General features: G+C 72.0%; 54 protein-coding genes and 1 riboswitch (2 of these 55 only partly in view). Of the genes, 34 read left to right on the top strand and 20 right to left on the bottom strand.

Translation table 11 applies throughout. The features are described from left to right. The 3 genes from JUB13_RS05875 to JUB13_RS05865 form a co-directional block, all read right to left on the bottom strand. Nucleotides 1–56 carry the 5' end (the start) of a DUF2000 domain-containing protein gene (locus JUB13_RS05875; RefSeq protein ID WP_207477855.1) on the bottom strand. The gene continues 355 nt to the left of window position 1, outside the view, so only the first 56 of its 411 coding nucleotides appear in the window; its start codon is at nt 54–56; its stop codon lies off the left edge, out of view. A 98-nt stretch (nt 57–154) separates the two neighbouring features. Continuing rightward, a complete protein-coding gene (locus JUB13_RS05870; protein ID WP_207477854.1) occupies nt 155–463 on the bottom strand; it encodes an AzlD domain-containing protein in 309 nt (102 codons plus the stop codon). Then, nucleotides 453–1,145: an AzlC family ABC transporter permease gene (locus tag JUB13_RS05865; protein WP_207477853.1), complete on the bottom strand. Its 693-nt coding sequence runs from the start codon at nt 1,143–1,145 to the stop codon at nt 453–455. The genes JUB13_RS05870 and JUB13_RS05865 overlap by 11 nt, the downstream gene beginning before the upstream one ends. Before the next feature lie 168 nt (nt 1,146–1,313). On the opposite strand from JUB13_RS05865, the gene JUB13_RS05860 reads away from it, so the two are divergent. From JUB13_RS05860 to JUB13_RS05840, 5 genes are all read left to right on the top strand, one after another. Next, entirely contained in the window at nt 1,314–2,081 is a 768-nt protein-coding gene (locus JUB13_RS05860) for a YkgJ family cysteine cluster protein (protein WP_207477852.1), read from the top strand. Between the two features lie 83 nt (nt 2,082–2,164). Continuing rightward, on the top strand, nt 2,165–2,311 hold the full coding sequence (locus JUB13_RS05855) for a hypothetical protein (RefSeq protein WP_207477851.1): 147 nt from the start codon (nt 2,165–2,167) through the stop codon (nt 2,309–2,311). A 145-nt stretch (nt 2,312–2,456) separates the two neighbouring features. Continuing rightward, complete coding sequence (locus JUB13_RS05850) at nt 2,457–3,074, top strand: pyridoxamine 5'-phosphate oxidase family protein (protein ID WP_207477850.1); 618 nt, start codon at nt 2,457–2,459, stop codon at nt 3,072–3,074. A 41-nt stretch (nt 3,075–3,115) separates the two neighbouring features. Then, a complete protein-coding gene (locus tag JUB13_RS05845) occupies nt 3,116–3,982 on the top strand; it encodes an MOSC domain-containing protein (protein ID WP_207477849.1) in 867 nt (288 codons plus the stop codon). 26 nt (nt 3,983–4,008) lie between these two features. Next, nucleotides 4,009–4,494 carry an AAA family ATPase gene (locus tag JUB13_RS05840; protein WP_207477848.1) on the top strand — a complete coding sequence of 162 codons (486 nt, stop codon included), beginning with the start codon at nt 4,009–4,011 and terminating at the stop codon, nt 4,492–4,494. A gap of 17 nt (nt 4,495–4,511) precedes the next feature. Here the strand turns inward: JUB13_RS05840 and JUB13_RS05835 are convergent, their stop codons facing one another. Genes JUB13_RS05835 through JUB13_RS05825 form a run of 3 tightly spaced genes read right to left on the bottom strand, consistent with a single transcriptional unit; the run spans nt 4,512 to nt 7,335 of the window. Continuing rightward, nucleotides 4,512–5,357 (bottom strand): EamA family transporter, encoded by an 846-nt coding sequence (locus JUB13_RS05835; RefSeq protein WP_207477847.1) that lies wholly within the window; start codon nt 5,355–5,357, stop codon nt 4,512–4,514. 8 nt (nt 5,358–5,365) lie between these two features. Next, entirely contained in the window at nt 5,366–6,196 is an 831-nt protein-coding gene (gene phnX, locus JUB13_RS05830) for a phosphonoacetaldehyde hydrolase (RefSeq protein ID WP_207477846.1), read from the bottom strand. 29 nt (nt 6,197–6,225) lie between these two features. Next, nucleotides 6,226–7,335: a 2-aminoethylphosphonate--pyruvate transaminase gene (locus tag JUB13_RS05825; RefSeq protein ID WP_207477845.1), complete on the bottom strand. Its 1,110-nt coding sequence runs from the start codon at nt 7,333–7,335 to the stop codon at nt 6,226–6,228. Nucleotides 7,336–7,424: 89 nt separating this feature from the next. On the opposite strand from JUB13_RS05825, the gene JUB13_RS05820 reads away from it, so the two are divergent. Then, nucleotides 7,425–8,300, top strand: coding sequence for a LysR substrate-binding domain-containing protein (locus tag JUB13_RS05820; protein ID WP_207477844.1), 876 nt, complete (start codon nt 7,425–7,427; stop codon nt 8,298–8,300). A gap of 25 nt (nt 8,301–8,325) precedes the next feature. Here JUB13_RS05820 and JUB13_RS05815 read toward each other — a convergent pair whose 3' ends face one another. From JUB13_RS05815 to JUB13_RS05800, 4 genes are read right to left on the bottom strand one after another with little or no spacing between them, the layout of a single operon-like run. Then, nucleotides 8,326–9,081: an ABC transporter ATP-binding protein gene (locus JUB13_RS05815; protein WP_456237108.1), complete on the bottom strand. Its 756-nt coding sequence runs from the start codon at nt 9,079–9,081 to the stop codon at nt 8,326–8,328. A gap of 23 nt (nt 9,082–9,104) precedes the next feature. Next, entirely contained in the window at nt 9,105–10,106 is a 1,002-nt protein-coding gene (locus JUB13_RS05810; protein WP_207477842.1) for a FecCD family ABC transporter permease, read from the bottom strand. Further along, nucleotides 10,103–10,987, bottom strand: a complete 885-nt coding sequence (locus tag JUB13_RS05805) for an ABC transporter substrate-binding protein (RefSeq protein ID WP_207477841.1) — start codon at nt 10,985–10,987, stop codon at nt 10,103–10,105. The genes JUB13_RS05810 and JUB13_RS05805 overlap by 4 nt, the downstream gene beginning before the upstream one ends. Then, on the bottom strand, nt 10,987–12,951 hold the full coding sequence (locus tag JUB13_RS05800; RefSeq protein ID WP_207477840.1) for a TonB-dependent receptor plug domain-containing protein: 1,965 nt from the start codon (nt 12,949–12,951) through the stop codon (nt 10,987–10,989). Before JUB13_RS05800 ends, JUB13_RS05805 begins: the two co-directional genes overlap by 1 nt. 107 nt (nt 12,952–13,058) lie before the next feature. Continuing rightward, nucleotides 13,059–13,258: riboswitch (cobalamin riboswitch) on the bottom strand. A gap of 97 nt (nt 13,259–13,355) precedes the next feature. Between JUB13_RS05800 and JUB13_RS05795 the strand changes: the two genes are divergently transcribed. Continuing rightward, nucleotides 13,356–14,165: a cytochrome c oxidase assembly protein gene (locus JUB13_RS05795; RefSeq protein WP_207477839.1), complete on the top strand. Its 810-nt coding sequence runs from the start codon at nt 13,356–13,358 to the stop codon at nt 14,163–14,165. 64 nt (nt 14,166–14,229) lie between these two features. Here the strand turns inward: JUB13_RS05795 and JUB13_RS05790 are convergent, their stop codons facing one another. Further along, a complete protein-coding gene (locus JUB13_RS05790) occupies nt 14,230–15,648 on the bottom strand; it encodes a M20 family metallopeptidase (RefSeq protein ID WP_207477838.1) in 1,419 nt (472 codons plus the stop codon). A gap of 205 nt (nt 15,649–15,853) precedes the next feature. On the opposite strand from JUB13_RS05790, the gene rbsK reads away from it, so the two are divergent. Then, entirely contained in the window at nt 15,854–16,786 is a 933-nt protein-coding gene (gene rbsK, locus JUB13_RS05785; protein ID WP_207477837.1) for a ribokinase, read from the top strand. 18 nt (nt 16,787–16,804) lie between these two features. On the opposite strand, the gene hisN is transcribed toward rbsK, so the two are convergent. Further along, complete coding sequence (gene hisN / locus JUB13_RS05780) at nt 16,805–17,572, bottom strand: histidinol-phosphatase (RefSeq protein WP_207477836.1); 768 nt, start codon at nt 17,570–17,572, stop codon at nt 16,805–16,807. A 102-nt stretch (nt 17,573–17,674) separates the two neighbouring features. On the opposite strand from hisN, the gene JUB13_RS05775 reads away from it, so the two are divergent. Beyond that, complete coding sequence (locus tag JUB13_RS05775) at nt 17,675–19,069, top strand: ethanolamine ammonia-lyase subunit EutB (RefSeq protein WP_207477835.1); 1,395 nt, start codon at nt 17,675–17,677, stop codon at nt 19,067–19,069. Then, a complete protein-coding gene (gene eutC, locus JUB13_RS05770; protein ID WP_207477834.1) occupies nt 19,066–19,887 on the top strand; it encodes an ethanolamine ammonia-lyase subunit EutC in 822 nt (273 codons plus the stop codon). Before JUB13_RS05775 ends, eutC begins: the two co-directional genes overlap by 4 nt. Nucleotides 19,888–19,903: 16 nt before the next feature. Here eutC and JUB13_RS05765 read toward each other — a convergent pair whose 3' ends face one another. From JUB13_RS05765 to cdd, 6 genes are all read right to left on the bottom strand, one after another. After that, nucleotides 19,904–20,290 carry a peptidoglycan-binding domain-containing protein gene (locus tag JUB13_RS05765; RefSeq protein ID WP_207477833.1) on the bottom strand — a complete coding sequence of 129 codons (387 nt, stop codon included), beginning with the start codon at nt 20,288–20,290 and terminating at the stop codon, nt 19,904–19,906. A gap of 169 nt (nt 20,291–20,459) precedes the next feature. Further along, the gene (locus tag JUB13_RS05760; protein WP_207477832.1) at nt 20,460–21,893 is read right to left on the bottom strand and encodes a hypothetical protein; all 1,434 of its coding nucleotides are present in this window, start codon (nt 21,891–21,893) and stop codon (nt 20,460–20,462) included. 188 nt (nt 21,894–22,081) lie between these two features. Further along, the gene (locus JUB13_RS05755; RefSeq protein ID WP_207477831.1) at nt 22,082–22,708 is read right to left on the bottom strand and encodes a LysE family translocator; all 627 of its coding nucleotides are present in this window, start codon (nt 22,706–22,708) and stop codon (nt 22,082–22,084) included. Nucleotides 22,709–22,753: 45 nt separating this feature from the next. Next, a complete protein-coding gene (gene deoA / locus JUB13_RS05750; RefSeq protein WP_207477830.1) occupies nt 22,754–24,079 on the bottom strand; it encodes a thymidine phosphorylase in 1,326 nt (441 codons plus the stop codon). A gap of 66 nt (nt 24,080–24,145) precedes the next feature. After that, nucleotides 24,146–24,967 (bottom strand): purine-nucleoside phosphorylase, encoded by an 822-nt coding sequence (locus tag JUB13_RS05745; protein WP_207477829.1) that lies wholly within the window; start codon nt 24,965–24,967, stop codon nt 24,146–24,148. A gap of 23 nt (nt 24,968–24,990) precedes the next feature. Then, a complete protein-coding gene (gene cdd, locus JUB13_RS05740; protein WP_207477828.1) occupies nt 24,991–25,401 on the bottom strand; it encodes a cytidine deaminase in 411 nt (136 codons plus the stop codon). 169 nt (nt 25,402–25,570) lie between these two features. Between cdd and JUB13_RS05735 the strand changes: the two genes are divergently transcribed. Together JUB13_RS05735 and JUB13_RS05730 are read left to right on the top strand one after the other, a co-directional pair. Next, nucleotides 25,571–26,419: an AraC family transcriptional regulator gene (locus JUB13_RS05735; protein ID WP_236024749.1), complete on the top strand. Its 849-nt coding sequence runs from the start codon at nt 25,571–25,573 to the stop codon at nt 26,417–26,419. A 41-nt stretch (nt 26,420–26,460) separates the two neighbouring features. Further along, the gene (locus JUB13_RS05730) at nt 26,461–26,868 is read left to right on the top strand and encodes a DUF2000 family protein (RefSeq protein ID WP_207477827.1); all 408 of its coding nucleotides are present in this window, start codon (nt 26,461–26,463) and stop codon (nt 26,866–26,868) included. Nucleotides 26,869–26,938: 70 nt separating this feature from the next. Here JUB13_RS05730 and JUB13_RS05725 read toward each other — a convergent pair whose 3' ends face one another. Beyond that, entirely contained in the window at nt 26,939–27,274 is a 336-nt protein-coding gene (locus tag JUB13_RS05725) for a hypothetical protein (protein ID WP_207477826.1), read from the bottom strand. Nucleotides 27,275–27,389: 115 nt separating this feature from the next. On the opposite strand from JUB13_RS05725, the gene JUB13_RS05720 reads away from it, so the two are divergent. The 18 genes from JUB13_RS05720 to JUB13_RS05635 all read left to right on the top strand — a co-directional run bounded on the left by JUB13_RS05720 (nt 27,390) and on the right by JUB13_RS05635 (nt 47,441). Further along, nucleotides 27,390–28,271: a LysR family transcriptional regulator gene (locus JUB13_RS05720; protein ID WP_207477825.1), complete on the top strand. Its 882-nt coding sequence runs from the start codon at nt 27,390–27,392 to the stop codon at nt 28,269–28,271. Between the two features lie 181 nt (nt 28,272–28,452). Then, a complete protein-coding gene (locus tag JUB13_RS05715) occupies nt 28,453–29,190 on the top strand; it encodes a hypothetical protein (RefSeq protein WP_207477824.1) in 738 nt (245 codons plus the stop codon). 193 nt (nt 29,191–29,383) lie between these two features. Further along, on the top strand, nt 29,384–31,951 hold the full coding sequence (locus JUB13_RS05710; RefSeq protein WP_236024748.1) for a mechanosensitive ion channel domain-containing protein: 2,568 nt from the start codon (nt 29,384–29,386) through the stop codon (nt 31,949–31,951). An 87-nt stretch (nt 31,952–32,038) separates the two neighbouring features. Then, nucleotides 32,039–32,725, top strand: coding sequence for a winged helix-turn-helix transcriptional regulator (locus JUB13_RS05705; RefSeq protein ID WP_207477823.1), 687 nt, complete (start codon nt 32,039–32,041; stop codon nt 32,723–32,725). Beyond that, on the top strand, nt 32,722–33,108 hold the full coding sequence (locus JUB13_RS05700; RefSeq protein WP_207477822.1) for a DUF488 domain-containing protein: 387 nt from the start codon (nt 32,722–32,724) through the stop codon (nt 33,106–33,108). The genes JUB13_RS05705 and JUB13_RS05700 overlap by 4 nt, the downstream gene beginning before the upstream one ends. Nucleotides 33,109–33,211: 103 nt before the next feature. Beyond that, entirely contained in the window at nt 33,212–33,826 is a 615-nt protein-coding gene (locus JUB13_RS05695; RefSeq protein ID WP_207477821.1) for a LysE family translocator, read from the top strand. A gap of 99 nt (nt 33,827–33,925) precedes the next feature. Then, nucleotides 33,926–34,501 carry an ANTAR domain-containing response regulator gene (locus JUB13_RS05690; RefSeq protein ID WP_207477820.1) on the top strand — a complete coding sequence of 192 codons (576 nt, stop codon included), beginning with the start codon at nt 33,926–33,928 and terminating at the stop codon, nt 34,499–34,501. A 363-nt stretch (nt 34,502–34,864) separates the two neighbouring features. After that, the gene (locus JUB13_RS05685; RefSeq protein ID WP_207477819.1) at nt 34,865–36,178 is read left to right on the top strand and encodes a CmpA/NrtA family ABC transporter substrate-binding protein; all 1,314 of its coding nucleotides are present in this window, start codon (nt 34,865–34,867) and stop codon (nt 36,176–36,178) included. Between the two features lie 82 nt (nt 36,179–36,260). Then, nucleotides 36,261–37,580: a CmpA/NrtA family ABC transporter substrate-binding protein gene (locus JUB13_RS05680; protein WP_207477818.1), complete on the top strand. Its 1,320-nt coding sequence runs from the start codon at nt 36,261–36,263 to the stop codon at nt 37,578–37,580. A gap of 25 nt (nt 37,581–37,605) precedes the next feature. Continuing rightward, entirely contained in the window at nt 37,606–38,466 is an 861-nt protein-coding gene (gene ntrB / locus JUB13_RS05675; RefSeq protein ID WP_207477817.1) for a nitrate ABC transporter permease, read from the top strand. Nucleotides 38,467–38,477: 11 nt separating this feature from the next. Then, nucleotides 38,478–39,272 carry an ABC transporter ATP-binding protein gene (locus JUB13_RS05670; RefSeq protein ID WP_207477816.1) on the top strand — a complete coding sequence of 265 codons (795 nt, stop codon included), beginning with the start codon at nt 38,478–38,480 and terminating at the stop codon, nt 39,270–39,272. Between the two features lie 18 nt (nt 39,273–39,290). After that, the gene (gene nirB / locus JUB13_RS05665; protein WP_207477815.1) at nt 39,291–41,726 is read left to right on the top strand and encodes a nitrite reductase large subunit NirB; all 2,436 of its coding nucleotides are present in this window, start codon (nt 39,291–39,293) and stop codon (nt 41,724–41,726) included. Nucleotides 41,727–41,729: 3 nt separating this feature from the next. Further along, the gene (gene nirD, locus JUB13_RS05660; protein WP_207477814.1) at nt 41,730–42,071 is read left to right on the top strand and encodes a nitrite reductase small subunit NirD; all 342 of its coding nucleotides are present in this window, start codon (nt 41,730–41,732) and stop codon (nt 42,069–42,071) included. Continuing rightward, the gene (locus JUB13_RS05655; protein WP_207477813.1) at nt 42,064–44,766 is read left to right on the top strand and encodes a nitrate reductase; all 2,703 of its coding nucleotides are present in this window, start codon (nt 42,064–42,066) and stop codon (nt 44,764–44,766) included. Before nirD ends, JUB13_RS05655 begins: the two co-directional genes overlap by 8 nt. After that, nucleotides 44,741–46,207, top strand: a complete 1,467-nt coding sequence (gene cysG / locus JUB13_RS05650) for a siroheme synthase CysG (protein WP_236024747.1) — start codon at nt 44,741–44,743, stop codon at nt 46,205–46,207. The genes JUB13_RS05655 and cysG overlap by 26 nt, the downstream gene beginning before the upstream one ends. Nucleotides 46,208–46,391: 184 nt before the next feature. After that, entirely contained in the window at nt 46,392–46,808 is a 417-nt protein-coding gene (locus tag JUB13_RS05645) for a group III truncated hemoglobin (RefSeq protein ID WP_207477812.1), read from the top strand. Between the two features lie 98 nt (nt 46,809–46,906). Then, nucleotides 46,907–47,083, top strand: coding sequence for a hypothetical protein (locus JUB13_RS05640; RefSeq protein WP_207477811.1), 177 nt, complete (start codon nt 46,907–46,909; stop codon nt 47,081–47,083). A 73-nt stretch (nt 47,084–47,156) separates the two neighbouring features. Further along, nucleotides 47,157–47,441, top strand: coding sequence for a hypothetical protein (locus JUB13_RS05635; protein WP_207477810.1), 285 nt, complete (start codon nt 47,157–47,159; stop codon nt 47,439–47,441). Nucleotides 47,442–47,475: 34 nt separating this feature from the next. Here the strand turns inward: JUB13_RS05635 and JUB13_RS05630 are convergent, their stop codons facing one another. Next, nucleotides 47,476–48,228, bottom strand: coding sequence for a hypothetical protein (locus JUB13_RS05630; protein WP_207477809.1), 753 nt, complete (start codon nt 48,226–48,228; stop codon nt 47,476–47,478). A gap of 268 nt (nt 48,229–48,496) precedes the next feature. On the opposite strand from JUB13_RS05630, the gene glgX reads away from it, so the two are divergent. The 4 genes from glgX to malQ all read left to right on the top strand — a co-directional run. Further along, nucleotides 48,497–50,677 (top strand): glycogen debranching protein GlgX, encoded by a 2,181-nt coding sequence (glgX, locus tag JUB13_RS05625; RefSeq protein WP_207477808.1) that lies wholly within the window; start codon nt 48,497–48,499, stop codon nt 50,675–50,677. Nucleotides 50,678–50,723: 46 nt separating this feature from the next. Further along, nucleotides 50,724–51,776: a response regulator transcription factor gene (locus tag JUB13_RS05620; protein WP_207477807.1), complete on the top strand. Its 1,053-nt coding sequence runs from the start codon at nt 50,724–50,726 to the stop codon at nt 51,774–51,776. Nucleotides 51,777–51,945: 169 nt separating this feature from the next. Then, nucleotides 51,946–53,757 carry a malto-oligosyltrehalose trehalohydrolase gene (gene treZ / locus JUB13_RS05615; protein WP_207477806.1) on the top strand — a complete coding sequence of 604 codons (1,812 nt, stop codon included), beginning with the start codon at nt 51,946–51,948 and terminating at the stop codon, nt 53,755–53,757. A gap of 11 nt (nt 53,758–53,768) precedes the next feature. Next, nucleotides 53,769–54,354 carry the start of a 4-alpha-glucanotransferase gene (malQ, locus tag JUB13_RS05610; protein WP_207477805.1) on the top strand. 1,562 nt of this gene lie beyond the right edge of the window, so 586 of the gene's 2,148 nt are visible here — the first part of the coding sequence; the start codon lies at nt 53,769–53,771; its stop codon lies off the right edge, out of view.

The raw sequence follows: 54,354 nt of genomic DNA, 5'->3' as shown, positions 1-54,354 counted from the left end.
TTGGCGATCAGTCCCGGGGGCAGGGACCGGTCGATCACGAAGGCGGTGCGCGTCACGTCGTCCTCTGGAAGGCGGGGTTACAGCCGCTTTCTTGAAGGAGGACCGGCGCCGCGTATTGAAGGAAATTGCCCTGCCCGGGCCGAGCAGGCGGCTCCTAGGCGCCGGCCGCGACCACCAGCGCCGCGGCCCCCGCGCCCGCGAAGGCGGAGAGCAGCGCGTTGCGCGTTGCCGTCATGGCGAGCGCGCCGACCACGGCGCCGCAGGGACCCGCGAGCCCGCCCGAGGCGAGCGCGCTGGCCGCCACCATGGCGGCCAGCAGCGTTCCCGGCAGGTGCTTCAGCAGGCGCAGGAGCCAGCCCGGCAGGGGCATGATGCCCGCGGCCCAGAACCCCGCCGCGCGGGCGAGGAAGCAGACGAGCCCGAGCGCCAGGATGGTCCCGACGGCCATGGCGTCACCGCTCATCGCCGGCCATCCTGACCAGGGCTCCCGTGAAGCCGCCCGCCAGCACGGCCCAGCTCGTTCCGATCCAGGGCAGGGCCAGCGCCGCGACGAGCACCGCCACGACCCAGCCCGGAAGGTCGCGCCGGCCCTTCCAGAGATCCGGCAGCATCACCGCGAACATGGTCAGGGTCAGGAAGCCCGCGGCCGTGGCGAGATAGCCTTCGGGCGGCTTCGGCAGGACGTGGCCGATGGTGGTCCCGGCGATCCAGGCCACGTACATCCCCAGGCTGCTGCCGAGCAGCACGCCCCAGGTGTCGCGGCCGGTCTGCGAAGCCTTGAGCGCGAGCACCCAGCCCGGATCCGTCAGCAGCGCCATCAGCCCGTAATGGCGCGGGCCGGGCCGGTGGCCCCCGCCTGGGGCCAGCAGCGGCCGCAGCACGGCGCCCATCGCGAGATAGCGCGCGTTCACCGAAGCCGCGGCCAGCAGGATCGCGGCCAACGGCAGCGCGTCGCCCCAGAACTGGATGGTGGTCAGCTGCGCCGTTCCGGAGAAGGCGATCGCGCTCATCAGCGAGGCGAGGGTCAGCGAGATCCCCTTCTGCGCGCTGAGCCAGCCGAAGACCATGCCGGAAAGACCGGTGCTGATGACGAAGGGCATGCCCCAGCGGAGCCCCAGGCCGACCCCGTCCGTCCAACGCCCCATTCCCGCCCTCTCTCCCCGTTCGACGATCAAGGCGTACAGGAAGGGTCGGCGCCCATCCATACGGATATCCGATCGCGGGCAAAGCCGGCTTCCGGTGTTGCGCCGGTGCGCTATCCTCGCGCCGGAGGAGCGCGCCGCGGCGGCGCGTCCAAGGTGAAGGAGCGGTCCATGGGCCTCCATCCGGAGGGGGCGCGGCGGATGGTCGAGCTGGCCCGGCGGAACCTGGGAGAGGTGCTGGACGCCGGGGCGGAGATCACGGCGCTCTCGGCCAATGCCCTCTCGCGCAACGAGGCGCAGGATCACTATAACGCTGCGATCCGCGGCATGATGGCTCCGGGCGAGCGCATCGCCTGCGCGCCGGGCTGCGCGGCCTGCTGCCACAACACCGTCCTTGCCGCGCCGGCCGAGGTGCTGGTGATCGCGGCTTGGCTCAGGGCGTCGCTGGAGCCAGGCGCCCACGCGGCGCTCCTGGACCGGGTCCGGGGCGCCGCCGAGCGCGATCGCGGCCGGCCGGTCCGCGGGAGGGTGGGCCCGTGCCCGCTGTTGGCCGGGCGCCGCTGCACGGTCTATCCCGTGCGGCCAGGTGCCTGCGCGGGCCATCTCTCGGGCAGCCGGACCGCATGCGAAGGCGATCTCGACAAGCGCCGTCGGGGCCTTCCCGGAAAGCCGATCCCCATCGTGCCGGAGAGCGCCGAGATCGCGGCGGCGATGCGTCTCGGCGCCGATCTCGCGGCGGTCGAGCACGGTCTCCAGGCCGACGACGTGGAGCTGGCCCCGGCGCTCGCCGCGGCCATGGCCGATTTCGAGGGGACGTTCGAGGCCTGGCGCGCGGGGCGCGAGGTGTTCGCGCCCGTCGCGTCCGAGGGGCAGCCCCGCGCCGCCGATCGTGCCCGGGCGGCAGCGCGTACCCTTGGGATCACGGCGCCCGTCCGCTGAGTCGTGCCGCGGGGTAATCTGCGCGCGATGCTTCGCGGCGCCTCCTGTTGACGGTTCTCCACCGCCCGCGCAGGAGGACGCCGATGGGCAACGACCAGCTCAGACAAGCGCCGGACGAGGCCACCGAAAGCCCCGGCCAGAAGGAATACGAGCGCAAGATCGAGAAGCTGCCGGAGATCAAGGACCAGCAGAACCGGCAGGAGGACGAGTCCGAGGGGCATCCCAGCTAAGTCCCTGCGACTTCTCTGCACCTTCTCTGCACCACCCCTCTGCGCCACCCGCGCGGCCGCCCGCTCTTCCCGGGCGCGACGGGCGGGTGGACGCGCGGCTCCGGCCCGGGCATGCTCCGCCCGCCGAACCTGGCCGGGAGGGGGCATGGCCGACGAGCACCTGATCACCGACTTGGCCGCGCTGGAGCGGCTCTACGGCACGCCGGGCGAGGCGTCGCTGCGCAAGGAGACCGACCGGCTCACGCCGGGCTACAGGGCCATGGTCGAGTCCTCGCCCTTCTTGGTGCTCGCCACCAACGGGCCTGAGGGGCTCGACGCCTCTCCGCGCGGTGACCAGCCCGGCTTCGTCGCCGTGGAGGACGAGCGCACGCTGCTGCTGCCGGACCGGCGCGGCAACGAGCGCATCGACAGCCTGCGGAACATCGTCGGCGATCCGCGAGTCGCCCTGCTGTTCCTGATCCCCGGCATCGGCGAGACGCTGCGGGTGAATGGCCGCGCCGCCATCTCGGCCGCGCCGGCGCTGCTCCAGCGCTTCGTCGTGGATGGCAAGGCGCCGCGCACCGTGCTGGTGATCCGCGTAGAGAAGGTCTTCTTCCAGTGCTCGCGCGCCGTGGTGCGCGCGCGGCTCTGGGATCCCGCGGGGCATGTGGAGCGCGCCGCCGTGCCGACCCCTGGGCGCATCCTGGCCGAGCTGGCCGCCGGGTTCGACGGCGAAGCCTACGACCGCGCGCTGCCCGACCGGGTGCGCCAAACACTCTACTGAACCGAACCTACTGAACCGAACGCGGCAGGAGGGCCGGAGCCATGCGCCTCGCAAGTCTCAGCATCTATCCCGTGAAGAGCGGCGCCGGCATCGCCCTGGAGGAAGCCGAGCTGCGGCCGGACGGGCTTGCCGGCGACCGGCGCTGGATGGTCGTCGATGCGGATGGCGCCTTCGTCACCCAGCGGGCGCTGCCGATGCTCGCCCGGCTGAAGGCGACGCCTGAGGAGGGCGGGCTTCGCCTCTCCCTCGACGGCGAAAGCCTCGCGGTCCCGGTGCCGGGGCCGGATGCGCCGCACATCGCCGTGCGCGTCTGGCGCGACGACCTCGTTCTGCCGCAGGCGCCGGCCGCCGCACCCTGGCTGTCGCGGCTGTGCGGCCTGCCGCTGCGCCTCGTCCACCAGCCCACCGGGACCATCCGCCCGGTCAGCGCGGAATGGGGCGCGGCTGGCGACCGGGTCAGCTTGGCCGATGGGTTCCCCCTCCTGGTGACGACCACGGCCTCGCTGGAGGCGCTACGCGCCGCCGGCGGCGAGGCGATGGCGCCGGTGGATATGGGGCGGTTCCGGCCCAACCTCGTGGTCGAGGGCAGCATGCACTGGGCCGAGGACGGCTGGGCGCGCCTGTCGGTCGGCGGGATCGAGCTCGATCTCGTGAAGCCCTGCGCCCGCTGCGTCATGACCACCACCGACCAGACACTGGGCGTCGTTGCCGGGGACGAGCCGCTGAAGATGCTGCGCAGGCTGCGCCGGTCCGGCGACGGGCGTGTGCCCGGCCTGCTCTTCGGCTGGAACGCGGTACCGCGCGGGCAGGGGATGCTGCGCGTGGGCGACGCGGTCGAGGTCCTTGCCACCCGCGAGCCCTGGCCGGTCCTGCGCAAGGCCGACCGCACCGCCGCGCCGGCGGACTGAGCGCGGATCGGTCGCGGGGGTTCGGCATGCCCGCGCGGCCCCGGCTGATCGTGCTGGTGGGCATGCAGGGATCCGGGAAGTCCACCTATGCGGCGCGGCTGGCGGCGGCCGACCCGGCCATCCGCGTGATCTCCCGCGATGCCGAGGTCGAGCGGCTGAACGCCGGCCGCCTTCCCTACGACAAGGCGCTGCGGCGCTTCGCCAAGACCGCCTCGCGACGGCTGCTCGCGGCGCTTGCCGAGGCCGGCGCCTCGTCGGACGACGTGGTCCTGGACATGACCAACGGCACGCGGGCCGAGCGTGCCCGCCGCATGGCGTTCTTTCCGAACCACGACAAGTTCGCCGTCTGCTTTGCGGTGCCCATCCAGGAGTGCCGGCGCCGCGCTGCCCTGCGCGCTGACAAGCCGCTGCCCCCGGTCGCCTTCTTTTCGTTCCGGAAGCATTACGAGCCGCCGTCGCCCGACGAAGGCTTCATCGGTATCGAAACGATCGAGCCCCAAAGCCGCCTGTGAGGTGGTTCCCGGGCGGCCTATCGGCCGAGCACGATCAGCACGATGCCGAAGGCCACCAGCAGGGAGGCGCCGAGCCGCCGGCCCAGCGCCGGCTCGCCCAACCACAGGGCGCCGACGAGCACGGCCATCGGGATCGAGGCCTGGCGCACGCTGGCGACCGCCGCGACGTCGCCGCCGAGCCCGTAGGCCAGGAGGATCAGGTAGTATGACGCATAGCTGATCGCGCCCCCGGCAAGCGCCCGCGGCAGGGCGCCCCGGCCGCCGCCGCGGATCGGAGCTCCGGCGAGGCGGAACCCCAGGGTGAGGGGCGGGATCGCGCCGAGCTGTGTCCAGAACAGCAGCGCCTCGGGCGTCATGTGCCGCATGGCGGCTCCGTCCGCCACCGAGTAGACGGCGGTGCCCAGCATGGCGATCACCGCCGCCGCAAGCGTCCGCGGATCGTGCACCCGCCGGCCTGGGCCGGTCTGGAGGGCGTAGCCCCCGGCAAGGACCAGGGCGATCCCGGCCAGCAGGGGCCAGCCGTAGCTCTGTCCCTCGAACAGCCAGCCATAGGCCACGATGGCGACAGGGGATGACCGCACCAGCGGATAGTAGGCCGACAGGTCGCCGCGCCGCAGCGCCGTCACCAGGGCGACGCCGTAGACCGTCTGGCCCGCGACCGAGGCGGCCAGGAGCGGCCAGGTTCCCGGCGGCGGGCAGATCGCGCCGCCGCCCGCCGCGACCTGGACCAGGCCGATCGCGGCCAGCACCGCGGCGAGGCCGAGGAAGGCGCCTGCGGGGCTGGCGTCGCGCTTGACCAGCGCGTTCCACAGCGGGTGCAGCGCCGCCGAGAGCAGCACCAGCCCCGCCAGGGGCAGCGTCATGGTCCCGGTCAGGGCTTCTCGCCGCGGGCGAGGCGGGCCTCGATGGCGTCGAGCAGCGGCAGGGCCTCGGCCAGGCTGGGCACCACGTAGTGGGCTCCGGCCCGGCGGAGCCTGTCCACGGCCGCCGCGCTCAGGGCGGCCCGGCGCCCCGCGTCCAGCGCCTGCCAAGCATCGAGCGGCAGGCCGACCTCGTTGCCGGTGTCGGCCACCGCGATGGTCCACATGCCGGCGTTCAGCCCTTCCTCGACGTCGACGGTCGTATCGCCGATCTTAACGCAGGCCTCGACCGGCGATACCGAGAGCTCGATCAGGCATTTCAGCGCCATGAAGGGACCGGGGCGGCCCAGCGGCGTCTCGCCCGCGCAGACCGTGCAGTCGGGCTCGTAGCCCTGGCGGGCCGCAGCGGCCGCGACCACGTCCATGACCACCCGCGGATAGCCTGTCGTCGACCCGATCCTGAGGCCGCGCGCCCGCATGGCCGCGACGGCCTCGGCGGCGCCGGGGATCAGCCCGGCATGCTCGCCGACGACGGAGACCTGCAGGGGCAGGAACCGTTCGTAGAGCGCGTCCACATCGGCATCGCCGGGCGCGGCGCCATGGCGCCCGGTCCAGGCCGCGGCGACGGCGGGCATGCGCGTGATGGCCTGGATGTGGTGCCACTTGGCCATGCCCATGGGCGCGCGCGCCTGCTCCAGCGTGATCTCCACTCCGGACTGGCGGAAGGCCTCCATGAAGGCGGCGGCGGGGGCGAGGCAGCCGAAATCCACGGTGGTCCCCGCCCAATCCAGGATGACGGCCCTGAGCGGCCCCGTGTAGCGCCGCGTGTAGGTGTGGCTCATGATGCCTTCTCCAGTGGGATGGGCGGGCTTCAGGGGGCGCCGGAGGAGACGCCCATCTCGGCCAGCGTCGCGCGGACTGCGTCGAGGGCGGCGCGCATCTCGGCCAGGCCGAGGCGGCCGATGCAGCCGATGCGGAAGCTGTCGGCCACCGTCAGCTTGCCGGGGTAGATCACGAAGCCGCGCTCGCGCAGCCGGTCGTAGAAGGCCTGGAAGGCGAAGGCGGGGTCGCGCGGCATCCGGAAAGTCACGATGATCGGGGCCTGCAGCGCGTCGGGCAGCAGCGTCTGGAAGCCCAGGGTGCGCATGCCCTCGACCAGGATCCGGCAGTTGCCGGCATAGCGCGCGCCGCGCCCCTCGACGCCGCCCTCGGCCGCATGCTCGTCCAGCGCCTGGGAGAAGGCGGCCAGCACATGGGTTGGCGGGGTGAAGCGCCACTGGGCATTGGCCTCGAAGCCGCGGGCCTGGTCGTGGAGGTCCAGGCTCAGTGAATGGGCGTTGCCCCCGGCCGCCGCCAGCGCGTCCCGGCGCACGATCACGAAGCCCATGCCCGGAACGCCCTCTAGGCATTTGTTGGAGGACGCAGCCAGCGCCGTGAAGGGAACCGTCCGCGCATCGACGGGAAGCGCGCCGAAGGCGCTCATGGAATCGATCAGCAGCGCGCGCCCGTGGGCCGCGACGATGCCGGCCACCTCGGCGACGGGGTTCAGGATGCCCGAGGTGGTTTCGCAGTGGACGACGGCCACGTGGCTCAGCGCGGTGTCCGCAGCCAGCGCCCGGTCGAGCGCGGCGGGATCGACAGGCCGGTCCTCCGGCACCTCCAGGATGGCGACGGCGCGCCCCATCACCGCGGCCATGCGCGCCATGCGGTGCCCATAGGCGCCGTTCACGAGCACCAGCAGCTTTCCCGAGCGCGGCACCAGCGTGCCGATCATCGCCTCGACGGCGAAGGTGCCGGATCCCTGCAGCGGCACCGCCACATGGGTCTCGCCGGCGCCGGCGAGCCCGGCCAGACGCTCGCGGACGCGGGCGTTCATGGCGATGAAGGCGCCGTCCCTGGAGCCCCAGTCCCGGAGCATCGCCTGCTTCACGGTGGCCGAGGTCGTGAGCGGGCCGGGCGTCAGCAGGAAGGGGTCGGACATGGGCACGCCTCGGAACCGGTTGAAGGGCTGGACCGATGAGACCACCCGTCCTAGCATTGCTCAAATCCATTCTGTCTATGCAGGCATAGATGGCATCCATAAACCATGCCCATCTCCGTGCCTTCCACGCGGTCGCGGCCGAGGGCAGCTTCACCCGGGCGGCCCGCCTGCTGAACGTGACGCAGCCGACGCTTTCGCAGGAGGTCCGGGCGCTGGAGGCGGCCCACGGGGTCACGCTGCTCGACCGGTCGCGGCGCTCGGTGACGCCGACCGAGATCGGGCAGAGCCTCTTCGCCGTGACGCGCCGCCTCTTCGCCGCCGAGCAGGAGGCGCTGGAGCTGCTGGCCGGCGTGCGCCACCTGGAAGGCGGGACCCTCGCCATCGGGGCCGACGGGCCGTTCCACGCCGTTCCGCTGCTGGCAGCCTTCGCCCGCCGCCATCCTGGCCCGACCGTGACGCTGTCGGTCGGCAATTCCAGGAATCTGCTGCAGGGGCTGCTGGACACCCGGATCGACGTGGCCGTGCTGGCCGGCGATCCCGCGGATCCGCGCCTCGCCGTCCTGCCCTTCCGCAGGGACCCCGTGATGCTGCTGGTGCCGCGCGACCATCGCTTCGCCGGTTGGGCCGCGGTCCCCCTGGACGAGATCCGGGCCGAACGCCTGGTCCAGCGCGAGCAGGGCTCCATGACGCGCCTGCTGGTCGAGCGCGCCCTGGCCGAGGCCGGGATCGTGCCCGCCGCCGTGCTGGAGATCGAGAGCCGCGAGGCGGTGCTGGAGGCGGTCGCGGCGGGGCTCGGGGTCGGCTACGTCTCGGCCGCCGAGTTCGTCGAGGACCGGCGGCTGTCTGCCGTCCCCATCGCCGGAGCGCCGGTGGTGATGGAGGAATCCGTGGTCTGCCTGCGCGAGCGCCGGCGGCTGGCGGTCGTGCGCGCCTTCCTGGACATCGCGCGCGAGCTGGCCGCCTGAGGAGCCGCGGCCGCCGCGCCCGGCCTCAACCTGGTCCGGTGCGGCCGGTGCGTTCGGCGCGGCGCCAGGGCACCACGACGGGCTGTCCCTCCCATTCCGTGCGGAGGGCCTCGATCCCGAAGATCTCCGCCAGGTTGCGAGCGTCCAGGACCGCGGAGGGCGCACCCTCGGCGACCACCGAGCCCGTGGCCATCAGCACCAGGCGGTCGCACCACCGGACTGCGAGGGAGAGGTCGTGAAGCACCGCCACCACGCCGGTGCCGGCCCGGGCCAGGCGCCGCAGCAGCGCCATGGCGTCGAGCTGGCTTGCCGGGTCCAGCGCCGCGATGGGCTCGTCGGCCAGAAGGATCTCGGCCTCAACCGCCAGCGCCCGGGCAAGCAGCGTCCGCATGCGCTCGCCGCCCGACAGGGTATCGATGCGCCTGTCCTTCAGCGCAGCCACACCGGTCGCAGCCATGGCCGCCGCGATGGCCGCCGCGTCCCGCGCAGTGTCGAGGCCCCGATGCGGGAGACGGCCGAGCGCCACCGCGTCCTCGACGGTCACGGACCAGTTCACCTCTCCGCCCTGCGGGAGATAGGCGAGCCGCCGCGCGAGGGCCGGTCCGCCGACGCTGCGCGCGCCGTCGTACAGGACGGCGCCTGCCGTCGGAGGCTCGATCCCCGCCAGCACGCGCAGGAGCGTCGACTTGCCGGCCCCGTTCGGCCCGACGAGCCCGAGCAGCTCTCCAGGGCGGACCGAAAGGTCGAGGCCCGACAGGATCGCCGATCCGCCCTTCTCCACGGTGATGCCGCGCGCCTCGATGTTCACGGGTTCGGGTTCCTCGTCCGCAGCAGGAGGTGCAGGAGAAACGGCGCGCCCAGGATGGCGGTGACGACGCCGAGCTTGAGCTCGGGCCGAACCGGCAGGAGGCGAAGGCCCGTATCCGCGACCAGGGTCAGCACGGCGCCGCCGAGCCCGCTGACGAGGAGCAGCTGTCCCGGCTTCTGCCCGACGAGCGGGCGCAGGAGATGCGGCACGACGAGGCCGACGAAGCCGACCGCGCCGCTCACCGAGACGGCGCTGCCGACGGCCAGGGCGGTGCCGGCGATCAGCCCGGCGCGCAGACGGCGGAGATCGAAGCCGAGGCTCGCGGCCACGTCCTCGCCGAGCGTCAGGGCGTCCAGTGCGGGCGCCGCCCGCAGGAGAAGCAGCCATCCCGCGGCCATGGGGGCGATGACCAGTCCGACATGCGCCAGGCTGCGGTCGGCCAGTGAGCCCATCAGCCAGAACACGATCTCGAGCGCCGCATAGGGGCTCGGCGACAGGTTCAGGGCGAGCGAGGTCAGCGCGCCCGCAAGGCTGTTGACCGCAACGCCAGCCAGGATCAGAGCCGTCGTGCCGGTGTTCCCGCGGGCGAGCGCGAGCAGCGCGCCGGCCGCCGCCGCGGCGCCCGCGATCCCGCCGAGCGGCAGGGCCAGGGAGAAGGCGCCGGCCGCGCCGAAGTAGAAGACCAGCACGGCGCCGAGGGCCGCCGCGCCGGAGACGCCGACGATGCCGGGCTCCGCCAGCGGGTTGCGCAGCAGCCCTTGCATCGCGGCCCCCGCGATCCCCAGGCTGAAGCCGACGAGCAGGCCGAGCAGCGCGCGCGGCACCCGCAGCTCGAGCAGGACCAGCGCCCCGAGCGTGTCGCGGCCGGACAGGAGATCCCCTGCGGCGGCGGCCACGTCGAGCGGCGCGTAGCCGACCATCGTCGAGGCCGCCGCGCACAGGAGCGCGAGGGCGCCGAGCGCCGTGGCGAGCAGGCCGTGCCGGCCCCGCCCGCTCATGGCGCGGAATCCTGGCGGGCTGCCGCGGCCAGAATGCGGACCGCGTCGGCGACCTGCGGGCCGCCGCAGGCCCAGAGCCGCACGGGAACCGGAACCAGCCTGACGCGGCCCGCAAGCCGGCCGATCACCGGATGGCCCAGGATCTCGGTCGCCAGCGACGGGGATTCCGCCTCGCCGTCCACGACCAGCACCTCCGCGCCCGCCATGACCACGGTCTCCAGCGGGACCTGGCCGTAGCCGTCGATGCCGAGCTCGGCAGCGACGTTGCGCAGGCCTGCCCGCTCCAGGATCGTGTCCACCAGCGAACCCGGCCCGACCGTGTACCCGGCCGGGCGCAGGACCAGGGCCCGCGCGCCCGGCACGGGTCCAGGATCAGGGGCGGGGGCAGGGGCGGCCACGGCGGCGAGATGGCGGTCGAGCGCCGCGACCGCCGCCTCGCCGCGCGCGGGGTGCCCGACGGCCGCGGCGACCGCGCGGATCTGGGCGCGCACGTCATCGAGGCTGCGCGGAAGGTCGAGCTCGACGACCGTGATGCCGAGCCGCCGGAGCAGGGCGACCGGCGTCCGCGTCGTGTGCCGGCCGACAAGCACCAGGTCCGGCCGGGCCGCCGCGATCTCCTCGGTCATGCCGTGGTTGACGGGCAGGTCCGCGGCCGCCGCCGCTACGGTCGAGGCGCGTGGATCGCGCGCGAGCCAGGTCACGGAGGCGATCTGCTCGCGGTCGGCGAGGCGGACCAGGAGCTCGTCCGCGCACAGGTTCAGCGACACGATGCGCCGCGGTCCCGCCGCGGCGGTCCTGGACGAGGCCAGCGCCGGGCCGGTCGGCACCAATCCGGCCAGCACCAGTCCGGCCAGCACCACACCGAGGAGCCGCCTGGCCATCAATAGGCGATCCTCAGCCCGGCATAGGCCGCGCGGCCCGGGGCGCCGTAGGTGAAGACCTCCTGATACCGGGCGTCGAAGAGGTTCTCGACCCGGCCGAAGAGCTCGGTCGTCTCCGTGACCCGGTAGGATGCCGCGAGGTTCACGAGCGTATAGCCCTCCAATCCCAGCATCGACCTGTCGTAGGCCGCGTCATAGGCCCAGTCGTCCTGCCGTCCGTTGTAGACGACGCCGAGATTCGCCGTCGCCCTGTCGTCGAGAAGACGCCATGTGACGTCCAGGCTGGCGACGTGGCGGGGCTGGTGGACGAGCCGGGCGCCGGTCGCGTCCTCGCCCTGGGCGAGGGTGTAGGCGGCGCGGAGGGTGACCGCCTCGACGGGCCGGGCAGACAGGCCGAGCTCGAGGCCGTGGATCCGCGACTCGCCCGGCAGGTTGACCGAGCTGATCCCTGTCCCCGTGATGAGGTCGGAGATCCGCTGGTCGAACCAGGTGGCCTCGACGCGCATGGGAAGGCCGGGAACCTCCTGCTCGACGCCGAAATCCCAGCCGCGGCCCCGCTCCGGGGCGAGCGCGGGGTTGCCCCGGTAGGTGCCGGTATAGCCGTAGAGCTCGAACAGCGTCGGGTTCTTGACGCCGGTGCCCAGCGAGGCGCGCAGCTTCGTCCCGGTCTCCGCCATGGCGTAGGCGCCGGTCAGGCGGTAGGTCGTGGCGTCCTCGAACAGCTCGTTCTCGTCGTGGCGCAGCGCGCCCGTCAGCGTCAGGCTCTCGAGGAGGGTCGCCTGGTACTGGCCGACGAAGCCCGTCGAATCGATCGACCGCTCGAAGCTCGACCAGGCGCTGGTCGAGACCGCCTCGCTCCGCTCCCGCTGGACCGCCAGCGTCACGGCATGGGCGGCATCGGCCGCGGCCGGGGTGTCGAAGAGCAGGCTGGTCCGGTAGTCGAGGCGCGTCGTCCGCCCCTCGTAGCGGGCGGTCACGGCCCCGGCGCCGCGATAGTCGCGGTCGTGGTCGGCCACCGAGGCGCCGGCCACATGCTCCCAGCGGCCGTCGAGCAGCCTAGCCTTCGCCTCGGCCCGCCCGAACAGCTGCCGGCCGACCGTGTCCGAATCGTCGTCGACGGCGCCCGGGCCGCCCACGAAGCCGTCGGTCTCCGTCCGGTAGTCCGTGTACCGGCCGACCAGCGAGAGCTCCAGCCGCTCGGAGGGCCGAAGGCCGAAGCTCGCGAAGCCGGTGGTGTTGCGGTAGCCGTCGCGTTCGGTATTGCCGTTTCGCGCGTCCGCGACCGAGACGCCGTCGGTCCGGAAGCCCATGCCGCCGAGCCGGAAATCGTAGGTCTCTCCCGAGCTGCCGACGGCCGCGTGGCCGCGGCGCGTCCCGAAGGAGCCCCCCTCCGCCGTGGCCTCGGCGCCTGTGCCGGAGCCGGGGCGCCCGGCCCCGCGCCTGGTCACGATGTTCACGACGCCGCCGAGCGCCTCGGAGCCGTAGAGCGCGCTTTGCGGGCCGCGCAGGACCTCGACCCGGTCGACCTCCTCGGCCATCAGATGCGCGAAGTCGAACTCGGATTCGGCCGAGGGGTCGTTGGCCTTGATCCCGTCGATCACGACGAGCGTCTGGTTGCTTTCGGATCCGCGGATACGCAGCCGCGTGAGCTGCCCGGCAGGGCCCGAGCGGTTGAGGGCGACGCCGGGAACCTCGCGCAGCACGTCGGCGACGGTCCGGGTCTGGCGCGCCTCCAGCTCCTCGGCGCGGAAGACCGTCACCGCGCTGCCGACCGCTTCGGCCGTCGTGGGCACGAGGTTGGCCGTGACAGAGACCGGATCCAGCAGTACGGGCGCCGCGGGCGGCTCCTGTCCCCAGGCGAGGGACGGCAGCGATGCCGCGCCGGCGACGGGGGCGAGCACCAGGAGCGTGCGAAGACGCGCTGTGGTGGCGAAACGGGCCGGCAGTCCGGCGCAATCATGCATGGGAGACCTCGGGCGGCAGAGGTGGCACGTCACCGCGACAGGTCTCGCCCCGGCCCTGGCGGCCGAAGGTTCGTCCACGATCGGTGCACCCCGCCCGACGTTTCCGCGTGTGACCACGGTCGACGGCAGGTCTCCTGGCTCGCGGGTCGCCGCCCTTCCGTCGCCTTCCCGGGTCCCGAGTTCCCAGTGGCGGATGATGACGGAGGACTCGCCGCTTACAGTTGCGGGGGCAGCCGCGGCTTCGGGCCGGAGCCCCCACCGCGTTCCCTTTTGATCCCCAAGGGGAACCGTCGCCCGCAACCTATGGGGCCGGTTGCCGCAATGCAAACGGAATGCTGGTCTTGAAACGGCGATCCGGCCGAGGTGTTTGGATTGCGAGGCATGGGACGATCGGGAGACCGGGCATGGCGGCGGACACCGGCTACATTCCCTACTGCGGCGCCCCGCCGGTGCCCGGCGGACTGGAATGGAACCTGGATCCCTGGCTGCTGGCGGTCCTGTCCGGCATTCTCGTCTGCCATCGGATCGGGTGGCTCCGGTCGCGGCGGGCGGGACATCCGGCCCCGCCCGCCTGGCCCTTCGTCGCCGGCTGGGCTATTGCCGCGCTGGCCCTCGTCTCGCCGCTCTGCAATCTCAGCGTCGCGCTCTTCGGCGCGCGGGTCGGCCAGCACATCGTCCTCACCCTCGTCGCAGCCCCGCTCGTCGCAGCCGGGCGCCCGGGCCTGATGCTCATCGCCTTCGCGCCGGGGCATCGATCGGGAGCCGCGCGCCGCGCGCTGGGATCCATGGCGTCGGTCGCGTGCTTCGCCGCCTTGCTGTGGACCTGGCACCTGTCGGGCCCCTATGGCGCGACGCTGGCGAGCGATTGGGTCTACTGGTCCATGCACCTGTCGCTGTTCGCCGCCGCCGTCTGGCTGTGGAGCGGGCTCCTGGACCCGTCGCGCCCCCATGTCGTCGCGCTCGGCAGCTTCCTGACGGCGATCCAGATGAGCCTGCTGGGGGCGCTGCTGACCCTGGCCCCGAAACCGCTGTTCGAGGCCCATGCCGCGACGACCTGGGCATGGGGTCTGACACCGCTCGAGGACCAGCAGCTCGGCGGCCTGCTGATGTGGGTTCCGGGAGGCCTGCTGTTCGTCGCGGGCAGCCTCGTCGGCTTCGCCCTTTGGCTGCGCGCCATGGAGCGCCGGACCGCCCTCGACGCAAGCCAGCCCTGAGCGCTCCGCCGCGAGGTTCCGGAACGGGCCGGCTTGCCGCCGGCCCGGCCATCCGGGGGCTAGGTCAGCCTCGCGACATGTCCAGCGGCGGGTTCACTTCGGGCGGGATCGGTGAGACATAGCCCCCCTTTCCGACGCGCCTCGCAAGATCCGCCTTCGCGGCGGCAAGGAGTTCGGCGTCCTTCAGGAGCGCGGCGCCCGTGCCGGCCATGGCCTTGGCGACATGCACCATGGCCTTGTGGGCGGCGGGGGACTTGCCCTGGGCGACCACCTGCCAGGTATGGAGCGGCGTGCCGATCGCGATGGAGGGGGCGTGGGCCTGCACCGTCGGCACCACCCAGCTGACGTCGCCGATGTCGGTCGACCCGATCATCGGGTTGCGCGGGGCGTCCAGCGGCACCGTGAAATCGGCCAGGGGGGCGTCCGTGGGCTCGAGACCGATGGACCGCCATGCCGCGGCGATCTCCTGCTCGGAGAGGGTCGAGCGGATCTCGCTGGCGAAGGCGCGGTCCTCGTCGTCGAAGTGGGGCGGCCCGAGATCCTCCAGGATCGCGTGCATCGCGCGCTCCAGCGGCGTGTTGCCGAGGAGGTTCGAGACCGCGCTGACGATGCGCATCTCCATCTTCGTCTCGGTCATCAGCGCCGCGCCTTCCGCGATCTTGCGGACGCGCTGGACGAGCTCGAGCATGCCGGGCAGGTCGCGGGCCCGGATCGCATAGCGCACGCGGGCATGGGCCTGCACCACGTTGGGCGCGATGCCGCCGGCGTCGAGCAGCGCGTAGTGGACCCGCGCGTCGCTGGGCATGTGCTCCCGCATGTAGTTGACGCCGACATTCATCAGCTCGACGGCGTCCAGCGCGCTGCGGCCGAGATGCGGCACCGCGGCGGCATGCGCGGCCTTGCCGGTGAAGATGAAGTCGGCGCGCGTGTTGGCCAGCGAGAGGGCGGGCGCGACCTCCCAGAAGCCCGAGGGATGCCACGAGATCGCGGCATCGACGCCCTCGAAGGCGCCGGCGCGCACCATGAAGGCCTTGGCCGCGCCGCCTTCCTCGGCGGGGCAGCCGTAGTAGCGCACGCGTCCCGGCAGGTTGTTCTCGGCCAGCCAGTTCTTCATGGCCGTGGCGGCCAGCAGCGCGGCGGAGCCCAGCAGGTTGTGGCCGCAGCCATGGCCGTTGCCGCCGGTCTCCACCGGGCGCGGCTCGGCGATCCCCGCCTCCTGGCTCAGACCCGGCAGCGCGTCGTATTCGCCCAGGAAGGCGATGATGGGGCCGCCCTCTCCGGCCTCGCCCATCAGGGCGGTCGGGATGCCGGCGACGTTCTCGGTGACCCGGAAGCCCTGGTGGCGCAGCTCGGCGAGGTGTTCGGCCGCGGAGCGCTGCTCGGTGTAGCAGACCTCGGGCATGCCCCAGACGCGGTCGCTCAGCGCGATAAGTCGCTCCTTGCTCGCATCGACGTGACGCCAGAGATCGTTCCGGTTGTCCATTTTCTTTTCGCGTCCCCAGAAGTGCCGCACGGCCATTGATGGTGCGCCGGGATTGTCGCTCAGCCGCGCTCCGGTTTCCAGACATGGCGGGGTACGGCCAGGGCACGGCAGGTCTTCGCGCTTTCACCCGAGCCGCGCGCCGCGGCGGCGGCTATGATTCCGCCCTCTCCTGCATTCCGGCAGGATGATCGCGTCCGGGGAAGCCATGCCCGCCAGCACCGCGCCCGCCATCCTCGTCCTTGGCAGCGTCAACATCGACGTCTGCGCCTATTGCGAGCGCCTGCCGCGCCCCGGCGAGACCGTGCCCGGCACGGGCTACGCGATGGGCCTGGGCGGCAAGGGCGCCAACCAGGCCGCCGCCGCCGCGCGCCTGGGCGGCTATGTCGAGATGGTGGGCCGTACCGGCACCGACGTCTTCGGCGAGATGGCGCGCACGCGCCTTGCGGAATTCGGCGTGCGCACCGGCCATCTCCGGTCCGATCCCGGGAGCCCCACCGGCATCGCGGCGATCGGCGTCGAAGCTTCGGGCGAGAACTGCATTACGGTAATCGGCGGGGCCAATATGGCGGTCGCTGCGGCCGATGTCGCCGCGGCCTTGCCCCTGTTCCGCAGGGCCTCGGTCCTGCTGCTCCAGCTCGAGATCCCTCTGGCGGCGGGGCTCGCCGCCGCCGCCGAGACTCGGGCCGGCGGCGGGCGCGTGATCCTGGATCCCGCCCCGGCGCCCAGGGGCGGCCTTCCCGACGAGGCGTTCCGCGCCGTCGACATCCTGACGCCCAACGAGACAGAGACCGAGGCGCTGGTGGGCATCCGCCCCACCACGCCGGAGGAGGCCCGCGCCGCCGCGGCGCTCCTGCTCGGGCGGGGCGTGCCGGTGGCGATCGTCAAGATGGGCGCCCAAGGCGTCTATTTCCGCGGGGGCGAGCGCGAGGGATTCGTGCCGGCCTTCCCGGTGCGCGCCGTCGACACGGTCGCGGCGGGCGACTGCTTCAACGGCGGGCTGGCTTTCGCGCTGGCACGCGGCGACGGGCTGGACGCGGCGGTGCGCTTCGCGGCCGCCTGCGGCGCGCTTGCGACCACCCGGGCGGGCGCCGCCGATTCGGCGCCGGCGCTCGCCGAGGCGACGGCGCTGCTGGGCTGAGCGGATGCGCCGCCGCTCTCAGAGCGCGTCCAGCAGCGTTTCGTGCAGGGCTGCGGTCGCCGCGGCGACGATCCGCCCGTCCGAGCCGATCCCGGGCGGGCAGCCCTGCCAGTCCGTGATCACGCCGCCGGCTCCCTCGATCACGGACACCAGCGGCAGGTAGTCGTATGGCTGCAGACCCGTCTCGACCACCGCGTCCACGAAGCCCGCCGCCAGCAGGCCATAGGCGTAGCAGTCCCCGCCGAAGCGGCGCAGTCGTGCGCGGCGGCTGACCCGCTCGAAGCTGTCCCGCTCGCCGCCCTGGAAGGCGTCGGGGGAGGTCGCGTAGAGCGATGCATCCTCGATCCGCGTGCAGCCGCTTGTCCGGCACGGCCGCCCGTTCAGCGTGGTCGGGCGCCCCGCGACGCCCAGCCAGCGCTCGCGCAGGGGCTGCACCTCGATCACGCCCAGGACCGGGCGCCGGTCCTCCAGCAGCGCGATCAGCGTGCCGAAGAGCGGCATGCCCGTGATGAAGCTCTTGGTGCCGTCGATGGGATCGATCACCCAGACATGCCGGCTGTCGAGCCCTTCGCGCCCGTATTCCTCGCCCAGGATGCCGTGATCGGGGTGACGCTCGCGGACCATGCGGCGCAGCAGCTCCTCGACCGTGCGGTCGGCGACTGTCACGGGGGATTCGTCGGGCTTGGTCTCGACGGCCAGCGCTTGGCGGAAGTAGCGGCCGATCACGGGACGCGTCGCCTCGGCCATGGTTTCGGCGAAGGCCGCGAGCTCGTCGATCTCCTGCATCCGGACCCCCATACGCTGTGCAAGGCACGCTCACCCTAGACGCAGGTGCACAAATCTCCAAAACTCCAATGCGGCGCAGCACGGCCCGAAGCGGAGGGACCCATGTACGCGACGACCCTGGGCGGCACCAGGCACGTCTTCCCGGACCTGAAGGCCGTCCTGGCCGAGGCCAGCCCCCACCGCTCGGGCGACGCGCTGGCCGGGATCGCCGCGCCCAGCGACGAGCGGCGCGTGGCCGCGCGCCACGTGCTGGCCGACCTGCCGCTCGCGACCTTCCTGGCCGAGGCGGTGGTCCCCTATGAAACGGACGAGGTGACGCGGCTGATCCTCGACAGCCATGATGCCGCGGCCTTCGCCCCGGTCTCGGCGATGACGGTGGGCGGCTTCAGGGAATGGCTGCTCTCCGACGCGGCCGACGGGCCGGCCCTCGCGGGTCTGGCGCCCGGCCTGACGCCGGAGATGGCGGCGGCGGTCAGCAAGCTGATGCGCAACCAGGACCTGATCGCGGTGGCGCGCAAGGCGCGCGTGGTCACGGCCTTCCGTACCACGGTGGGGCTGCCGGGCCGCCTCTCGGTCCGGCTGCAGCCGAACCACCCGACCGACGACGCCCGGGGGATCGCCGCCTCGATCCTCGACGGGCTTCTCTACGGCTGCGGGGACGCGGTGATCGGGATCAACCCCGCCACCGACAGCACGGCCGCCGTGACGGAGCTGCTGGCCCTGATCGAGGGCGTGCGCACGCGCTACGCGATCCCGACCCAGTCCTGCGTGCTCGCCCATGTCACCACCACGCTGGAGGCGATCGGCCGCGGGGCACCGGTCGACCTGGCCTTCCAGTCCATCGCGGGCACCGAGGCGGCGAACCGGTCCTTCGGCGTCGATCTGGCCCTGCTGCGCGAGGCACAGGCGGCGACGCTGTCGCTCGGGCGCGGCACCGTCGGCACCAACGTGATGTATTTCGAGACCGGCCAGGGCTCGGCGCTGTCGGCCGAGGCGCATCACGGCGTCGACCAGCAGACCGTCGAGGCGCGTGCCTACGCCGTGGCACGCGCCTTCTCGCCCTTCCTCGTGAATACCGTGGTCGGGTTCATCGGCCCCGAATACCTTTTCGACGGGAAGCAGATCATCCGCGCGGGGCTCGAGGATCATTTCTGCGGCAAGCTCCTCGGCGTCCCCATGGGGGTGGACGTCTGCTACACGAACCATGCCGAGGCCGACCAGGACGACATGGACGCCCTGCTGACGCTGCTGGGGGTGGCCGGCGTGAACTTCGTGATGGGCGTCCCCGGCGCCGACGACGTGATGCTGCAGTACCAGAGCACGTCCTTCCACGATGCGCTCTACCTGCGCGGCGCGCTGGGCCTGCGGCCCGCGCCCGAGTTCGAGACCTGGCTCGACGGCATGGGCATGCTGGGAGGCGACGGCCGCGTTCGGGCCCTCCCGCCGGCCAGCGAGGCCGTGCGCCGCCTGCTCGGCGGCATGGAGGACGCCGCATGACGGACCCTGCCGACACCGCTTCACGGGCTGTCGATCCCGGTACCGACCCCGGCGGCACGGACACCGGGACCGTCGATCCTTGGGCGCGCATGCGCGGGCTGACGCGGGCGCGCATCGGCCTCGGGCGCTGCGGCGACGGGCTGCCGACGCGGGCGCTGCTGGACTTCCAGCTCGCCCATGCAAGGGCCCGGGACGCCGTGCATGCGGAGTTCGATGCCGTGGGGATGGCGGCGGCGCTGGCGCCGCTTCCGACCGTCGCCGTGCGGAGCCGCGCCCCCGACCGCGCGGCCTATCTCCAGCGGCCCGACCTGGGACGGCTGCTCGACCCCTCGGACGAGGCGCTGCTGGAGCCCGGCGACTGGGATGCCGTCTTCGTGGTCGCCGACGGGCTGTCGGCCGCAGCGGTCCACGCCCATGCCGCGCCGGTGGTGCGGGAGACCCTCAAGCATCTGCCGGGCTGGCGAATCGGGCCGGTCGTCCTGGCGAGCCAGGGGCGCGTCGCGCTCGGCGACGAGATCGGCATCCGGCTCGGCGCCCGGCTGGTCGCGCTGCTGGTGGGCGAGCGTCCCGGGCTCAGCGCCGCCGACAGCCTGGGCGCCTACCTGACCTGGGAGCCGCGCCCGGGGCGCCGCGACGCCGAGCGCAACTGCATCTCGAACATACGTCCGCCCGAGGGGCTCGGCCATGCCGCGGCCGGCGCCAAGCTCGCCTGGCTCATGGTCGAGGCGTCACGCCGCGGCCTGACCGGCATCGGGCTGAAGGACGAGACGCCGGCGCTGCCCGGCGGGGGGCCAGCGGGGCCCGCCATCGTGGGTTGATCCGTCCGCGCAAGCCTCACTCGGCGACGTGGAGCGAGGTCCGGCGCGGGCATTTCGGCAGGTCCCAGGGCTTTCCGGTCAGAAGGACGACCATCAGCGGCTCCGAGACGATCCCCGTCACGGGATGTCCGCTCGCCCTCTGCCAGGACCGGATCGCGGCCGCGGTGTCGGCGCCGATGACGCCGTCGACGCGGCCGGTGAAGCAGTCGAGGTTCACGAGCTGCGTCTGGATATCCCTCGCCGCCGTGGAGAGCATCGGCTCGGGCAGCGGGATGCTCCACCACGCGTCGGGCACCCCGGCGCGGCCGCTTCCCGGCACGAGGCAGAGGATCCCGGCCATGGCCCATGCGGGCAACGTCGCCGCGGCAGGGCCGGTCCGGTTCGTCGTGCCAACCGGAGCCATCCGCCGTTCCTCCATCCCCGCCGAAGCCAATCTTCGCCAGGACGATACCGCCCTGGGGCGCCGCGCCTGTGCCGCGCGTCACATCCGTCCGGATGCGGACTTCTCCCATCGGTCGCGCCGCTGCATATCGGATGCCTCGAAAGTGCTGACCCGGCCTGGGGCGACGAGGCTAAGCCGCGACCTTCATCGCGATCTCGGCGACGTTCTTGAGGATCGCGGCGATGCCGGCCAGTCCCAGGCCGGCCTCGACGGTCTGGTTCAGGCGCTTGACGGCGTCGGCCCTGCGGCCGTTCAGCACGTCCAGGTTCTCCCTGGTCCGGATGCGCAGGTCGGCACGCGCCTGCATGGCCACGTTCTCCTTGGCCAGCGCGTCGAAGGCCCGCTCGAAGGCCTTGGCGATCCGCCGGCCGAGCTTGGGGTCCTCTCCCACGAGCGCGTGAACGTCGCGCATGATCGTCCGGAACGCCGTCTGCAACGGGCGCAGGTGCTTCGCCTCGTAGTCCACGCACTTCCTCGCGTATTCCGCCAGGGTATTCTCCATGGCACCCACGGCGCTGACCGGCAGCCCGATCGTCGCCAGCAGCTCCCGGCTTTCGATCTTCACCTTGCCCTTCCATTCGGGCCCCGCCCTCGCGAAGCGCTCGATCACGGCGGCCGTCTGCGAGACCAGCTCCTTTTCGGTCTTCGAGATGGCGCGGCCGTAATTGTGGGCCGCGGAGCAGGCGGTCAGCAGGATCTTCACGTTGCTGACGATGGCGAGCGCGATGGCGGGCGCCGCGCCACCGCCGGTGACCGCCAGCATCGTGACCGAGGCCGTGATGCCGATGGTCCCGACCACCATGGTCTTCACGAAGCCGCGCTTGTACTGGGCCGCCAGGTCGTACTTGCGGAACCAGTCGGCGCAGAGCTTGTCGACGGTGGCATCGGCCAGGGCCTTGTGATGCTCGACCACGGCGGCGACGTCCTTTCGGAGGGCCGCGGTGATCTTCTCGATGGCCGCCTCGTTCCTCGTGCTCGCGGCCTTCGCCTCGGCCGCCGCCACGAGCTTCGCGACCTCGATCTCGAGATCGCGCATGATGTTGCTGCTGCGCTGGATCAGGGTCTGGACGAGCCCGTCGAACTCGGCCGCCACCATGCGGCTGATGCGGACCGAGCGCTCGGAGAAGCCGACCGATACCCTCACTGGCTTCAGCAGGAAGGCCTTGGTCCGGACGCGCGCGAAGATGTTGTCGGAGCGGCTGATCGCATCGGGCAGGGTGATCTGCCTGGGCAGCCTGACCTCGAGCGCACGCTGGTACTCGCGCGCCATGGCATCGAGGACGCCCGAGAGCTTCTGGAGTTCCCTCTGGTAGTCGCCCGCCTCCTTCTTCTCGGCCGCGGCAAGGGTCTTCTGGTAGTCCGCGGCCTCCTTGCGGAACCGGTCGAAGGCCTTCTGCATGGCATCGGCATCCCTGCCGAAGGCGCCGTCGAGGTCCCTGCAGACCCCCTGGAGGCCGCTGCGGTTGAAGACTCCGAGAAAGCCAGCCGAGGGCTTCTTCTTCCCCGTGGCGTTCTCGAAGGCCGTCTTCGCGCTGTTCCAGGTCTGCTCGAAAGAGCTGGGCATGGCTGTCTTCCTGATCCAGAAGCGCCGTCCCTTTGTCCTGGAGCGGCCGCCGGGGCATCATCCAGCGGCGGCCGAGGCATCACCCAATGCCTTTACATTAGATCGATATTCCGTTTGCCGCGGTTGAGGTGCCGGTCCAGGACGTCGGCAATTCCGGGATCAGGAGGTTGGCCATGGCCGCGCCGGAATCAGACGCGGTTGGCCGTCGTCAGGAGGCCGCCGATGCCGACGAAGGTCGCTCCGGTGACGCGGTTGAACCAGCGGCCGTGGCGGCCGAGCCAGGGGGCGATTCGCTGCGCCATGCCGGCCAGGACCAGCTCGTAGACGAACTCGACGAACCCGAAGGTGCCGCCCAGGATCGCGAACTGCAGCCAGTAGGACGCGCCCGGCACCATGAACTGGGGCAGGAAGGCCGCGAAGAAGATCAGCGCCTTGGGGTTCGACACGGCAACGAGGAAGCCCTGGACGAACAGGCGGAGGCCGCCGTCCTCGCCGCCTGGCCCCTGCGCCTCGGCCGTGGCCACGCGGGGCGCGGGCGCCCTCCACAACCGGAAGCCGAGATAGACGAGGTAGGCGGCGCCGACCCATTTCGCGACGGTGAAGGCGGCCTCGGACGCGGCGAGCAGCGCGCCCAGACCCGCCAGCGACGCGGCGACAAGGACCATGAAGCCGCAGACGCCGCCGAGGACGGTGAAGACGGTGCGGGCGAGGCCGAACCGGACGCCGTGCGTCAAGGACAGAAGACCGTTCGGGCCCGGCGTCAGCGACAGGCCGAGCGCCGCCAGCGCGTAGACGATCCAGAGTTCGAGCGTCATGAAAAACCCTCCCTCCCAGGGCGTGCCGCCCTGTTCAATCGGTGTTCAGGCGGCAGCCAGGCGCCGTGCCACGACTGGCGTCGAGGGCAGGGCTCCGGCGCCAAGGGTGAAGGCTGCGCGCACCGACTCCATCGCGGCATCGGCCGCCGCTTCGCTGGGGGCATGCATCAGCGCAAGCGGCGCGCCGCCGGGGCCGACCTGCTCGCCGATCCCCGCCACCCCGGTCAGGCCGACGGCCGGGTCGATCGGGTCCTGGACACGGGTGCGCCCGCCGCCCAGCCCGACGATCGCGATGCCGACGGCGCGCACGTCGATGGACGTCACCACGCCAGGCGCTGCCGCGTGGACCTCGCGGACGACCGGGGCCCTGGCGAGGTGGCGGTCCGGCGCCTCCATCAGGTCCGTCGGGCCGCCCAGCGCCACGACCATCCGACCGAAGCGCTCGGCCGCGGCGCCCGATGCCAGCGCCTGCTCGGCCTTGGCGCGGCCCTCCGCCGGGTCGGCGGCGAGCCGCCCCAGGACGAGCATCTCGGCCGCGAGGTCCAGCGTCACCGCGACCAGGCGCGGGTCTGCGGGGCGCCCCGCGAGCATGTCGATGGACTCCCGCACCTCCACGGCGTTGCCGGCCGTGCGGCCGAGCACGGCGTTCATGTCGGTCAGCAGCGCCGTCGTCGGAAGACCCGCACCGCGGGCGACCGCGGCGATGCTGCCGGCGAGCTCCAGCGCGTCCTCGAAGCGCGCCATGAAGGCGCCGCTGCCGAACTTCACGTCCATGGCCAGGCCGTCCAGCCCGGCTGCCAGCTTCTTCGACAGGATCGACGCGGTGATCAGCGGGATCGATTCCACCGTCGCGGTGACGTCGCGGACCGCGTAGATCGTCCTGTCGGCGGGGGCGATGTCGTTCGTCGCGCCGATGATGGCGCATCCGACCTCCCGCACGACGCGGGCGAAGGTTTCGCCGTCCGGCAGGGCCACGTAGCCCGGAATGCTCCCCATCTTGTCCAGCGTGCCGCCGGTATGGCCGAGGCCGCGGCCCGAGACCATGGGCACGTAGCCCCCGCAGGCCGCCACGATCGGGGCCAGCGGCAGGCTGACCTTGTCGCCGACGCCGCCGGTCGAATGCTTGTCCAGCACCGGCCCGCCGAGCTTCAGCGGCCGCCAGTCCATCACCCGGCCCGAGCGCGTCATCGCGCGGGTCAGCGCCACCCGCTCGTCCAGCGTCATGCCCTGGAAGAAGACAGCCATCGCGAAGGCGGCGACCTGGCCCTCGGTCACGGTGCCCGCAGTCACGCCGCCGACGAACTCGGCGATCTCGGCCTCGGTCAGCGCCTGGCCGTCGCGTTTCCGGCGGATGGTCTCCTGGGGCAGCATGGGCTTCGTCGTCCTCGTTTCAGGTCGTCGTACGGGATGATGCGGTGGCGCCGCCGGGGATGCGGCTCACGGGTCCAGCGCCTCCAGGAAGCCGGTCAGCAGCGCCTCCAGCCGCCCGGCGGCGCCGGCCGCGGCGTTCAGCGTCTGGGCGTGGCTGACCTCGCCGTCGTCGAGGCCGACCCCCAGATTGGTGATCACGGCGCAGCCCACCACCCGCAGCCCGCAATGGCGCGCCACGATGCATTCCGGCACGGTCGACATGCCGACGGCATCGGCGCCCAGCAGCTTCACCATGCGCACCTCGGCCGGCGTCTCGAAGGCGGGGCCGAGCAGCGCGCAGTACACCCCCTCCGCCAGCGCGACGCCGCGCCGCGCCGCCGCCTGCCCGAGCACGGCGCGCAGGGCGGGGTCCCAGGCATCGGCCATGGGTGGGAAGCGCGGCCCGAAATCGTCGTCGTTGGGCCCCACCAGCGGGTTGGTGCCCAGCAGGTTGATGTGGTCCGAGATCGCCATCAGGGAGCCCGGCCCGACATCGCGGCGGAGCGATCCGGCGGCGTTGGTCAGGACCAGGATCTCGCATCCCAGCAGCTTCAGCGTGCGCACAAGCGTCTTCACGCCTTCGGGGCCGGTGCCCTCATACAGGTGGACGCGGCCCTGCAGGCAGACGACGCGCTGCCCGCCCAGGCTCCCCAGCACCATGCGCCCGGCATGGCCGTGGACGCTCGGCCGCGGGAAGCCCGGAAGGTCCCCGTAAGGGATCGCCACGGCGTCCTCGATGCGCTCCGCAAAGCCTCCGAGGCCGGAGCCGAGCACGATGCCGACCCGCGGCACGAATCCCGGGACCCGGGCCTGAACCGCGGCGGCGGAGCGTCTGGCATTCTCGGTCATGGGCGGGCGCTCCCCGGTATGGATCAGAAGCCCAGGTTCTCGGGCCCGAAGGAGGCCGGCAGCAGCTCGTCCAGCGTGAAGCTGCGCCGCAGTCCCTCCGGGCCACAGACATGGATCCGTGTATCGGGGGCCGCGAACTCCCGCAGGCGCTGGCGGCAGCCGCCGCAGGGTGTGCACAGGCCGCCATCCCCCTCGCCCCCGCCCATCACCACCACCTCGGCGATCCGGCGGTCGCCGGCCGCCACCATCATGCCGATCGCGGAGGCCTCGGCGCACTGGCCCTGGGGATAGGCGGCGTTCTCGACATTGCAGGCGGCGTAGATCTGCCCGGATTCCGACCGCAGGCAGGCCCCGACCTGGAACCGGGAATAGGGGGCGTAGGCGCGGCCCATGACCTCGCGCGCGGCCGCGATCATGGCATCGAGATCGCTCATTCCTTCTTTCGCCCGCCTCGCGGCGGGCCCTCCCGGCGGCGGGACGCCGCGGGGCAAGAAGACACCGACCAGGCGCGCTCCCTCAAGGGGAAATGCGGCCCCGCCGGGGGCTTACCTTCGGCGCCGGTCTGCGGCAGGCTGCCGGGTGGGGCGGAGGGGGATGGAGCCCATGGCGGAATCGGCAGGCAGGGATGGTGGGAGGCCGGCAGCGGGCGACGGCTGGATGTCGCTCCGCCGCGACGCGGAGACCGGCATCGAGACGATCCGCGCCCATTTCAAGGGCCACGCCTATGACCCGCACGATCACGACGACTTCCTGGTCGGCGTCACCGAGCAGGGCGTGCAGGAGTTCCGCTGCCGCCGGAGCGTGCATGTCAGCACGCCCGGGCGCGTGATCCTGATCGAGCCCGGCGAGGTGCATGACGGGCGCGCGCCGCGCGACGACGGCTTCACCTATGCCATGCTGTACCTGCCGGCGCTCCTTTTCGCGGCGCCGGCGGAATATTCCCGCGCGCCGGGGTTCCGGCACACCCTGGCCGACGATCCCGCGCTGGCGGCGATCATCCGCTCCGCCTTCCAGGCGGTCCATGGCGGCGAGGGGCGGCTTGCCCGCGATCTCGCCCTCGACCGGCTGAGGGCGCATCTCGCCGGACACGTGGCGCCGGAGCTGCCCGGGCGCCGCATTGGGTTTTCGGCGGCGGCGGCGCGGGCGCGCGATGCGCTTCATGCCCGGATGGCCGAGGATCCCGGCCTCGAGGAGCTGGCGGCGCTGGCGGGGGTGGACCGCTTCCGGCTGAACCGGCTCTTCCGCGAGGCGTTCGGTCAATCGCCGCACGCCTATCTCGTGCGGCTGCGCCTGAAGGCCGCCCGGCGGCGCCTGGCTGCGGGCGAGAGCCCCGCGGCCGTCGCGGCGGAGGTGGGCTTCGCCGACCAGAGCCATCTGGGCCGTTGGTTCCGGCGCGCCTACGGCATGACTCCGGCGGCCTACCGCCGCATCTGCACGAACGTTCCAGACTGACGGCCCGCCTTCCGCCAGGGTTGCGGCGAAGGAGGCCCAGAATGTTTGACACCAAGGTTGCCGTGATCGTCCGCGCGGATCTCGCGGTCTGGCAGAAGCTCAACGTGGCGGCGTTCCTGGCGACGGGGGTCGCGGCGGCGGCGCCGGACGCCATTGGCGAGCCTTATGTGGACAGGTCTGGCCGCGTCTACGGCCGCATGCTCGGCCAGCCGATGCTGGTCTTCGCGGCCGACAGGGACGGGCTCCAGTCGGCGCATCGCGAGGCGCTGGCGCGCGGGCTCAGCGTCATCCCGTATGTGGCCGCCATGTTCTCGACGGGGCACGATGCCGCCAACCGCGCCGTCTTCGCGTCCGAGGATCCCGAGGACCTGGACCTCGTCGGCCTCGCGCTCAGGGGCGCCAAGAAGGCCGTGGACAAGGCGACCAAGGGCCTCGCGCTGCACGGCTGAGGGCCCGGTGCCGGCCGGCCCTTTCCCGGCGCTGCCGGGGAAGGGTCGTGGCGGCGGGTGTGCAGCGCGCTCAGTTGGCGTAGGGCCGGAGGAAGTCCGTCCCGGCGAGCTGGATTTGGTCCTGGTCGGCCTCGGCCTTGGCGGAGACACCGGCGACCGGATTGCTGAAGTAGATCGGGTCGACGGCACGGTCGCCCCAGACCAACACGGGCGCGGCCTTCGTCTGCGCAACGGGGGCGGCCTGCTGGGCGGCGGCAGGGGCCTGAGCGGCACGGTCCTGGGCGGCATAGGAGCGCAGCGAGGCCGAGCCGTGGAACAGGTTCTGGCCGGAGGCGACGTCGCTGGCGACGGCGGGAGCGGCGCCCAGCAGGGCGGCGGCGATGAGAGCCGTGGAGAGGGTCTTCATGGCTGGGTTCCTTCTGCGAGAGGCGGCGTGCGCCGCTGATGAAGGAAAGCTAGACCCCATCCTTCTCCCTGCGTAGCCTATCATTCTCGATCGAATCCATCGATGAGAACGATAGATGCTCGACGCCCTCTCGCTGGACCAGCTACGCACCTTCATCGCCGCGGCGGAGGAGGGCAGCTTCTCGGCCGCGGGGCGCAAGCTCGGGCGGGCGCAGTCCGTGGTGAGCCAGACCCTGGCCAATCTCGAAGGGCAGCTCGGCGTCAGGCTATTCGACCGCAGCACCCGGCTGCCGCGCCTGACCGAGCAGGGGCGCGCGCTTCTCGCCGACGCGCGCGTCGTCGCCGCCGGGGTCGACGACCTCAAGGCCCGGGCGCGCGGACTGGCCGAAGGGCTGGAGCCTGAGCTCTCCGTGGTCATGGACGTCATGTTCCCCATGCCGATCCTCACGGAGATGGTCGGGTCCTTCCGCGAGGTGTTCCCGAACACGCCGCTGCGCATGCATGTGGAGGCGCTGGGCGCTGCCGTCGGGCCGCTTCTGGACGGCCGCTGCCGCATCGGCGTGATCGGTACCCTGCCCGATATTCCCGACATCATGGTGACGGAACCGCTGGTCGAGATGCCGCTGGTGATGGTCGCGGCGCCTGGGCATCCGCTGGCGGCCCATCGGGGCATCATCTCGCGGCGGCTGGCGAAGGACCATGTGCAGCTCGTCCTGACCGACCGCAGCCGGCTGACGGAGGGGAGGGATTTCGGAGTCGTCTCGTCGCAGAGCTGGCGGCTTGCCGATCTCGGCGCCAAGCATGCCTTCCTGCGCGCCGGCTTCGGCTGGGGCAGCATGCCCCGCGCGATGGTCGAGCCGGATCTCGCTGCGGGCGATCTCGTGGAGATCCAGGTCGAAGGCGCTGCATCGAAGATCGGGATGATGGCGGTCTACCGCCGTGATGCGCCGCCCGGCCCGGCAGGCCGCTGGCTGATCGACCGCCTGCGCCGCGGCTGAGCGCGCCGTTCAGGCGGATCACCGCGCCCTGTGGCTTCGTTGTCGCGGCGGCGATCCTCGATCCGCGTCTCGATTTTTGTTCCCCCGGCCGATGCCGGATTCGGGCATGTCACATCGTTGTTTCTGGAGCCGGAGGCCGCCGCTTGGCACCTCGGTGGGCTCGGACCGAGGGAGGAAGACGATGCAGCGCAGCCGCCGCGACCGCGAACGCTCGAAACGGATCCGCAAGGGCGTTCTCAAACTGGCGCTGGCCGCGGCCGTGCTGGGCTCGGCAAGCTACTACGCCTACGACACCGGCCGGCAGGTCTCGGCCAACGAGGCCGCGGCGGCCAAGGCCGAGGCCCAGCGCCTGGCCGAGGCCGGGCACCAGCAGGCTGAGGAGCAGGCGGAGCTGCGTGCCTCGCTCGCCGAAGCCCAGGCGAGCGCCGCACAGTATCGCCAGCGCTACGACGAGGTGGCGCCGGCCGCGGTCCGCGAGATCCTCGCCCGGGCCCAGGCCAAGCTGGCCGAGGGCGTCCCCGCCGAGCGGATCGCCTTCTTCGTGGCTCAGGCCCAGGAGGCCCGCGACTGCGCGCCCGTCGATACGCGCCGCCTGATCGTGCGGACCGAGAACTACGACGGCGCAAACACCTGGGTCCGCTTCGACGATATCGTTACCGTCTCCGCGGCCGGGGCCGCCGCCGAGGACGGCCGGGCCGGATGGTTCGATCCCGCCAAGCCCGTGACCGTGGCCTTCGCGCCGCTCGGCGGCCCGCGCCAGGAGATCAGCGGGAAGCTGCCGCTGCACCACGCCTTCGTCTACAAGAGCAAGGAATATCGCTTCGCGGCCGTGCCCGGCCGGCGCGGCTTCATGGAAGTCTCGGCCGACTGGTGCGAGCACTCCCTGACCGAGGAGCGGCACGCCGCCCGCGGCGGCTGATGCAACAGGCAGCCTGCGACGGCTGGCGCATATAGCCGCCCATGGCGGCTGGCGTATAAAGCCGTCTGCGGCCGGCGCGTCTCCGCGCGCCGTGCGACTCCATGCCCGAATTCCCGGCCCGACCCGTTCCGCCGGGGCGGTCGTCCCCATTCCGGGAACGGTTGCTCCCCCGCCTTTCTACGACGTGAGCCCGATGACCACTGCCTCCATGCTCCGCCGCCGTCTGGTTCCGGCGCTGCTCGCCGGTCTGCTGCTCGCCGCCGCGGCTCCCCAGCCGGGCGCCTTCGCCCAGGCGGCCCCCGCGGTCCAGGCCGAGACGGCCGACTTCAAGGGGCGCCTCGCGAAATGGCAGGCCACTCTCGCCAGGACGACGAACCGGGTCGCCGAGGGCGACCTTGCCAATGACGAGTACGAGGCCCTGCGGGGCGAGCTGGCGCAGATCCAGAAGGAAGCCCGCGAGGCGGCCGCGACCGTCATCGCGGCGCGCGATTCCGACCAGCAGATGCTGGCCTCGCTGGGCGCCGCGCCGGCCCAGGGAGAGCCGGCCGAGGCGGCCCCCGTCGCCACCGAGCGCAAGCGCCTGTCCCAGGCGATCGCCGAGTCCGAGGGGCGGGTCAAGCAGGTCGACCTGGTCGTCACCCGCATCGACATCCTGCTGCGCACCGCGGCCGACCAGCGCATGACCGAGCTGACGGAGCAGATCCTCAAGCGCGGCCCAGTGCCGCTCGCGCCTGCGAGCTGGGCCGCGCTTCCGGTCCAGGCAGCCTATGTGCAGGACAGGATCCGCGGCGCCTTCGCCTTCGTGCTGTCGGACGATGTATGGCGCGAGCGGATCTACGGTCTCGGCGGCCTCGCTGCGCTGGTGGTGCTGGTGGCCTGGCCGGCGCGGCGCTTCCTGCTGCGCCGATACGGGCACCGCGACGTGGCGGAGCGTCCGAGCTACCGGCAGCGGGTCGCCGCCATGGCCGTCGAGGCGCTGGCGCGCTGCCTGATCCCGGTCGTCCCAACGGTCGCCTTCACCACCTCGCTGGTGGGGCTGCTCCAGGGCCTGCCCGAGGCTGCGCCCGTCGCGGCTCTGGTCGCCGGCGTCTCGGGCGGCATCGTGTCCTTCTTCCTGACGACGGGTATCGCCCGGGCAACGCTGGCGCCGGACCACCCTGCGTGGCAGCTCGCCGAGCTGGACCCCGACAGCGCGCGTCGCCTCGTGCGGCGCATTGCCGTCGCCGCAATCGGCCTGGCGGCCGGCGGCACCGGCATCGCGCTGATCGAGGGCATGTTCGTCCCGCCGGAGCTCCGCTCGATCCTGGGCTTCGGCACCATGGCGGTGGTCGCCGCGGCGCTGCTGTCGCTCCTGCCCGGGCGGCTCTGGCTTTCGACGGCCGCGGCGGAGGCCGATTGCGGCTGCCCCGACCCCGCGGCCGACGCACCCCCGGTTGCCGAGCCGGTGAAGCCGCGCCCGGTCTGGCCGCGCCTGCGCATCCTGGTCGGCGCGGTGGCGCTCGCCTCGCTGGCGGCCGCGGGGGCGGGATACCTCGCGCTTGGGATCTACGCCTCGAAGCTGATGCTCGCCACGATCATTGTGGGCGGCATGCTGTTGGTGGCGCGCGGCATCCTGCGCGAGCTGCTGTGCATCCTGCTGGAGCGCGGCGGCCGGCTCGCCGAGGTCCGGGACATCGTCGCGGGCACCGGCGGCGGCCAGCAGGTCCTGGGCCAGGTCGGGCGCGCGCTGATCGACTTGGCTCTCGTCGCCGCCGCGGTGGCGCTGCTGATGCCGCTCACGGGCATGACGGTGTCCGAAATGCGCGGGGTCGCCGACACCTTCCTGCGGGGCGTCACGGTGGGCGGCGTGCGCATCGCGCCGGGCGACATTCTCTCGGCGGCGCTGGTCTTGGCCGCGGCCATCGCTGCGACGCGCTTCGTGCAGCGCCAGCTCGACGAGCGGATCCTCGGCAGCCTCGCCATCGACCTGGGCGTGCGCAACTCGATCCGGACCGGCGTCGGCTATCTCGGCACGACGCTGGCGGTCCTGGCCTCGGTCGGGACGCTCGGGCTCGATCTCTCGAGCCTGGCGATGATCGCAGGCGCCCTGTCCGTCGGCATCGGCTTCGGCCTGCAGAACGTCGTCAGCAACTTCATCTCCGGCCTGATCATGCTGGTCGAACGGCCGATCAAGGTCGGCGACTGGGTCGTCGTGAACGGGATGGAGGGCACCGTGCGGCGCATCAGCGTGCGAGCGACCGAGATCCAGACCTTCCAGCGCGCCTCGGTGATCGTCCCGAACTCCGAGTTCATCTCGAAGGCCGTCGTCAACTGGACGCTGAAAGACCGCACGACGCGCGTCGAAATCAAGGTTCGCGCGGCGTACGACTCCGATGTCCGCCTCGTCTACGATCTGCTCCTGAAGATCGGGCGGGAGCACCATCTCGTGCTGCGGACGCCGGAGCCGGCCGTGGTCTTCAAGGAGTTCGGGCCGAGCGCGCTGGATTTCGAGCTTCGGATCTTCGTCGCCAACACGGACTTCATCGTCGCGGTGCGCAACGAACTCCGGATGCGGATCCTCGAGGAGTTCCGCGCGCACGGCATCCAGATGCCCTTCGACCAGCAGATCGTGCACATGCCCAAGGTCGAGGCGCTGCTCCAGGAGATCGCGGCGACCCCGCGCCGCAAGACGGTTCCGAGCCCCGTCGATGCCGCCCCGGCGCCGGACGAGAGTGGCAAGATCGTTCCCATCGCGGAGAAGGTGCCGGCCGCCGCGGGATGATGGGGCATGCCGGCGCGCCGAGGTGGCCCGGCCGCGGTCCGGATTCCGGACCGCGGCAGACGCCGCCGCCGGTGGTATCGTGCGGCCATGGCAGGCTACGGTCAGTTCTGTTCGGTCGCGCGCGCCCACGAGGTTCTCGGTGGGCGTTGGACCCTGCTCGTCGTGCGCGAGCTTCTGTGCGGAAGCCGGCGCTTCAATGATATTCGCCGCGGCATCCCGCGGATCTCGCGCACCATGCTCTCGGAGCGGCTGCAGGCGCTGGCGCTGATCGGCGCGGTGACACGGGTCGAGGGCGAGCACGGCCCCGAATACGTGCTCACCGATGCCGGGAGGGAGCTCGACGGCCTCGTCGGCGGGCTCGGCACCTGGGGTCAGCGATGGCTGCCGCGGCGGGCGGCGGAGGAGGATCTCGACCTCGAGCCCCTGCTCGTGGACATGTGCAGACGCGTGCGCTTCGCCGCGCTGCCCGGCGATCCCCTCGTGGTCCGGTTCGAGATCCGTGGCCAGCAGGCACGCTTCATGCTGCTCAGGGCGGCCGAGGCGTCGCTGTGCACGCACAACCCCGGCTTTCCCGAGGCCCTGCGAATCCACGGTCCGCTCGCAGCCCTTGCCGCGTGGTGGCGCGGCGACCTCGGCTTCCCGGAGGCCCGGCGCATGGGGCTCGCGGTCGAAGGGGCGAGGCCCCTCGCGCGCGCCTTCCCGGACTGGTTCGAGCGCTATCTCTTCGCCCACATCGCTCCCGCCGCCGTCGCCGGCGCAGGGTCAGGGCCATGACCCTTCGGGTCGTTCGCCTCGGCACGCCGCGGCTTCCGGCCGAGGGCACGCGGATTGGCACCGTGCGGCGGCCGCCCCGCGGGGTCCGGAAGGAGCGCTATGCGGCCGAGGACTGGTTCGATGTCTGGTACCCGGATCTGGCGCCGATCCCGGAGCTGATGGCGTGGGGCAGGGACGCAGCGACACCCGAGGACTGGGACAGGTTCATCCGGGCTTTCCGTGCCGAGATGGAGGAGCCGACGCCCAGGCGGACGCTCGACTTGCTGGCGGCGCTCTCGCACGGCGCCGATTTCTCGGTCGGCTGCTACTGCGAGGACGAGGCCCGGTGCCACCGCTCGGTCCTCCGCGCCCTGCTGGCCGAGCGGGGCGCATCGATCGGCTGAGCCGGCGCCTCGCGCGGGGGTTCGGATTCCGGACCCCCGAATGCGCCGCGGGGAGATCACAAAGGCTTCCATCGCGCCGTTCTGGCGTACGGGGGAGGAAGCCATGTCCTGGGAATCGCTGCTTGCGCTGTGCGGCTATGCCTTCGTCACCTCGGTGACGCCGGGGCCGAGCAACTTCATGCTGCTTGCCTCGGGCGCGAATTTCGGCTTCGCGCGGAGCCTTCCGCAGGTGCTCGGGATCACGGCCGGCTTCAAGGCGCTGCTGCTGGGCATGGGCCTCGGCCTGGGCGCGCTGCTTGCGGCCTTTCCGCCGCTGCATGTCGGGCTGAAGGTCGCCGGAGGGGGCTATCTCCTGTATCTCGCCTGGCGCATCGCCACATCGCGCGCGATGGCCGGGCCAGACGGAGCTGCTGCGGGCGCAGGTGCTGCGGGCAGGCCTCTGACCTTCCTGGAATCCGCGGCGTTCCAGTGGATCAACCCCAAGGCCTGGGTGGTGGCCGCCACGGCCATGGCTGTCCACGCCAGCCCCGACGCGCCGGTATCCTCGGCCGTCGTGATCTCCGCCGCCTTCGCGCTGGTGAACCTGCCGAGCGTCTCGGCCTGGGCCGCCTTCGGGCTGCTCCTGCGGGGCTTCCTCTCCGACCCTGTGCGGCTGAAATGCTTCAACCTCGCTATGGGCGCGCTGCTCGCCGCGACGCTGTGGCCGCTGGTGGCGTGAGGGTCGCCCCGCCGGGAAGACGGGCTCGGCGGGGCGCGATGGAGCTTTGGCCCGAGTCTTGCTGTCCTCCGGGGCTGACCGTTTCCCCGGGATCACGCCTTGCGAATCCTCGTCGTCGATGAAAATCCGCACCGCTCGGCCGAGGTGATCGAAGGACTGCGTGCGGAGGGGCACGATATCGTGGCCGTGTTGGGGATCGCTGACGACCTGCGGCAGGCCATCGCCCGGCATGCCCCGGATATCGTGGTGATCGACCTGGAAAGCCCCTATCGCGACTATCTCGAGGACCTGATCTCCATCAACCGCGAAAGCCCGCGGCCCATCGCCATGTTCGTGGGCGAGGAGGATCGCGCCCTCAGCGCACGGGCGCTGGAGACCGGCGTCAGCGTCTACGCCGTCGACGGGCTGAGCGCAAAACTTGTGCACTCGGTCCTGGGCATCGCCGTCGCGCAGTTCAGCCGCCACCGGGCGCTGGAGAAGGAGCTGGAGCGCTCGCGCCTGGCGCTCGACGAGCGCAAGGTCGTCGAGCGCGCCAAGGGCGTCCTGATGTCGGGCCGAGGCCTCAGCGAGGAGGAGGCCTACAAGGCCCTGCGCAAGATGGCCATGGACCAGGGCAAGAAGCTCCGCGACATCGCCGAGGCGGTTCTGGCCCTGGCGGACGTGATACGCCGCTGAACCTGTCTGAAAAACAGGCTTCTTCCGCACCTGCGTAAAATCCGTGCAGGTGCTGCACTGCACTGCGGCATTCGCGGCTCCGGCACGCCTGTAGTGGCGTTCTTCGGGCGCGCCGCAAACCCAGGGAATCTCTTGCTTCGCGCATCCGCAGAAAAACTGGCACGCGGATTGCTAAGTTAGTCGGTGCCGGGCGGCAATGGCGCTGCTGGGCTGAGTGGACGGCGCCGAGGATGGCGACGTCCCTGTCATATCGCCGGCCAGCGCAGGGCCGGTCCGGGCAAAGGCGTCCGAATGGAGGGCAGTTCGCTGCTCCCGTTCCGGCGCCTTTTTTATTGCCCTACGACACCCCCGTCCGAGGTCCCCATGGTTGCAGACGCGATTCAGACGACAGCATCCGGCAACGAGGCGCCAGAGCGCCCGAGGCCGGTGCTGGGCTTCGTGCCCCTGGCCGATGCGGCGCCTCTGATCGTCGCGGCCGAGAAGGGGTTTTTCGCGGCGCAGGGGCTGGAGCCCGTGCTGGCGCGCCAGGCTTCCTGGGCCAACATCCGGGACCGGGTCGCGATCGGCGCGCTGGACGCCGCGCACATGCTGGCGCCGATGACGCTGGCCGCGCGCCTGGACCCCGGCCGCTTCGGGACGCCATTTCTGACGGCCTTCGCATTCAATCTCGGGGGCAACGCGATCACCGTCTCGGAGACGCTGTGGCGCCGGATGAGCGACGCCGACCCGGAGGCCATGGCCACCCACCCGGCCTCGGCCCGCGCGCTGAAGACCGTGATCGAGGCCGACCGCGCCGCAGGTCGGGAGCCGCCCGTCTTCGCCTCCGTCTTCCCGTTCAGCCCGCACAACTACGAGCTCCGCTACTGGCTGGCCGCGGGGGGCATCGATCCCGACCGTGACCTGCGCCTGACGGTCGTGCCGCCGCCGCGCATGGCCGAAAGCCTGCGCCTCGGCCTGGTCGACGGGTACTGCGTCGGCGAGCCATGGAACAGCCGCACGGTCGAGGCAGGGCTCGGCCGCATCGTGGCCACCAGCGGCGAGATCTGGTCCGGCCGCATCGAGAAGGTGCTGGGCGTGACCGAGGACTGGGCCGCCCGCCACCCCGCGACCCACCGCGCCCTGATCCGCGCGCTGATCGAGGCCGGGCGCTGGCTCGACGAGCCCTGCAACCACGCCGAGGCGGCGCGCCTGCTGGCCGCGCCGGGCTTCGTGGACGCGCCGGCCTCGATGATCGAGGCCTCCCTGGCCGGCCGGATCCGGCGCGCGCCGGGGGCGGCCCCCACCGCGGAGCCCGGCTTCTACGCCTTCCATCGGCACGCCGCCAACTTCCCCTGGCGCAGCCAGGCGGTCTGGTACCTGACGCAGATGCTGCGGTGGGGCCAGGTCGACCGTCCGCTGGACCTCGCGGCGACGGCCGATGCCGCGTTCCGCCCGGACATCTTCCGAGAGGCCGTGGCCGGCCTCGGGCTCGTCTGCCCGGTCTCCGACCACAAGCCCGAGGGGGCGCATGCCGGACCCTGGACCCTGGATGCGGGCGGAACGCCGATCGCCATGGGCCCCGACCGCTTCCTGGACGGCCGCGTCTTCGATGCGGCCGACCCGCTGAGCTACCTGCGCGACCTGCCCATCAAGAGCGATCGCGCGCCTTCCGCCGCCACCGGCGTCACAGCCGCCTGACCCCCCGCCTGACCCCCCGCCTGACCCCCCGCCAGCCACGTGCCGGCACGCATGAGCCCGCCAGCATGAGAAGGAGCCCGCCATGACCGACCGGACCCCGAACCCCTCCGCCCCCGCCGCGGCGCTCAGCCGGCGCACGCTCCTGAAATCCGGTGCGGCCGCGGTGGGCGCGGGCGCCCTGGCCCGTGCGGCCTTTCCGGGCGGCGCATGGGCGGCCGCTCTCGACACGCCCGAGACCACCCGGGCGGTGCTGGGCTTCATCGCGCTGACCGATGCCGCGCCGCTGATCGTCGCCCAGGAGCGCGGCCTCTTCGCCAAGCACGGCATGACCGAGGTCCAGGTCCAGAAGCAGGCGTCCTGGGGCACGACCCGCGACAACCTGGAGCTGGGCTCGACGGGCGGCGGGATCGACGGCGCGCACATCCTGACGCCGATGCCCTACCTGATGAGCGCGGGCCGGATCACCAAGAACAACATCAAGCTGCCCATGCATATCCTGGCCCGGCTGAACACCGACGGTCAGGCCATCTCGGTGGCGGCGTCCTATAAGGACCTGCCGGTGGGGCTCGACTCCTCGCCCCTCAAGGCCGCCTTCGCCGACGCCCGGAAGGCGGGCCGGGAGGTCAAGTGCGCCATGACCTTCCCGGGCGGCACCCACGATCTGTGGATCCGCTATTGGCTGGCCGCCGGCGGCATCGACCCCGACCGTGACGTCTCCACCATCGTCGTGCCGCCGCCCCAGATGGTCGCCAACATGAAGACCGGCACCATGGAGGCCTTCTGCGTGGGCGAGCCCTGGAACGCCCAGCTCGTCACCCAGGGCATCGGCTTCACCGCCGCGTCCACGGGCGAGCTGTGGAGCCGCCACCCCGAGAAGAGCTTCGCGCTGCGCGCCGACTGGGTCGAGAAGAACCCGAAGGCCGCCAAGGCCCTGCTGAGCGCCGTCCTGGAAGCGCAGATCTGGTGCGACAAGCCCGAGAACAAGGAGGAGATGTGCCGGATCATCGCCAAGCGGGAATGGTTGAAGATCGACGTGTCCGACGTGCTCGGCCGCGCGCGCGGCACCCTGGACTACGGGCGCGGCAAGGTCGTCCAGGACAGCCCGCACCTGATGAAGTTCTGGCGCGACCACGCCTCCTATCCCTTCCGCAGCCATGATCTCTGGTTCCTGACCGAGGACGTGCGCTGGGGCTACCTGCCGTCCTCGACGGACCTGAAGGCGATGGTCGCCGAGGTCAACCGCGAGGACCTCTGGCGCGCCGCCGCCAAGGGCCTGGACGTGCCGGCCGGCGAGATCCCCGGCTCGACCTCGCGCGGCGTGGAGACCTTCTTCGACGGCAAGGTCTTCGATCCCGAGAACCCCGGGGCCTATCTCGCCAGCCTTCCCATCGCCCGCGTCTGAGCGCCGCAAGCCCAGGAGACCGACCATGTCGGCCATCACCGAAACGCGCATCCTCGCTGGCGATTCCGCCGCCGGCCGTCTTCTCCGCCGGGCCGGCGGGCGTCTGCTCGACGCCCTGCGCGGCGTGCTGCCGCCGCTCGCGGCGCTTGTCCTCGTGCTGGGCGCCTGGCAGATCCTGTGCAGCCAGCCCGGCGCGGCGCTTCCCTCGCCCGCGAAGGTGGTCGCGGACACCTGGGGCCTGATCGCCGACCCGTTCTTCGACAACGGCGGCACCGACAAGGGCCTGTTCTGGCACCTGTCGGCAAGCCTGAAGCGGGTCGCGACCGGGTTCTCCCTGGCCGCGGCCGCCGGGATCCTGCTGGGCGTGCTGATCGGCCAGAGCCGGCTGGCCTTCAAGGGTCTCGATCCACTGTTCCAGGTCCTGCGCACGGTGCCGCCGCTGGCCTGGCTGCCGATCTCGCTCGCGGCCTTCCGGAACGCCGACCCCTCGGCGATCTTCGTGATCTTCATCACCGCGATCTGGCCGATCATCCTAAACACGGCCGTCGGCATCCGGCAGATCCCCGAGGACTACCGGAACGTCGCCCGCGTGATTCGGCTCTCGCCGCTCGAATACTTCTTCCGGATCATGCTGCCGGCGACGGTGCCCTACATGTTCACGGGCCTCAGGATCGGCATCGGCCTGTCCTGGCTCGCCATCGTCGCGGCCGAGATGCTGATCGGCGGCGTGGGCATCGGCTTCTTCATCTGGGACGCCTGGAACAGCTCGCTGATGAGCGAGATCGTCCTGGCGCTCGTCTATGTCGGCATCGTGGGCTTCGTGCTCGACCGCCTGATCGCCGGCGTGGGCCGGCTGGTCTCGGGTCGGCGCGTGGCCCGGAACTGAGGGAGGTCGTCATGACCGCCGCCTATCTCGGGATCGAGGGCGTCTCCATGGAGTTCGGCAAGGGCCGCGCCGCCTTCATGGCCCTCAAGGACGTCTCGCTGCGCATCGCGAAGGGCGAGTTCGTCTCCATCATCGGCCATTCCGGCTGCGGCAAGTCCACGGTCCTGAACATCGTCGCCGGCCTGCTGAAGAGCACGCGCGGCGGGGTCGTGCTGGAGGGCCGCGAGGTCGACGAGCCGGGGCCCGACCGCGCGGTCGTCTTCCAGAACCATTCGCTCCTGCCCTGGCTCAGCGTCTACGACAACGTCCGCCTGGCGGTCGACAAGGTCTCGGGCGCAAAGCGCAGCCGGGCCGAGAGGCACGACTGGGTCATGCACAACCTGCGCCTCGTCCACATGGAGCAGGCGGCGAGGAAGCTGCCGGACGAGATCTCGGGCGGCATGAAGCAGCGCGTCGGCATCGCGCGCGCCCTTGCCATGGAGCCCAAGGTCCTGCTGATGGACGAGCCCTTCGGCGCGCTTGACGCGCTGACCCGCGCGCATCTCCAGGACAGCCTGATGGAGATCCACTCGGCCCTCGGCAACACGGTGATCATGATCACCCACGACGTGGACGAGGCGGTGCTCCTCTCGGACCGCATCGTGATGATGACCAACGGTCCCGCCGCCACGATCGGCGAGGTGCTGGAGGTTCCGCTGGCCCGGCCGCGCGACCGCCTGGCGCTCGCCTCGGACCCCGACTACGCGCGCTGCCGCGGCGAGGTGATCCGCTTCCTCTACGAGCGGCACCAGCGTCCCGCGGCCTGAGCCCCGAAAGGCGATCCCATGAAGGAAAAGCTCATCCTCGTCGGCAACGGCATGGCCGGCGTGCGCACGCTCGAGGAGCTGCTCGCCCGGGCTCCCGACCGCTACGACATCACGGTCTTCGGCGCCGAGCCGCACCCGAACTACAACCGCATCATGCTGTCGCCGGTGCTGGCCGGCGAGAAGCGGTTCGAGGAGATCGTCCTCAACGACCGCGCCTGGTACGAAGCCAACGGGATCACGCTCGTGACCGGCGAGCGCGTCGAGTCCGTGGACCTGGCGTCCAGGACCGTGCTCTCGGCCGCAGGGCGCAGCATGGCCTACGACAGACTGCTGCTGGCGACGGGGTCGGACCCGATCATGATCCCCGTCCCCGGCCGCGACCTTCCGGGCGTCGTGACGTTCCGCGACCTCGCGGACGTGGATGCGATGCTGGCGGCCTCTGCCCGGGGCGGCGAGGCGGTGGTGATCGGCGGCGGGCTTCTCGGGCTCGAGGCCGCCAACGGCCTTGCCGCGCGCGGCATGAGGGTGACCGTCCTCCACCTGATGGCGACCGTGATGGAGCGCCAGCTCGACAAGGCGGCGGGCTTCCTGCTGCAGCGCGCGCTGGAGACCCGCGGGATCACAGTCCTGACAGGCGCGGATACCGGCGAGATCTACGGAACCGGCCGGGTCGAGGGCGTGCGCCTGAAGGACGGGCGTGAGATCCCGGCCGGGCTGGTGGTGATGGCGGTCGGCATCCGGCCGAGCACCGCCCTGGCCCGCGCGGCGGGCCTCGCGGTCGAGCGCGGCGTCGTGGTCGACGATCGCATGCTTACCTCGGACCCGGCGGTCCTGGCAGTCGGAGAATGCGTCCAGCATCGCGGCGCGACCTACGGCCTCGTCGCCCCGCTCTGGGAGATGGCGAAGGTGGCGGCCGACCAGCTCGCCGGCCGGGCCGACAGCCTCTACCAGGGCTCGGTGACCAGCACGAAGCTGAAGGTGACCGGGATCGACGTCTTCTCGGCCGGCCGCTTCGACGGCAGCGACGGCGAGGACATCGTGTTCCGCGATGCGGCCCGCGGGGTCTACAAGCGGCTGGTGGTCAAGGACGGGCGCATCGAGGGCGCCGTGCTCTACGGCGACGTCGCCGATGGGCCGTGGTACTTCCAGCTCCTGAAGGACGGGGCCGATGTCTCGGACCTCCGCGAGACGCTGATCTTCGGCCAGGGGGCGGGGGCCGCCGCCCGCGACCCTAGGGCCGCCGTTGCGGCGCTCTCCGACGAGGCGGAGATCTGCGGCTGCAACGGCGTGTGCAAGGGTAAGATCGTCTCGGCCATCGCCGAGAAGGGCCTGACGACCCTGGACGACGTGCGCAGCCACACGAAGGCCTCGGCCTCGTGCGGGTCCTGCACCGGGCTGGTCGAGCAGCTCCTCTCGCTCACGCTGGGCGACGGGTATGCCGCGGAATCCGCGACGGCCAAGCCCATGTGCAAATGCACGGCCCATCCGCACGACGACGTGCGGCGCCTGATCAAGGCCAAGAACCTGCGCTCGATCCCCGAGATCATGCAGGAGCTGGAATGGCGCACGGCAGAGGGTTGCGGCCATTGCCGCCCGGCCCTGAACTACTATCTGCTGGCCGCCTGGCCTGGCGAGTACGTGGACGATTCCCAATCGCGCTTCGTGAACGAGCGCGTGCACGCCAACATCCAGAAGGACGGCACCTATTCGGTGGTCCCGCGCATGTGGGGCGGCCTCACCAACGCCGCCGAGCTGCGCGCCATCGCCGACGTCGTGGACAAGTTCAGGATCCCGACCGTGAAGGTGACGGGCGGCCAGCGCATCGATCTTCTCGGCGTGCGCAAGGAGGACCTGCCGGCGGTCTGGGCCGACCTGAATGCGGCCGGGATGGTCTCGGGCCACGCCTATGCCAAGGGGCTGCGCACGGTGAAGACCTGCGTCGGCTCGGAATGGTGCCGGTTCGGCACGCAGGATTCCACCGGCATGGGCGTGAAGCTCGAGCGCATGACCTGGGGGTCCTGGGCCCCGCACAAGATCAAGCTCGCAGTCTCGGGCTGCCCGCGCAATTGCGCCGAGGCCACCATCAAGGACTTCGGCGTGGTGGCAGTCGACAGCGGCTGGGAACTCCATGTCGGCGGCAACGGCGGCATGAAGGTCCGGGCCTGCGACTTCCTGTGCAAGGTCGCGACCGAGGAGGAGGTGCTGGAGTATTGCGGCGCCTTCCTGCAGCTCTACCGCGAGGAGGCCCGCTATCTGGAGCGCACCGCGCCCTGGATCGAGCGCGTCGGCCTCGACTACGTGAAGCGCCGCATCGTCGAGGATGCCGAGGGCCGGCGCGACCTGCACGCGCGCTTCCTCTTCTCCCAGAGCTTCTCCCAGGACGACCCCTGGGCCCAGCGCGCGACCGGCGGCGTGGACCGCCACGAATTCTCGAAACTTGCCGAGGTGGGGTGAGCCATGCTGGACCGCGTCAACTGGATCGATGTCGGCCTCGTCGAGGACATTCCGGCGCGCGGCGCCCGGACGATCGCGACCCCGCTCGGCGAGGTGGCGGTGTTCCGGACCGGCGCGGGCGAGGTCTTCGCCCTGATGAACCGCTGCCCGCACGCGAACGGGCCGCTTTCGGAAGGCATCGTGCACGACCGGCACGTCACCTGCCCCCTGCACGGGCGGGTGATCAGCTTGGCCACGGGCCGCATGAGGGACCCTGATACCGGCTGCACGCCGACGCTGCCGGTCCAGGTCGGGGAGGACGGGGTGATCCGCCTCGCCCTGGTGCCGAGCTTCGCCAATGCCTGACCTGCACCTCCCGGGCACCGTCGCCTCATTGGCGGACGGAGCGGCGGATGGGGCAGCGGATGGGGCAGCCACCGCGACCACCTGTCCCTATTGCGGGGTCGGCTGTGGTGTTTTGGCCGCGCCGGGGAGGGTCTCGGGCGACCCCGCCCATCCCGCCAATGCCGGCCGGCTGTGCTCGAAGGGCGGCGCCCTTGCCGAGACGCTGGGGCCCGAGGGGCGGCTGCTGGCGCCCGAGATCGGCGGGCGCCAGGCCGGCTGGGACGAGGCGCTCGGGCTGGTGGCCCGGCGCTTCGCCGAGACGATCGCGGCCTACGGACCGGATTCCGTGGCCTTCTACGTCTCCGGGCAGCTCCTGACCGAGGATTACTACGTCGCCAACAAGCTGATGAAGGGCTTCATCGGCAGCGCCAACATCGACACCAACTCGCGCCTGTGCATGGCCTCGACCGTGGCGGGGCATGTCCGGGCCTTCGGCGCCGACCTGGTGCCCGGCTGCTACGAGGACCTCGAACTCGCGGATCTCGTCGTGCTGGTCGGCAGCAATGCCGCCTGGTGCCATCCCGTGCTGTTCCGCCGCCTGCAGGCCGCGCGCGAGCGGCGCGGCACGCGTCTGGTTGTGATCGATCCCCGGCGCACGGCCACCTGCGACGGGGCGGACCTGCATCTGGCCCTGCGCCCGGGCACCGACGTGGCGCTGCTCGCCGGCCTGCTCGCCCATATGGACCGGACCGGCGCGGTCGACCGGGACTTCCTGGAATCCCGCACCACCGGCTTCGATGCGGCGCTCGCCGCCGCACGGGCGTCCTGCCCGGACGCGGCCGCCACCGCGCGCGCCTGCGGCCTGGACGAGACCGACGTCGCCCGCTTCTTCGACTGGTTCGCGGCCACCGAACGGGCGGTCACCTGCTGGTCCCAGGGCGTCAACCAGGCCAGCCGCGGCACCGACAAGGTCAACGCCATCCTGAACCTGCACCTCGCGACGGGGCGCATCGGGCGGCCCGGAATGGGCCCGCTTTCCCTGACGGGCCAGCCGAATGCCATGGGTGGGCGCGAGGTCGGCGGGCTGGCGAACCAGCTTGCCGCCCATATGGGCTTCTCGGACGAGGCGCGGGACCGCGTGGCCCGGTTCTGGGGGGCGCCCGCCGTCGCGCCAGGGCCGGGGCTCAAGGCCGTGGACCTTTTCCGCGCGGTCGGGCAGGGGCGCGTAAGGGCTGTCTGGGTGATGGCGACCAACCCCGCGGCCAGCCTGCCCGAGGCGGACCGCGTCGCGGCGGCGCTTGCGGGCTGCGACTTCGTCGTGGTGTCGGACTGCGTGCGCCGCACCGACACCGTGCGCGCCGCCCATGTTCTGCTGCCCGCCGCCGGCTGGGGCGAGAAGGACGGCACCGTCACCAATTCCGAGCGGCGGATCTCGCGCCAGCGCGCCTTCGTGGCGCCGCCGGGCGATGCGCGGCCGGACTGGTGGATCGTGACCCAGGTCGCGCGGCGCATGGGCTGGGCGGACCGCTTTCCCTACGAGAGCCCGGCCGAGATCTTCCGCGAGCACTGCGCGCTATCCGCCTTCGAGAACGACGGCGGCCGGGCCTTCGACCTGGGCGGGCTCGCGGGGCTGGACGATACCGCCTACGACGCGTTGGCCCCCGTCCAGTGGCCGGTACCGGCCCATGCCGCCTGCGGCACTGCCCGGCTCTTCGCCAATGGGCGCTTCCAGACGCCCGACGGGCGGGCCCGCCTCGTGGCGGTCGCGCCGGAGGATCCCGCGCGCATGCCGGGACCGGACTTCCCCCTGGTGCTCAACACCGGCCGGCTGCGCGACCAGTGGCACACCATGACGCGCACCGGAAGGTCGGCCCGGCTGTCCGCCCACGAGCCCGAGCCCTTCGTCGCCGCGCATCCCGACGCGCTGCCGCCCGGCCTCGCTGACGGGGGCTTCGCTGCGGTCGAGACGGAGGCGGGCCGCGCGCTCCTGCGCCTGCGCGCCGATGCGGGGCAGCGCCCCGGCACTCTGTTCATGCCCATGCACTGGAGCCGCAGCACCGCCGCGGCCGGCGGGGCGGGGCCGCTGGCCAGCGCGGCCGTCGATCCCGTGTCCGGCCAGCCCGAGCTCAAGCATGCGCCGGCCCGTATCGAGGCATGGATCCCGGCCTGGAGCGGCTTCCTGATCGCGCGGGAGCCGGTCGCGCTGGACGTGGCGCCCTACTGGGCGCGGCGCCAGGGCCGCGACTGCCAGATCCATGCCCTGGCCGGACAGGACCTGCCGGACCTGTCCCCCGCGGCCCTTCTTGGCGCCGCCGGCGGGGCCGAGGAGATCGAGCTGACCGACCTGGGCCGCGGCCGCTACCGCTGGGCACGGCTGCAGGGCGACCGGCTGCTCGCCTGCCTGTTCGTCGCGCCGGGCGGCCCCACGCAGCCCGGCGCCTGGATCGAGGAGCTGTTCTCGCGCACGGCGCTGACCTCCGAGGAGCGGCGCTGGCTGCTCAGCGGCCGGAGCCCGGCTGCGCGCCCGGACGAGGGGCCCGTCGTCTGCGCCTGCATGCAGGTGGGCCGCGACCGGATCCTGGCGGCCTGCCGGGAAGGCGGTGCCGCCAGCGTCGAATCGCTGGGCGTCGCCACGGGCGCCGGCACCAACTGCGGATCCTGCATCCCGGAACTCAAGGAGCTGATCGCCCATGCCCGACATCGGCCTGCCGCCTGAGCCCGCCCAGCCGGGTCTGCCCTACCTTCCGCTGTTCCTGGAAGCCGGCGGGCGCACGGCCCTGGTCCTCGGCGGCGGGGCCGCTGCCGTCGCCAAGACGGCGCTGCTGCGCCGCGCCGGCATGCGCGTGCGCGTCGTCGCCCACACGCTCGAGGCCGAGCTGGCGCTGCTGGCGATGACGGGCGCTGTCGAGCACCGCGCCCGGGGTTTCGAGGAGGACGACCTGGACGGTGCGGTGCTGGCGGTCGACGCCAGCGGGGACGAGGCGCTGACGCCGCGCGTGGTGGCAGCCGCCCGGGCCGCCCGCGTGCCGCTGAACGTGGTGGACCGGCCGGCCTTCTGCGACTTCATCTTTCCCGCGATCCTCGACCGCAGCCCGGTCATGGTCGCAATCTCGACCGGTGGGCTGGCCCCGGCGCTGGCGCGCCTGATACGCCAGCGGCTGGAGCTGGCGATCCCCGCGGCCTTCGGTCGGCTCGCCCGCCTGGCGGGGTCCATGCGCGGGCTCGTCGCAGCGCGCCTTCCCGCGGGCGAGCGGCGCCTGCGCTTCTGGGACGCGGCGCTGGCGGGCCCCCCTGCCGAGCTGGTGCTGGCCGAGCGCGATGCCGAGGGGCGGATCGCCTTCGAGCGCCTGCTGGACGCCCATGCGGCCGGGCTGGACGAGCCGGCGCCGCCGGTCCTGCTGGTCGGCGCGGGGCCCGGCTCGCCCGAGCTACTGACGGTCGCCGCGGTCCGCGCGATCCAGGGGGCGGACGTGATCCTGCACGACGACCTGGTTGGGCCCGGCATCCTCGATCTGGCGCGGCGGGATGCGCGGCTGATCCGCGTCGGCAAGCGGGCAGGACAGCATTCGGCCCGACAGGAGGAGATCAACGCCCTGCTGCTGAAGCATGCGCGCACCGGTGCGCGCGTCGTCCGGCTGAAGGGCGGCGATCCCTTCCTGTTCGGCCGCGGGGGCGAGGAGGCCGAGCACCTCGCGGCGCACGGCGTCGCCGTGCGCGTGATCCCCGGCGTGACCGCGGCGCTGGGCTGCGCCGCCTCGGCCGGGATCCCGCTGACCCATCGCGGCGTGGCGCGGGCGCTGCATCTGGTCACCGGTCATTCGCGCGATGGCGGCCTGCCGGGCGACATCGACTGGGAGGCGCTGGCCCGGGCCGGCGGCACCATCGCAGTCTATATGGGGCGCGAGGCGCTGCCGGCCCTCGCGGCGCGCCTGGCCGAGGCCGGCATGCCCGCCGACACGCCGGCCATCGCCATCGAGAATGGGACCCGCCTGGACGAGCGGCGTTGCCGTGCGCCCCTGGGCGAGCTGCCCGACCGGGTCCGGGCCGAATTGCCGGGGCGGGGGCCGACCCTGGTGATCGTCGGTGCCGTGGCGGCGCTGGGCGGCGCAACCGTCCCCATGTCAGTGGCGGCGGAGTCGCTCTCCGCCACCGTCTGAGGCCGCAGGAACGGCGCATGGCGCCGTCCCGGCACTGCCTGCGGCATTCTGTCCGGTGTGAAGGCCCGGGGGCGGAGTGCAACCTTCGGAGGATCGGATGCCGGTCGCTCCTTGGTCGCGGCAGGCAGGCCGCGTCCCGGCGCGCGCCGCGGCAAGACCGCTCCCCGCCAAGCGAGGCCCCTGGATGGATCGTGCATCCCTCACGCCTGCCGAGCGGCAGGCGCAGATCGTCGAACGCATCGCCAGCACGGGTATCGACGAAGCGGTGATCGAGAGGCTCGTGCGCGCCTTCTACGGCAAGGTGCGGCAGGACCCGCTGCTCGGTCCCGTCTTCGAGGCCGCGATCTCCGACTGGGAGACGCACCTGCGTCATCTTATGGACTTCTGGTCCTCGGTGACCCTGATGACCGGGCGGTTCAACGGCCGACCCATGCAGACCCATGCCCGGATGGATATCGGCGTCGGGCATTTCTCCCGCTGGCTCGAGCTCTTCCGCGAGACCGCGGCCGAGGTCTGTACCCCCGCCGCGGCCGCCATCTTCGTCGACAGGGCCGAGCGGATCGGCCGGAGCCTGCTGGCCGGGCGGGCCCATCTCGCCTGACCGGGACCTCCGAGGGCACCTGTCCCTTCGGCAGGGCATGGCGATGCCGCCCGTCCGCCACTGTTGAGCGGTTGTCGGAGCGGACAGGAGGATATCCCATGGCACGCGAGGATAAGACCCGGCCCGACATGCCGGATTGGCGGCGTCTCGGCCCCCATCACGAAGCCAGCGACGAAGACCGGCGCAGGGAAGGTCCGGCCGGTCCGACCGATGCCGAACGGCCGAGCTGGAAGCCGCGCGGGACGGAAGACCGTCGCAGCACGGAAGATCGGTAGGAAGGGCGATCTGGCGCTTCCCGGCGGTTGCGCCTATCCTGCCTGCCCGAGGGCCTCGGGACCGGGCTATGTCATGTATCGCCCCAAATACGTCACCGAATGGGATGGAATCTTCCACGTGCTCGCCGGCATGCCGGAGCTGCTGGTGGACACCTATCTGGCCCGGTGCGGCTTCAGCCGGGTCGAGGGGCATCGGGCCTTCTCCAACGGGCAGATCGTCGTCAGCCTCGTCGGGTGCGGGGACATATGGTCGAGCCCGGGGTGGCGCCTGGTCGGCCAGGCACCGGAGCGCTTCTTCGTTCTGCGCCGCATCGGCGTGCGCCAGCCGCGGACGGTGCCGGACCACGCCCTGAGCTGAGGTGCGCTGTATTGAGGCCCGCGGATCCGTGCCTTCAGCTCAGATCGTACCAGACCCCGTCCTGACGGCAGATCAAGCCCTTGCCCTGGCGCTCGAATCCGTTCGTGCGGTATTCGCGGACCACGGCGCGGCAGACCGTTTCGTCCTCGCTTGGCTCGGCGGCACCGACGGCCACGCGGCCGGCGGCGCCCGTGGCGGGGTTGGTCCAGGCGGTCTCGGCCTGTGCGGGCGCCTCGGCGATCTTCAGCAGCGCCGCGGCCTCGGCCGGCCGGTCCTTGTCGGGCACCAGCGCCGTGGCCTCGCGCGAGCGCTCGGCCTCGGCATAGGCCTCTTCCAGGATGCGCTGCTCGTCCGCCGCGGCCTTCAGCGACGCCGTCGCATCCCAGGCGTGCCGGGCTCCTGCAGGAAGCCCCTGTGCGGCGCCCAGGCCACCGGTCAGCGTGCCGATCACGAGCCGTCCGGCAAGGCCGGGCCCGTACTCGCGGGCGATCTCCGCCGCCGCCTTGCCGACGAGATCGGGCGGGCGCGGGCCCGCGACGATGCCGTCGGCGACCCTCTTCAGCGGCACGCCGAGCTGCTCCAGGGACACCGGCTCCTCCGCCGGCGCCACAGGGGCTGCGGGCTGCGCGGCTTGACCCGCTCCCGGCGGCTGGACCGCTCCACCGAGCATGCTCGCCAGCCGGGCCTCATACCCGGATCCAGCCTGCTCCAGCGTCGCGCAGCCCGCGGCCAGCGCCGCCCAGACCCCAAGCAGGGCGGTCGCCCCGACAGTCCAGCTCTCAGCCATCGCGCAGATCCCTCCTTCGGCTGCGGAAAGGCGCGAGGCTATCGCATTGCGGTGTGGCCGTTGTGAGGCATCGGTCCCCTCGGGGCGCGGGACGCGGGGTAGGATGGGGCCCGTGCTTGCCAAGCCCCGCGCGATTGCTAACCTTCCTGGCCCCATCCGGAGCGGATCGCGTCCGTGCCAACAGGACCGGCCCTGCGAACCCGTCCCGGACCATACGATCTTACGAGCGGTTGCCGGGTCGGAAGGACCACGCCGGCCCGAGGTGCGCATGCAGGATAGAACCGTCCCCAGCCCGTCCGTCCGCCCCGCCGCGGGCCCGCGCACGACAGTCAGGCCCGGGAGGCCGCATCCGCTGGGCGCCACCTGGGACGGCAACGGCGTGAACTTCGCGATCTTCTCGGCCAATGCGACGAAGGTCGAGCTGTGCCTCTTCGATAAGTCCGGCACCAGAGAGGTCGAGCGAATCCCGCTGCCGGAATACACCGACGAGATCTGGCACGGATACCTGCCGGACGCGCGGCCGGGCCTACTCTATGGCTACCGGGTCCATGGGCCCTACGAGCCCTCGGCCGGCCATCGGTTCAATCCGAACAAGCTGCTGGTCGACCCTTACGCCCGCGCGCTGCACGGCGCCATCCGCTGGTCGGACGCCCATTTCGGCTACCGCGTCGGCAGCTCGCGCCTGGACCTGTCCTTCGACCGACGGGACAACGCCCGCGCCATGCCCAAATGCCGCGTGGTCGACCCGGCCTTCACCTGGGGCGACGACCGCCCGCCGCGGGTGCCGTGGTCCGACGTGGTGCTGTACGAGACGCATCTGCGCGGCCACACCATGCGGCATCCCGACGTTCCGGCGCCGCTGCGCGGCACCTGCGCGGGCCTGTCATCGCAGCCCGTGATCGCCCATCTGCGCGAGCTCGGCGTCACCTCGGTCGAGCTGCTGCCGGTCCATGCCTTCTGCGACGACCGCCACCTCGTGCAGCAGAACCTCCGGAACTACTGGGGCTACAATACGCTCAACTTCTTCGCGCCGGAGCCGCGCTACCTATCGTCGGGGGCGATCGCGGAGTTCAGGACCATGGTCGCGCGCCTGCACGAGGCCGGGATCGAAGTGATCCTGGACGTGGTCTACAACCACACCGGCGAGGGCAACCAGATGGGCCCGACGCTGAGCTTCCGCGGCATCGACAACGCGTCCTACTACCGTCTCCGCCAGGACAACCGGCGCTACTACGTCGACGACACCGGGACCGGCAACACGCTCGACCTCACCCACCCGCGCGTCCTCCAGCTTGTCATGGATTCGCTGCGCTACTGGGTGACCGAGATGCATGTGGACGGGTTCCGCTTCGATCTCGCGACCACGCTCGCGCGCGAGGCGCATGGCTACGATCCCGGCTCGGGCTTCCTGGACGCCTGCCGCCAGGATCCCGTGCTGCAGACCGCGAAGCTGATCGCCGAGCCCTGGGACATCGGACCTGGCGGCTACCAGGTTGGCGCCTTCCCGCCGGGCTGGGCCGAATGGAACGACCGCTACCGCGACGCAGTCCGGCGCTACTGGCGAGGCGATGCCGGCGTGCTGCCGGAGCTCGCCGCGCGCATTACGGGCTCGGCGGACCTGTTCGAGCGCAAGGGGCGCAGGCCATGGGCCTCGGTCAACTTCGTCACGGCCCATGACGGCTTCACCCTGGACGACCTCGTGAGCTACGAGCGCAAGCACAACGAGGCGAACAAGGAAGGCAATCGCGACGGCCACGACGCCAACCACTCGTCCAACCACGGCGCCGAGGGGCCAACCGCGGATCCGCAGCTACGCGCCCTGCGCGATCGTCAGAAGCGCAACATGCTGGCGACGGTGCTGCTCTCCCAGGGCACGCCCATGCTGCTTGGCGGGGACGAGATCGGCCGCACCCAGCGCGGCAACAACAACGCCTACTGTCAGGACAACGAGATAAGCTGGTTCGACTGGTCCCGCCGCGAGACCGGCCACGAGCTGACGGCCTTCGTCAAGCGCCTGCTGCGGCTGCGGCGCCAGCATCCGGTCCTGCGCCGTCCAGTCTTCCTGCACGGGCGGCAGACCTCGGGCAGTGGCGTCCGGGACATCACCTGGTATACGCCCGACGGAGTCGAGAAGACCTCGGACCAGTGGCGGGATCCCGAGGCCCGCACCCTCGGGGTCCTGCTGAACGGGGAAGCCGGCTTCTACATGGCGCCCGACGGGGCGCCCGCACACGACAGCACCCTGCTGCTCGTGCTCAACGCCTTCCATGGCGTCGTGCCCTTCGTGCTTCCCAGGATTCCCGGGGCGAAGTCCTGGCGCTGCCTGCTCGACACCATGCATCCCGCCGGGGAGCCGGATCCGACGCCGTGGCCCGCCGAGACCCGCTTCAAGGTCGGAGGACGGTCGCTGCTGCTGTTCGAGCTGATTTACTCTTCTGGTAATCCCTAGGGCGCATCATAAAAATCGTGTTCATCCGCCGCACCGGTCGCGACCCATGCCAGACTATGATTTCAGCCATGTCGACTGCGTGCTCTACGAGCCGGAGGCCAATATCCGGCGCCTCGTGCGCGACGTTCTCGGCACGCTGAAGCTCAACCGGGTCCATGCCTGCGAGACCGTGTCGCAGCTCCGCGCCGCGCTTCAGGCCGGGGCGGGGGCCGACCTCGTGATCGCCGACTGCGCAGCCGCGGACGGTGAGGTTCTTGGCATCTTCGTGCAGCTTCGGAACGGTGCGTTTGGCGGCAATCCCTTCTGCGGCCTGATCGGGACCGCCTTCACGCCCACCCAGCAGCTTCTCGTCAAGGTGACCAACAGCGGCGCGGACGCGCTGCTTGTGAAACCGGTGGCGCCGCGCCAGATCCGCGACCGCATCGTGGGCCTCGTCGAGGCGGCGCGGAACTTCGTGGTGACCGCCGACTATGTCGGGCCCGACCGCCGCAAGGGCCCGCGCGAAGGCGGCCAAGCCCAGCTCGTCGAGGTGCCGAACACCCTGCGCCTGAAGGTGACGGGGACCGCGGCAAAGGTGAACCTGCACGAGCTCGTCGAGGCGGCCTCGGCCGAGGTGAACGAGCGCAAGCTGGAGCGCATGGCCTTCCAGGCGGCATTCCTGATCGCATTCGCGCGGCCCGGCCTCGCGGCCCGCACGCATGACCGGCTCGCCTTCGAGCATCTCGGCCGTGTCCCGGCGTTGCTCAACGATCTCGCCGCGCGAATCCCCGGCCATGCCGAGGGAAAGCTGCCCCACGCGTCGGCCCTGGCCCAGACGATCGTCGCCGCGGCGGAGCAGGCGCGCCGGAGCGTCGCCGGCGGGATGCCCGTCGATCTCGGCCCGCTCCTGGTCAGCGTGGCCGAGCTGGTGGTGGAGGTGGCTCCGGCGCGCGACCGCGAGGCCATCATCGCCGAGGTCGAGGCCGCCACCGCCGCCTACCGCGAGCGGATCGAGCGCTTCATCCAGGCCCGGGCCGCGGCGGCAGCGGCTGCGGAAGCCGCCCCGGCTGCGGATGCTGCGGCGGGCGCGGAGCCCACCGAAGTACCGTCCTCGGGCTGAGGCACGGGCCGGCCGGGACAGGTCCGGCAGCGCGCCGGCAAGCGGGCCGAGCGGCGGGGCGGACGGGTTCCGGTGGGGCAGGGAAGATATGCCGCCGGGGCGGCGGAGCAAGCGGGCGTCTGGAACGTTACCCGTTGCGTTTACCCCGTCCCCACAGCGCGAGGATCCCATGGCCCGCTTCGCCCATACCATGCCGTTCGGTGCCGAGATCGGCGATGGTGGCGTACGCTTCAGGCTCTGGGCGCCGTCGGCTGCCGATGTGCGCCTGGTCGTCGAGGGAGGGCCGGAGCTGCCCATGGAAAGGCTCGACGGCGGCTGGCACGAGCTGACGACCGATGCAGCGCGCGCCGGCAGCCGCTATGCCTTCCGGCTTCCGGACGGGCTGCAGGTCCCCGATCCCGCCTCCCGGTTCCAGCAAGACGACGTCCATGGCTTCTCCACGGTCGTCGATCCGCGCAGCTATGAATGGCGGAACACGGCCTGGAAGGGACGGCCCTGGAACGAGACCGTCCTCTACGAGCTGCACGTCGGCACCTTCAGCCCCGAGGGCACCTATGAGGGGCTGCTGCGCCGGCTGGACCATCTGGCCGAGACCGGCGTGACGGCGGTCGAGCTGCTGCCCCTGGCCGAATGTCCCGGGCGCCGCAACTGGGGCTACGACGGCGTCATGCTGTTCGCGCCGGAGGCCGCCTATGGCAGGCCCGAGGAGCTGAAGGCACTCGTCGACGCGGCGCACGAGCGCGGCCTGATGGTCTTCATCGACGTCGTCTACAACCACTTCGGCCCCGAGGGGAACTACCTGCACGCCTATGCGGGGTCGTTCTTCACCGAGCGCCATCACACGCCCTGGGGCGCCGCCATCAACTTCGACGGCTCGGACGCGCGGCCGGTCCGGGACTTCTACATCAACAACGCGCTCTACTGGCTCAACGAGTACCGCTTCGACGGCATCCGCTTCGATGCGGTGCACGCGATCATCGACGATTCGAAGCCGCACATCCTGTTCGAGCTGGCCGAGCGCGTACGTGCCGAGGCGCAGGCCCAGGGTCGCGAGATCCACCTGGTGCTCGAGAACGCGGCCAACGAGTCCCGTTTCCTCGGCCGGGACCAGGGCGGCGCCCTGCGCTATGACGGCCAGTGGAACGACGACTACCACCATGCCGCCCATGTGCTGCTCACGGGCGAATCCGGCGGCTATTACGCCGACTTCGCGGCCGAGCCGCTGCGCATGCTCGGGCGGTCGCTGGCCGAGGGATACATCTTCCAGGGCGAGAAGTCCGAGTTCGAGGGACATCCGCGGGGCGAGCCCTCGACCCATCTGCCGCCCGCGGCCATGGTCAATTTCCTGCAGAACCACGACCAGATCGGCAACCGCGCCTTCGGCGACCGGCTGGCGACGCTTGCGCCGGAGGAGGGGCTGCGCGCCCTGCTGGCCGTCACGCTTCTGGCCCCCCAGACGCCCATGCTGTTCATGGGCGAGGAATGGGGCGCGCGGACGCCGTTCCAGTTCTTCGTGGACTTCCACGGCGAGCTCGCGGACGCGGTGCGCGAAGGGCGGCGCAAGGAGTTCGGATCCTTCAAGGAGTTCCAGGATCCTGAGATGCGGGCCAGGATTCCGGATCCCAACGCCGACGAGACGTTCCAGCGCTCGCATCTCGACTGGTCCGAAAAGGACAAGCCCGAGAACGCCCGGATGCTGTCCTTCGTTCGCGGCCTGCTGCGCCTGCGGGCGGGCGACATGGCTCCGGTGCTCGCGCGGGCCATGCCGGGCGGCCGCTACCGTCTCTGGGATCGCAGCGGGCTCGCGGTAGAATGGCCGCTCCAGGGCGGGGGGACGCTGCGCCTGCTCGCCAATCTCGGCGACGCGCCGATCTCGGACGCCGAGCGTTCCGGCGGCCGCGCCCTGTTCGAGACTCATGCGGGCTCGCGCGCGGAAGGTCAGCTTCCGGCCTGGTCGGCCGGCTTCCATCTGGTGGATTGAGGAAACGGCGAATGGCCTCTTCGGACGAACTCGACCGGCTCGCGCGGCTATTGGGGATCGACCCCTTCTACACGGACATCTGGGGGGAGCGGCGCCAGGTCGCCGAGAGCACCAAGCGCGATCTGGTCGCGGCGATGGGATATGCCTGCGGCACGTCCGAGGAGATCTCGCGCGCCCTGCACGAGCTGGAGGAGCGGCCGTGGCGCAGGCCACTCAGCCCCGTCGGCATCCTGGACCAGGGCGGCTACGCCGCGATCGAGATCGTGCTGCCGGACGGGGCCGCGGCGGTGGCCTGGACGATCCGGCTCGAGGATGGCTCCGAGCGTTCCGGCCGCGCCTCCGGGACCGAGCTGGAATGGCTCGAGGAGCGCCAGGTCGACGGCGCGCCCGTCAAGCGCTGGCGTCTGCACGGGCTGCCGCAGGACCTGCCGCTGGGCTATCACCGGCTGACCGTGAGCGGACCGGTCGAAGCCTCCATGAGCCTGATCGTGGCGCCGGTGCGCTGCCTGGTCCCTGCGGATCTGGTCCCCGACCGGCGGCCCTGGGGTTTCGGGATACAGCTCTATTCGCTGCGCAGCGGCGACAACTGGGGCATGG

Origin of the sequence: Arenibaculum pallidiluteum, assembly GCF_017355985.1 — a bacterium.
In the GTDB taxonomy this organism is placed as follows: Bacteria; Pseudomonadota; Alphaproteobacteria; order Azospirillales; family Azospirillaceae; genus Arenibaculum; species Arenibaculum pallidiluteum.
The sequence above is the reverse complement of the archived record's forward strand: the minus strand, read 5'-3'. Positions and strand labels throughout refer to the sequence as shown.

What these genes read in the sequence shown, in the direction of transcription:
- JUB13_RS05870 (WP_207477854.1), bottom strand. Translation starts at nt 463, where the DNA reads ATGAGCGGTGACGCCATGGCCGTCGGGACCATCCTGGCGCTCGGGCTC.
- JUB13_RS05865 (WP_207477853.1), bottom strand. Translation starts at nt 1,145, where the DNA reads ATGGGGCGTTGGACGGACGGGGTCGGCCTGGGGCTCCGCTGGGGCATG.
- JUB13_RS05860 (WP_207477852.1), top strand. Translation starts at nt 1,314, where the DNA reads ATGGGCCTCCATCCGGAGGGGGCGCGGCGGATGGTCGAGCTGGCCCGG.
- JUB13_RS05855 (WP_207477851.1), top strand. Translation starts at nt 2,165, where the DNA reads ATGGGCAACGACCAGCTCAGACAAGCGCCGGACGAGGCCACCGAAAGC.
- JUB13_RS05850 (WP_207477850.1), top strand. Translation starts at nt 2,457, where the DNA reads ATGGCCGACGAGCACCTGATCACCGACTTGGCCGCGCTGGAGCGGCTC.
- JUB13_RS05845 (WP_207477849.1), top strand. Translation starts at nt 3,116, where the DNA reads ATGCGCCTCGCAAGTCTCAGCATCTATCCCGTGAAGAGCGGCGCCGGC.
- JUB13_RS05840 (WP_207477848.1), top strand. Translation starts at nt 4,009, where the DNA reads ATGCCCGCGCGGCCCCGGCTGATCGTGCTGGTGGGCATGCAGGGATCC.
- JUB13_RS05835 (WP_207477847.1), bottom strand. Translation starts at nt 5,357, where the DNA reads ATGACGCTGCCCCTGGCGGGGCTGGTGCTGCTCTCGGCGGCGCTGCAC.
- phnX (WP_207477846.1), bottom strand. Translation starts at nt 6,196, where the DNA reads ATGAGCCACACCTACACGCGGCGCTACACGGGGCCGCTCAGGGCCGTC.
- JUB13_RS05825 (WP_207477845.1), bottom strand. Translation starts at nt 7,335, where the DNA reads ATGTCCGACCCCTTCCTGCTGACGCCCGGCCCGCTCACGACCTCGGCC.
- JUB13_RS05820 (WP_207477844.1), top strand. Translation starts at nt 7,425, where the DNA reads ATGGCATCCATAAACCATGCCCATCTCCGTGCCTTCCACGCGGTCGCG.
- JUB13_RS05810 (WP_207477842.1), bottom strand. Translation starts at nt 10,106, where the DNA reads ATGAGCGGGCGGGGCCGGCACGGCCTGCTCGCCACGGCGCTCGGCGCC.
- JUB13_RS05805 (WP_207477841.1), bottom strand. Translation starts at nt 10,987, where the DNA reads ATGGCCAGGCGGCTCCTCGGTGTGGTGCTGGCCGGACTGGTGCTGGCC.
- JUB13_RS05800 (WP_207477840.1), bottom strand. Translation starts at nt 12,951, where the DNA reads ATGCATGATTGCGCCGGACTGCCGGCCCGTTTCGCCACCACAGCGCGT.
- JUB13_RS05795 (WP_207477839.1), top strand. Translation starts at nt 13,356, where the DNA reads ATGGCGGCGGACACCGGCTACATTCCCTACTGCGGCGCCCCGCCGGTG.
- JUB13_RS05790 (WP_207477838.1), bottom strand. Translation starts at nt 15,648, where the DNA reads ATGGACAACCGGAACGATCTCTGGCGTCACGTCGATGCGAGCAAGGAG.
- rbsK (WP_207477837.1), top strand. Translation starts at nt 15,854, where the DNA reads ATGCCCGCCAGCACCGCGCCCGCCATCCTCGTCCTTGGCAGCGTCAAC.
- hisN (WP_207477836.1), bottom strand. Translation starts at nt 17,572, where the DNA reads ATGCAGGAGATCGACGAGCTCGCGGCCTTCGCCGAAACCATGGCCGAG.
- JUB13_RS05775 (WP_207477835.1), top strand. Translation starts at nt 17,675, where the DNA reads ATGTACGCGACGACCCTGGGCGGCACCAGGCACGTCTTCCCGGACCTG.
- eutC (WP_207477834.1), top strand. Translation starts at nt 19,066, where the DNA reads ATGACGGACCCTGCCGACACCGCTTCACGGGCTGTCGATCCCGGTACC.
- JUB13_RS05765 (WP_207477833.1), bottom strand. Translation starts at nt 20,290, where the DNA reads ATGGCTCCGGTTGGCACGACGAACCGGACCGGCCCTGCCGCGGCGACG.
- JUB13_RS05760 (WP_207477832.1), bottom strand. Translation starts at nt 21,893, where the DNA reads ATGCCCAGCTCTTTCGAGCAGACCTGGAACAGCGCGAAGACGGCCTTC.
- JUB13_RS05755 (WP_207477831.1), bottom strand. Translation starts at nt 22,708, where the DNA reads ATGACGCTCGAACTCTGGATCGTCTACGCGCTGGCGGCGCTCGGCCTG.
- deoA (WP_207477830.1), bottom strand. Translation starts at nt 24,079, where the DNA reads ATGCTGCCCCAGGAGACCATCCGCCGGAAACGCGACGGCCAGGCGCTG.
- JUB13_RS05745 (WP_207477829.1), bottom strand. Translation starts at nt 24,967, where the DNA reads ATGACCGAGAATGCCAGACGCTCCGCCGCCGCGGTTCAGGCCCGGGTC.
- cdd (WP_207477828.1), bottom strand. Translation starts at nt 25,401, where the DNA reads ATGAGCGATCTCGATGCCATGATCGCGGCCGCGCGCGAGGTCATGGGC.
- JUB13_RS05735 (WP_236024749.1), top strand. Translation starts at nt 25,571, where the DNA reads ATGGCGGAATCGGCAGGCAGGGATGGTGGGAGGCCGGCAGCGGGCGAC.
- JUB13_RS05730 (WP_207477827.1), top strand. Translation starts at nt 26,461, where the DNA reads ATGTTTGACACCAAGGTTGCCGTGATCGTCCGCGCGGATCTCGCGGTC.
- JUB13_RS05725 (WP_207477826.1), bottom strand. Translation starts at nt 27,274, where the DNA reads ATGAAGACCCTCTCCACGGCTCTCATCGCCGCCGCCCTGCTGGGCGCC.
- JUB13_RS05720 (WP_207477825.1), top strand. Translation starts at nt 27,390, where the DNA reads ATGCTCGACGCCCTCTCGCTGGACCAGCTACGCACCTTCATCGCCGCG.
- JUB13_RS05715 (WP_207477824.1), top strand. Translation starts at nt 28,453, where the DNA reads ATGCAGCGCAGCCGCCGCGACCGCGAACGCTCGAAACGGATCCGCAAG.
- JUB13_RS05710 (WP_236024748.1), top strand. Translation starts at nt 29,384, where the DNA reads ATGACCACTGCCTCCATGCTCCGCCGCCGTCTGGTTCCGGCGCTGCTC.
- JUB13_RS05705 (WP_207477823.1), top strand. Translation starts at nt 32,039, where the DNA reads ATGGCAGGCTACGGTCAGTTCTGTTCGGTCGCGCGCGCCCACGAGGTT.
- JUB13_RS05700 (WP_207477822.1), top strand. Translation starts at nt 32,722, where the DNA reads ATGACCCTTCGGGTCGTTCGCCTCGGCACGCCGCGGCTTCCGGCCGAG.
- JUB13_RS05695 (WP_207477821.1), top strand. Translation starts at nt 33,212, where the DNA reads ATGTCCTGGGAATCGCTGCTTGCGCTGTGCGGCTATGCCTTCGTCACC.
- JUB13_RS05685 (WP_207477819.1), top strand. Translation starts at nt 34,865, where the DNA reads ATGGTTGCAGACGCGATTCAGACGACAGCATCCGGCAACGAGGCGCCA.
- JUB13_RS05680 (WP_207477818.1), top strand. Translation starts at nt 36,261, where the DNA reads ATGACCGACCGGACCCCGAACCCCTCCGCCCCCGCCGCGGCGCTCAGC.
- ntrB (WP_207477817.1), top strand. Translation starts at nt 37,606, where the DNA reads ATGTCGGCCATCACCGAAACGCGCATCCTCGCTGGCGATTCCGCCGCC.
- JUB13_RS05670 (WP_207477816.1), top strand. Translation starts at nt 38,478, where the DNA reads ATGACCGCCGCCTATCTCGGGATCGAGGGCGTCTCCATGGAGTTCGGC.
- nirB (WP_207477815.1), top strand. Translation starts at nt 39,291, where the DNA reads ATGAAGGAAAAGCTCATCCTCGTCGGCAACGGCATGGCCGGCGTGCGC.
- nirD (WP_207477814.1), top strand. Translation starts at nt 41,730, where the DNA reads ATGCTGGACCGCGTCAACTGGATCGATGTCGGCCTCGTCGAGGACATT.
- JUB13_RS05655 (WP_207477813.1), top strand. Translation starts at nt 42,064, where the DNA reads ATGCCTGACCTGCACCTCCCGGGCACCGTCGCCTCATTGGCGGACGGA.
- cysG (WP_236024747.1), top strand. Translation starts at nt 44,741, where the DNA reads ATGCCCGACATCGGCCTGCCGCCTGAGCCCGCCCAGCCGGGTCTGCCC.
- JUB13_RS05645 (WP_207477812.1), top strand. Translation starts at nt 46,392, where the DNA reads ATGGATCGTGCATCCCTCACGCCTGCCGAGCGGCAGGCGCAGATCGTC.
- JUB13_RS05640 (WP_207477811.1), top strand. Translation starts at nt 46,907, where the DNA reads ATGGCACGCGAGGATAAGACCCGGCCCGACATGCCGGATTGGCGGCGT.
- JUB13_RS05635 (WP_207477810.1), top strand. Translation starts at nt 47,157, where the DNA reads ATGTATCGCCCCAAATACGTCACCGAATGGGATGGAATCTTCCACGTG.
- JUB13_RS05630 (WP_207477809.1), bottom strand. Translation starts at nt 48,228, where the DNA reads ATGGCTGAGAGCTGGACTGTCGGGGCGACCGCCCTGCTTGGGGTCTGG.
- glgX (WP_207477808.1), top strand. Translation starts at nt 48,497, where the DNA reads ATGCAGGATAGAACCGTCCCCAGCCCGTCCGTCCGCCCCGCCGCGGGC.
- JUB13_RS05620 (WP_207477807.1), top strand. Translation starts at nt 50,724, where the DNA reads ATGCCAGACTATGATTTCAGCCATGTCGACTGCGTGCTCTACGAGCCG.
- treZ (WP_207477806.1), top strand. Translation starts at nt 51,946, where the DNA reads ATGGCCCGCTTCGCCCATACCATGCCGTTCGGTGCCGAGATCGGCGAT.